The sequence below is a fragment of the Noviherbaspirillum agri genome, assembly GCF_054780595.1.
On sequence record NZ_BAAGWA010000013.1, the window covers coordinates 57,244 to 98,367 of the forward strand.

A 41,124-nucleotide genomic window follows, 5' to 3' on the forward strand; every position below is an offset into this window, starting at 1 on the left:
TCGTGGTGACTGAAGGCTCGAAAATCGTCGGAATTGTTTCTGAGCGCGACTACGCACGGAAGGTCGTGCTGAAAGGCCGCTCATCCGAAAATACGCGCGTGCGAGACATCATGAGCTCTCCGGTCATGTACGTCACCCCGGAGCACACCAATGAAGACTGCATGGCACTGATGACCGAGAATCGCCTGCGTCATCTCCCCATCATGGAAAAGGGCGAGCTGATCGGGTTGATTTCCATCGGCGATCTGGTCAAGGACATCATCTCTGAGCAGCAATTCATCATCGAGCAACTCGAGCATTACATCCGCGGCGAGCGCTGAAACCAGCAGGAAGATTAAAGGGCAGGGCGGTTCTAGGCGTGCGTCGTGCAACCGCCTGCAGAAGGGGCGTTAGCTATTCGGCATTTATCCTGGCTATCAGCGAGCGAGGCGGGGAAGCAGAGGGACCTTCCGACACGCGGAATGCGCCAGATACGGCAAGCAGCGGTGGTGCGAGATTGGCTGCGGTGGACGACGGGCAGTAAGCGTGGCACATGTGACCAAGTAAAAGTTTTGTCGACAAGCTGCAGCCCCAGAGACGGTGGAATCATCGATTTTGTGATCCGCCTTGTCTCCTTTTCTTCCATTTTTCTCCAGCTGTGCGGATGACAAGTTGGCACTCTGGTTCTCGAGAAAACCGCAACTTCCAAAACATGTTCATAAGGTAAAGCGGGAACTTAAAGTGCTTTCTAGCTCGAGCCAAAAACACGTGATTTGCGAGATATCGATTCAGAATCAGAGGCTTGCGCAAACTACGCAGAAATCACATTAAATAAAATACTTTCAGTCGGTAATCAAGTTTTATCGCGGACTGAGTCGCTTTGACAATCCGTTCAATCGTTTACTTTGGCGAATCTCTGACTTGACCACGCATTGCGAGTGTGGAGCAATGACTAGACGTGTCGGCGCACATGGCCGCCGGGGCGAGTTTTCAAAGGCTGAAAACATGGAGACCGTCGTCGCTTCGATTGTCAGTTCGGCAAATGAAGATCCGCAATCTGTGAAATCGACTTGTGCTTGATTACAGGGCAGACCGCCTAGACGCTGCCTGCAAGTTTGGACGGGTCGGGCAGTCGGTCGCAGTCAATGGCAGGAGAAATACGCGTTCTGGATCATCGTAAGCGCGACCGGCAAGGCCTTATGACTCTTCAAGTCTGCCACTTGATCGACCTTGGGAACATAGCCCCAGCGCGAGGAACGAACCATCCGGATGTACTTGATATCCAGATCGCCAGCTTCTTCCAGTGTCTTGATTGCTTCCTTTTCGATCTCATGCACGAGACGCCAGGTGAGGACGCGGCCCTCAGTTCGATGGCGCTCCGCGATAGAATTCACGGCGAGTGCAAGCCGTTCCTTGACGGCGATCAGCTTGTATCCTTCAAAGAGAGTCATTCGGTTCATCATGAATGTCCATCCGTATACTGTATGGACGTACAGTATAGATCAAAATCGGATTGAGGGTTCTGATCTAGCTCTAGATGTTTAATACGCATAATTTATATTATGTAAACTGCGTGGCGCGAGTGCGCCGTTGGCTAGAACGTATTCGCAGAACCGGTACAAACCGGCAGACACAAAACTACCTACTACCGACCAAAGCCCACGCCGCTAACAGCGTACAGTCTACTCAGACTGAGAAATGGCCAAAGCCGATTGCACGCATCAAATGCTGCCCCAGCCGAAATCCGCTTTATTCGTGCCTTCCGTCTGATCCAGTGATTCAGTACGAACTGCACCGGGCTCCCGTAGCATGGGTGCAGGGAAACTGCCGGCCCTCCTACAACGCCTTCAGCCGCGTGAGCTCACCCTCTGGAAAGGCGAACGGCCCGGCCGACAATTCGACTGAACGGTCAATGTCCTGCCTCGGTGTTGATCGTCCTCAAGAACGCTCCTAACTCAACGGCATGACCCCATGTGGCGAAACTTTCCCCCGGGCGCTCTCCGAAGAACACACCTAATTTGCATCTGGCAATATGCTGCCTCGGCACCCACTGCCTTGACTGTCGCTGCCTAGGCAGGTATATTGCGCCCAAGCCTTGGAAACAACGATGACGAAACCCTATTCCACCCAAACCTATTCACTCGAAGAGAGCATCGGTTACCTCCTCAAGAGGGCCGGCACGCAGCTCGCCGTCAGCGTAGACCGACGCCTGGCGGAGTTCGATATGACGCATGCGCAGTACGGCATCTTTTCTCGGCTGCAAAACGGACCGAGCACTGCAGCCGATCTGGCCCGTTCGAGCATGACCGACACGGGCGCCATGACCCGCATGCTCGACCGCCTGGAAGAAAAAGGCTTCGTACAGCGCAGCCGAAGCAGTGCGGACAGACGCATCGTCGAGGTGGCGCTGACGGACAAGGGCAGGCAAATCGCCGACCGCATGAAGGAAGTGGCCGTCGAACTGCTGAACCACCATTTGCGTGAGTTCACTCCGGAAGAAGTGGAGCAGTTCAAGTCCTTTCTGCGCCGCATGATCAATAACGCATAACAACATGAACAAGACCTTACGAAGAACCGGCATCGCCCTCCTCCCGGCGCTGCTTTCGGCGTGCGTCAGTTTCCAGACGCTCGCGCCGGCACAACAACCGCTGGACCGTGTGGAGATGCCGTCCACATTGGCCGGCACCGCAGACGCGAGCTGGCCGAATGACGCCTGGTGGACGGCATTTGGCGACGCCCAGCTGGATCGGTTGATCGACCATGCGCTATCGAACAGCCCTTCCCTTGCCGGCGCACAGGCGCGCATTGCGCACGCACAGGCAGCCGCCGGCATCGCCCGCGCGGCCGATCGCCCGCAAGTCAATGGCGCGCTCGATGCCTCTTACGGCCGGCAGTCCGAGAATTACCTCGTTCCCAAGCCGCCGCTGGGCAAAGGCGGCGAATACGTCAGCCAGGGACTGGCAGCGGTCAACTTCGGCCTGGATCTTGACCTGTGGGGGCGAAACGCCGCATTGATTCGCGCTGCGGGCAAACAACTGCAGGCGGCCGAGTTCGACCATGCTGCCGCCCGCCTTGCCCTGACGACGTCCATCGCGCGCGCGTATCTGCAGCTCGCCGGTCAGTACGATCTGCAGGATGTGCTCCTGTCCACCCTGAAGCAGCGCCAGGACATTCGCCGCCTGGTCGACCAGCGCGTTGCGAATGGACTCGATACCCAGGTCGAAGTAAAGCAAGCCGACACCAACGTGGCCGCGCTGAAGGTCGAACTGGAGCAGCTCGCCACCGCAATGAAAGTCACCCGCCTGCAGATCGCCGCCCTCGCCGGCGACATGCCGTCAGCCGCCGACAGTATCAGCCGCCCGGCGACGCGCCCGGCAGCAGCGCAAGTGCCGGCGAGCTTGCCGCTGGACTTGCTGGGACGTCGCCCGGAACTCGCCGCGCAGCGCGCACGCATTGCAGCAGCAACAGGCGACGCCGAAGCGGCAAAGGCGCAGTTCTATCCGAACATTAACCTCAACGCGATGATCGGTTTCCAGGCCATCGGCCTCGACCGGCTGCTGGATGCCGGCAGCTTCACCAACAGCATCGGCCCTGCGATCCGCCTCCCGATCTTCGATGCAGGCAGGCTGCGTGCCAATTACGCGGGCAAGATGAGTGACGTCGATGCCGCTATCGCCCAGTACAACCAGTCGGTGCTCAATGCTGCGCAAGAGGTATCGGAACAGCTTGTCAGACTGGCAGACCTCGCGCGTGAGGAAGACGCCGCGCAGGAAGCGCTGAACGCAGCGGAAGAAGCCCATCGGCTCGCCATGCTGCGTTACCAGGGCGGACTGTCGCCCTACCTCACGGTGCTCACGGTCGAGTCGCAACTGCTCGCGCAGCGCCGTGCCATGTCGCTCCTGCACGCGCGCCGAGACGATCTGCAGATTTCCCTGTTACGCGCCCTGGGCGGCGGGTTCCACGAACGTCGCCCCGGCAATCAGGTAGGAAGCCAGGCAGCCACAACAGCACAAACACATTAAAAGAGTCCAATCAGGAAACCCCATGAACGCATCTTCATCCGCAGACAACGCAGCGCCTCGCAATGCGCCGGCAGCATCGGCCAGCGCCGGTACTCCGAAGCGCAAAAAGGTTTTGCTCACCATTACCACACTCTTCGCTGCTGCCGGTCTTGCCTACCTCGCTTACTGGGCCATGATTGCCCGTTATATCGAAGAGACCGACAACGCCTATGTTCAGGGCAACGTGGTGCAGGTGACGCCGCAGGTCGCCGGTACAGTCAGGAAGATCCTTGCCGACGACACGGCCATCGTCAAACCAGGCCAGCCGCTGGTCATGCTCGACACAGCGGATGCGGACGTCGCGCTTGCCCAGGCCGAAGCCCAATTGGCGCAGACAGTACGCGAGGTGAGGACACTGTACGCAACGCAGGCCCAGGCCGGTGCCACGCTCGCCATGCGCGAGTCGGAGCTGGCCCGCGCACGCGACGACCTTGCACGCCGCAAGGCACTGGCCGGTTCCGGGGCCGTCTCCGGCGAGGAAATCCATCATGCCGAAAGCGCCGTCTCCACCGCGCTGGCAGCAGTGAATGCAGCGCGCGAACAACTCGCGTCGGGCCGCGCGCTCACGGACGGCACCACCGTCGCCAATCATCCCAACGTGCAACGCGCCGTTGCACGCGTGCAGGAAGCCATGCTGGCGCAGGCACGCGCCACGCTGTACGCGCCCACCGGTGGCGAAGTGGCAAAACGCAATGTGCAGGTTGGCCAGCGCGTCGCTCCCGGCACGCCGCTGATGGCGATCGTCCCGCTCGATGCACTGTGGGTCGACGCCAACTTCAAGGAATCGCAACTGCGCGAAATTCGCGTCGGCCAGCCGGTCAAACTCACCGCCGACGTCTACGGCAGCAAGGTGCAGTACGACGGCAAGGTCGCCGGCTTTGCCGCCGGCACTGGTGCGGCCTTCTCCCTGCTCCCCGCACAGAACGCGACCGGCAACTGGATCAAGGTGGTGCAGCGCGTCCCCGTGCGCATCACGCTCGATCCGAAGCAGCTTGCCGAGCACCCGCTGCGCGTTGGCCTGTCAATGCGCGCCGAAGTCGATCTGCATGAGCAGCAAGGCACGCATCTGGACCAGGCGCCTGTTGCCGGTGCACTGACCGCGTACGAGTCGGCCGACAGCTCCGTCGCGACGGCCGCCAAGGCCCGCACCGATACCATCATTGCCGCCAACCTGAAGTAGGAATCGATCGATGGCTACTTCACCAGCGGGCGGACAACAGGCGGCTGCACCTCTGCATGGTGCGCCGCTGGTCATGCTCACCATCGCGACGGCGATGTCGACCTTCATGGAAATCCTCGACATCACGATCGCGAACGTATCCATTCCCACCATCGCGGGTGCGCTTGGCGTGTCGTCCAGCCAGGGCACCTGGATCATCAGCTCCTATTCGGTGGCCGCGGCCATTGCGGTGCCGCTGACCGGCTGGCTTGCGCGGCGCGTCGGCGAGGTGAAGCTGTTCACGATTTCGGTCCTCCTGTTCACCCTGATGTCGGCGCTCGCCGCGTTTTCGGTCAACCTGCCGATGCTGGTAACGCTGCGCCTGCTGCAGGGCTTTGTCTCCGGACCGATGGTGCCGTTGTCGCAAACCCTTCTGGTGCGCAATTTCCCGCCCGAGAAGCGCGGTGCGGCGATGGGGTTGTGGGCGATGACGGTGATCCTGGCACCGATTGCCGGGCCGCTGCTCGGTGGTTACATCAGCGACAACTATCACTGGTCATGGATCTTCCTGATCAATATTCCGATCGGCCTGTTCGGCGGCATCACCGTCTGGACACTGATGCGCAAGCGCGAAGCGCCGATCGTGAAGGTTCCGCTCGATGTCGTCGGGCTGATCCTGCTGGTGGTCGGCGTCGGCAGCCTGCAACTGATGCTCGAGATCGGCAAGGACTATGACTGGTTTGCCTCGCCGTTCATCGTCGCGCTGGCCGTCATCGCGGTGGTCACGCTGACTTTCTTCATCGCCTGGGTCCTGACCTCGCATCATCCTATCGTCGACCTGCATCTGTTCAACGACAAGAACTTCCGGTTTGGCGTGATCGTGCTGTCGGTGGGCTTCATGACCTACTTCGGCACCGTGGTGATCGTTCCCTTGTGGCTGCAACTGGTGATGGGTTACACCTCCACGCAGGCGGGCATGGCGATGGCGCCGATCGGTCTCTTCATGCTGATCCTGGCGCCCATCATCGGACGCAATGTCGCCCGGCTCAACCTGCGCGCGCTGGCAACCTTCGCCTTCCTCGTAATGGGCGGCGTGTCGTTGTGGAACACGCAGATGACGCTGGATGTGACCTTCTGGAATATCGTCAATCCGCGCCTGGTGCAGGGCCTGGGAATGGCCTGCTTCTTCCTGCCGGTGCAGACCATCATGCTGTCCAATATCACGCCGGATCACATGGCGGCCGCATCGAGCCTGTCGAACTTCCTGCGCACGCTGGGCGCCGCAATCGGGACTGCGATCAGTGTGACCTCGTGGGATCATCTTGCCTCGCGCAACCATGCGCAGCTGAGCGAGCACGTGACGGCGTTCTCCGACGCGACCAATCAATATCTCGCTACGCTGCAGGCCGGCGGCATGACACGCCAGGAAGCCTTCGGCGTCGTCGAGCGCCTGCTGAATGCGCAAAGCCTGATGATGGCAACCAACGAGTTTTTCTTCTACTGTGCCATTGCCTTCTTCTGCCTGACCGGCCTGATCTGGCTGACGAAGCCGGGCAAGATCGGTGGTCCGCCGGCGGCGCACTGATGGCGCGGGAGAGGAGGATGTTGCGTAGCATCACTCTTCGATAATCGCCCCGGCGATGCGTATGACTCTCGCGGCCAGCTTGGTGCCGGCCTGTGCAGCGTCTGCCGGGGATACGCCACCAAGTCGTGCAGCGAGATAGGCGGCATTGAATGAATCGCCTGCCGCAGTCGTGTCCACCGGTTCGACCTTTTCCGCAGGCACGCTCATCGCGCTGCGCATTGTCGCCGCTTGTACCAGGCATCCTTCCTTCCCGAGTTTCACGACGGACTCGACTGGTCCGCTGGCAAGCGTACGTGACATCGTGATGGCTGCGGTTCCATCGTCATGCAGTTGCGCTTCATCGTCGTAGGTGACGAGGGCATGTGAGGCCACGGCGAGTGCGCGATTGCTCCAGTGGCGGGCTTCGTCCTTGCCCTGCCACAATGCTGGCCGGTAATTGCTATCGAAGCCGACCCAGCCGCCGTGGGATTTCACCGCTGCTGCCAACGCAAGTAGCCGCTTGCGTCTGTCATCGTCCAGGATCGCGAGGGTAATACCGGAGAAGTAGAGCATGGTGCATGCGTGAGCGCGCGACAGGAGTCGGTCGACGTGCGCCGGATCGAGCATCTGCCGCGCCGCCGATTCGCTCCGCCAGTAAAGGAAGGATCGCTCCCCGCCCTCGGAAAGCGTAATCAAGTAGAGCCCGGGCGGTTTGGTCCCGGCGGCCGTGATGTAGTCGGTGTCGAGGCCGTGTTTTTCCGCTTGCGCCAGAAGCGCCCGGCTCATGCGGTCCGTGCCCACTGCGCTGACGAAACAGGTACGACCGACCGGGACAAGCCGGTGGAAATAGACGGCGGTGTTGTAGACGTCGCCTGCAAATGACTGGCGCAACAAGCCCTCGCCTGCATGCCGCAGCTCAATCATGCATTCTCCGATGAACCAGCATTCCTTGGTATTCACAGGCTTCAACCTGAGCTTCAGTCCAACGTCATGCCACGGTGCGATGCTGTGGCAAAGACGAAAGATCAGCAACTAGCGTGCCCGCCAAGGCGATAGCGGGAATTGACATCAAGAGCAACACATTCATGTTGTGGAGCAGAGCCCCGAAGTCCGTGAGTGCAGAAATTGCAAATCATCACGGTGCTGGGCACGCGATTTGCTGCAATGGGGGCGCACTGCAGCGAGGCGTGCTGCCCTTTCCTGTTTTCCCATTTCGCGCATGAGGCCAAAAAACAAACATTCCTCCGAGCCGATCGATCGGTTCAGCCAGCTTATCGGGCACAGCCGCTACATTGTGCTGTTGGCCGTGGTCGCCGTCCTGCTAGTGGCGCTATCTTTATTTGTGTTCGGCGCGATTCAGGCCATTGCGGGTGTCTGGGGCGCGTGGAAAGACCTGATCGCCGGAAACCTCGGTGCGACGAGGCTGACCGTCGAATTTCTGGAGATCGTGAGTGTCATGCTCAAGGCAGTGGTGTTCTACATTATCGGAGTCGGCCTTTACAGCCTGTTCGTGGCACCCCTCAATATCACCGTCTCGCTTGGGGTGCAAACGCTCAATGATCTGGAATCAAAAGTGGTGAGTGTCATTGTTGTCATTCTCGGCGTGACGTTTCTCGAGCACTTTATCCGGTGGGAAGACCCGGTAGCCACGCTGCAATTCGGCGGGGCGCTGGCGCTTGTGACTACCCCTTTGGTTCTTTTCCAGCGTTACACGCATAAGGCCAGGGAAGAGCAAAAAATACACGATCCGACCGAACAGGTGCGGGCGCAGCGGGCGATGTTTGAAGCGGATGCAGAAAGAGCCGAACTCCGGCCCGACGATGAAAAGCGCAGGGAGGATGCTTCGTGAGGCCTGTTCTTGCGCCCGAGGCGGCTACTGCCGACGGAGCATTCGGCAGTTGAAAGAACAACATGGCCGGAATGCCTCGGTTCAACGGACCGTATCCTACTGATCTCCTCCACTGCCGCTGCGCGACGCATTCCCCCCTGCCCCGCTTCCGCCGCCCGGCCCCTGATTGCCGCCCGTGGTTGGCGCGCCTTGCTCGACGCCGATCCCTTTCGTGGATTTCGGCGTTGCCATCGAGGCCGCCGCTGGTCGTGTCGGTCGTTCGATCGACCCCATCGGGATGTTGACGCGTTCTTCCGCCGGAACCGGCGGCGCCTGGACGGCAAAGTACGCCGCCACCGCCGCGCGGTCCTCGTCATTGAGCAGGCGCGCTATTTCATTCATGTTCCCGCTCGGATCGGTCTTGCGCTTGCCCTCTTTCCAATCCTTCAACGCGGAAACAAGATACGCGCGGTGCTGCCCGGCGAGATAGGGAAAGCGCGGCGGCTCACCGGTCCCGGCCGGGCCATGGCAGTTGATGCAGGCCTGCAGCCGCAGCCCTTCGTCGCCGACCATGGCGAGGATGCGGCCGCGTTCCAGCTGCCGCTCGTCTGGGCGGCTCGGCATGAGCGCCGGCGGCGCGGTTACTCTTGCGTAGTAGGCGGAGACGGCCTCGATCTGCCGGTCATCCAGCTTGCGCGCAATCGGACTCATTGTCTTGTTATCACGCCGGCCGTTGGCGAAGCTTTGCAGCTGAAGCGCCAGGTAAGACCGCGAGAAGCCGGCGATCCTCGGGATGCCGGCCCGCACGCTGCCTTCGCCCAGCGCGCCGTGGCAGGTACTGCATGCGGCAATGCCCTGCGCTCCCCTCAGGGCGAGTCGCTCGCCGGCCGCCCTCGCATCCGGCTCAGGCGCGCTGCCCGGAGCGACTTGTGCACTCAGCGGGATGGCAACTGCGGTGGCCAGGATCGCCGTGAGCAACCGGCACATGTGTCGGACGGCGCTCATGTGTGCACCAGCGGGCCGGGTGACTTCAGGTAGCGGCTGACGATGGCGTCCGCTGCCCAGTACGCCAGTGCGCCGATCGTATCGGTCGGGTTATAGGAGGCATTCTGCGGAAAGTTCGATGCGCCGATGACGAATACATTCGGTACGTCCCAACTCTGCAGGTAACGATTGACGACGCTGGTCGACGGATCGTTGCCCATCACGGTGCCGCCGGTATTGTGCGTGGTCTGATACTCGGTGATGTTGTATGGCGGTTTTCTGGGCTCGGCCGAAACCTGCTGCCCGCCCATCGCGCGGGCGATGCCTTTCGCTTTTTCCGTGATATAGGCGGAGAGCTTGATGTCGTTCTGCGGAAAATCGAAGGTCAGTCGCAGTAGCGGCAAGCCCCACGCATCCTTGTAGGTCGGATCCAGGTCAAGGTAGTTGCTCTTCACGGCAACGGAGCTGCCGTGCACGCTCAGCACCGAGGTATGGTTGTAATGGCGAACAACGGCGCGTTTCCATTCGCCGCCCCAGGCGGGCGTGCCCGGCGGCGTCGGGTGGAACTCGATCGGGCGTCCGTTTGACATCACCTCGCCGATATAGGCGCCGCCGACAAAACCGTGTGGTCCGTGGTCGAAGTTATCGCTGACAAAATCCGCGATCACTGTCCCGCTGGCGCCCGAGCGCATGAACGGATTGATGTTGACGCTCTCGTCGTAGAACACCTTCGCCGAGCTCATGGTCTGGTATGCATAGCTGCGGCCGACAACTCCTTCGCCCGTCTTTGGGTCATACGGCTTGCCGATTCCCGACAGAAGGAGCAGGCGAACATTGTTGAGCGCAAAGGCACCGACGATGACCAGCCGCGCCGGCTGTTCCACTTCCCGCCCCATCGGGTCTACGTAGGTGACGCCGGTGGCCTGCTTGCCGGTGCTGTCGAGATTGATCCGCAGGACATGGCATTGGGTGCGCAATGTGAAGTTCTTGTCTTTCAGGAGGACGGGAAGCAGCACCGTCTGCGGGGACGATTTGGCGAAGTGCTCGCAGCCGAAGCGTTCGCAATAGCCGCAGAACATGCAGGTATACAGGCGCATGCCCTCGGGGTTGGTGTAGGGCTGGCTGAGGTTCGCCGACGGCTGGGGAAACGGATGGTAGCCCAGCCCGGCGGCGGCCTTGCGGAACATGGCCGATCCGTACGGCTCCTTCATCGGCGGCGTGGGATAGTCACGCGAGCGCGGATCCTCGAACGGATTGCCGCCTTCTACTTTTTTGCCTTTGATATTGCCCGCCTTGCCGGAGACACCGAGCAGGTATTCGAAACGGTCGTAGTACGGCTCGATCTCCGCCGCCGTGATGCCCCAGTCCTGCGCGAGAATGTCATCGCTGATGAATCCCTTGCCGTACCGGCTGACGGTACGCGAGCGGAACTGGAAGTCGGAATCCTGGAAGCGGTAGGTCTGGCCGTTCCAGTGCACCGCCGCGCCGCCCAGCCCGGTGCCGGGAAGGAAGCTGCCCCAGCGCCGCACCGGCAACGCAACCATGTCCGCGTTGCGGCGGAAGGTGATGGTCTCCTTCGCGCTGTCCTGCATCAGCGCCTTGCGGATCGAATAGCGCAGCTCGTCGTGGATCTGCGGCCCCTGGAAGTCCGGCACCGTGAAGCGCGGCTCGCCGCGTTCCAGGCCGACGACCTTCAAGCCGGCCTTCGTCAGTTCGCGTCCCAGGATCGACCCCACCAGGCCGACACCCAGCAAAACCACATCCGTCTCGGGCAGGCGTGTCGCCATCTTCACTTCCCTCCCGTGGCCGCGTGCGTGGGCTTCGCCGGATGAATGTGGATCTTGCCCTTGCCGTCGTCGCCCATGCTGATCGGCGCTCGCGTGTAGAGCACGCCGTGCTGGTCAACCAGATCGTAGAAGGACGCATAGGCGCCGGGAAAACCGATCATCTTCCACGCCACCATGTCCTTGTTTCCGCCGTAGACCGGATCGCTGAAATAGCCTTCCATGGTCAGGGAAAGCAGCGATTCGAAGAACTCCTTCCCGGGAATGCCGTCGAGCTGGATCTTGTCCGCTTCCAGGTCTTTGAGATAGCGGTCCTGTTCCGCTTCCGGCAACTCGGCGAAAGGCGGCCGGCCCCGGCGGGCGAGGTCGTCGCGTATGCCGCGCAGCGCCTTGCGGAACAGTTCTGCCGGCGTAAAAGGGAGCTGGTACCCCTGCGTCTCGTCGCCTTCCTGCCATGGGCCGCTGCGGTACAGGCGCTCGCCGGCCCCCCAGGCGCCAGCCAGCTGCCGGTCGATGAAGGTCGGAACGCCGGCTTCCAGTGCGCCCGGTCCGTTGTCGTCCTCGGGGATCAGCCGGGCGACGGCGGCGCGCACGAGGCGTGCCTCCTCGGTGTTAAGGAAGACGTAGGCATCGTATTGCGGTACAGCCGCCGCCGGCGTCGGTGCATTGCCGACCAGGCCCTGTGCCGCAGCGCCGGCGGCCACCGTGCTGCTCGCCGCCGCGACCCCGGCAATCTTGAAAAACGATCGGCGTGACATCTTTTCCATTCGGCACTCCGTCTGTGTTCGTGTGAGGAAGAAGGCAGGTTCTGTACCAGCGTGTGCTATTCGCTTTCCTTTAGTGTGTACAGGAACGCGGCGATGTCCCGCGCATCCTGCCCGGTCACGCCGAGGTCCGGCATTGCTGACAGCGGATTGACGCGCTTCGGGTGTTGAATCCAGAGCACCATGTTTCCTGGCGTGTTGGGCAGGACGCCGGCGATGTACATGCGGGTGGCGACGCCGGCAAGCGGCGGGCCGACGTGGCGGTTCGCGCCGACGATACCGGGAATCTGGTGGCAGGTCACGCAAAGGTACTGCTGCAGCGCACGCCGGCCGGCGTCGGCACTGCCGAGCTTCACATCCTGTACCTGGACCGTTGCCGGTGCGCGTTTTTCCTGCGGCTGCGGGTCGCCGATCGTGCTGTCCCACTGTGCGAAGGTTTGCGGCGACATGCCCGGCATCAGCTTGACGAAGGCGACGATGTCCCATATCTCCCGGTCGCTCAGCCGGTATTGCCACGCCGGCATGCCGCTCATCTTGATGCCGTTGCGCACGACCCAGTAGATCTCCGCGGCTTGCCATTCGCGGGCGGTCGACACCAGGTTGGCCGGAGCGGGCGTCATGCCCATCGCCACGCCCCGTGGGGCGACGCCCGGCGCGCCGTGGCATTCCAGGCAGTGGGCGCGGTAATGCGCAAAGCCGCTGCGGGTACGCTCGGCTTGCGACAGGTCGGGCACCTCGATGCCGGAAGACCGAAACATGACCGCGCGCCGCATCGCGAGATCGATCAGACGGTAGACCGGTCCGGTGTGCTGCTCTGTTGCGCTGATGTCGTAGATGCCGCCATAGACGACCGCAGCGCCCCCGGCAAGTCCTGCGGCGAGCCCGAATGCGAGGGTGGCGACAATCGTTCTGGTTCTTGCTTTCATCCGGGGCGTGCGGTGAGTTCTACTCAAGCGTATACAGGTAGGCAGCGATGTCCCGCGCCTCCGGTTCGGCGATGTTCATGTTCGGCATCGCGGTGCGCGGATCGACAGCCGGCGGGTTGCGCAACCACTGCACCATCGCCTCGGGCGTGTTCGGCAAGACACCGCCGATATAAGCGCGCGTCGCGATCCTGTCCAACGGCGGGCCCACATTGCTTCCCGGTCCGCCGATGCCCGGGATGGTATGGCAGCTAACGCAGCCATGTCGCGCGATCGCGGCGCTGCCGCGTGCCGGATCCGCGTCTGCAAGCTGGGCGCGGGCAGCGGCCAGGTATGCGGTTGTTTCCCGGTTCTCGCCGCATGCGGCGAGAACGATCACCAGGCTGCAGGTGTTCACGATCATGCAGAGTAGATGTCGCATGCGCGGTCTATCTCCTCACCGCCGTGACGGCGAGGACCAACAAGCAGGATTGAAGAACGGTTTTATCTCGCATGGCTGAGCGGAATGGTGCAGCGCGAAAGGATGAGTCCGCTCCACCCGCTGCAATTTCTCTGCCAGATCGCCGCCATGCATTCCCAGCTTCACGATGAATTGGTACGCAACCTGCTTGCGATGGCGCACTCCCCGTCCGGGCGTACAGCGTCAGCGTCTGCCTGCGCCTCCGCGCAGCAAATGCCGACCTGCCGCCCATCGTGAAAAAACTACACATCGCATGGCATATATCACCGTCGCCGCCTGTCTTGCCTTCCTGCCCCTCCTCGCCCAGGCGGGATTGCAGTCTGCCCTGACGCCAAAAGGCGAGCATGCCGCACGGATAGGAGAGATGACCTGGGTGCTGTTCACCGGCGGCACGGCGATCTTTGTGGTGGTCATGATTGTTCTTGCGATTGCCTTGCTCGGCCCCGCGCACCTGCGTGCCCGGCTGGCGAACCGGACTGTCATCGTCGGTGCCGGTATCGTGTTTCCCGTCGTCGTGCTGACGGCCCTGCTCGTCTATACCTTCATCGGCGCATCTGCGCTGGCGCGCAACGAGGAGCCGGCTGCCGCCCGTATCGAAGTGATGGGAGAGCTCTGGTGGTGGCGGGTTCGCTATCTCGATCCGGACGGCAAGGTGCTCTTTGAGACCGCCAACGAGATCCGCATCCCCGCCGGTCAGCCTGTCGACTTCCTGCTCAAGTCGAACAACGTGATCCATAGCTTTTGGGTGCCCAATCTTGCCGGCAAGATCGACACCATTCCCGGACATGTGAACCGGCTGCGGGTGCGTGCCGATGCGCCGGGCGTCTTTCGCGGCCAGTGCGCGGAATACTGCGGCACGCAACATGCCAAGATGTCTTTTCATGTGCTCGCGCTAACGCCGCAGGCGTTCGAGACCTGGATGGCAGCACAGCATGCACCGGCCGTGGAACCGCGCGATGCATCGCTCCAGGCCGCGAAACAATACTTCATGCATGCATGCGCCCGCTGCCACACGATCCGCGGCACCGAAGCCGCGGGTACGCTCGGCCCGGACCTCACGCACGTGGGCAGCCGGCACAACATCGGCGCGGGCGTGCTGCCCGGGAATGTCGGCGCACTTGCGGGCTGGATCGCTGGCAACCAGCACATCAAACCCGGCAACCTGATGCCGCCATTTAACGAGCTGTCGGGCGAAGGCTTGCGCTCCCTTGCGCACTACATGGAAAGCCTGAAGTGAGCGGGATGGCGCAATGGACCTGCTCAATTTCGAAAACCATGCCATCTGGATCAATTTCGCAGTCTTCGCGCTGGCGTCCGGTATCGTCTGGGTGGCGGGCGTGCGCGTGACGCGCTACGCCGACGCCATCGCGAAAAAGACGGGCGTCGGCCATGTCGCGGTCGGCCTCGTGCTCCTGGGCGGAATCACTTCGCTGCCGGAAATTGCGGTAGCCGTCGTTTCCGCCCTCGCTGCAGCCCCTGCACTGGCTGTCAACAACCTGCTCGGCGGCGTCGCGATGCAGAAGGCGATCCTGGCAGGCGTGGACGGATTCATTGGAAGGGATGCGCTGACCGTCATCTCAGCCTCACCTTCGGTTCTGCTGCAAGCGGCACTGGGAACGATCGTGCTGGTTCTCGTTGCCGCTGCGATCGTGACGGGCGATGTGCTGGTGGGCGGAATCGGCGTATGGGCGTGGGGCATTCTGTTTGCCTATGTTTTTGCGATCTGGAATGTTTCGACATCCGAAGGGCATCGAGCATGGGAGCCGAAAGACGTCGGCGTCACGCGTCCCGAGCCCAGCGACGCGGGTACCGGTGATGCGGGCCAGGCCGCGAGCAGCCTGGCCCTGAAGACGGCCCTTTGCGCGCTGGCGATCCTTGCCGCCGGATTTTTCCTCAGCAGGACGGGCGACGCGATCGCTGTCCAGTCAGGGCTCGGCCAAAGCTTTGTCGGTGTGGCATTGCTTTCGCTGGCAACCTCCCTGCCCGAGCTCAGCACCGTCACGACCGCCATGCGCCTGCGCCAGTATGAACTGGCCATCTCCGATATTCTCGGCACCAACCTGTTCAACGTGATGCTGATTTTCCTGGTGGACGCCGTGTATGGCGGCGGACCGGTACTGAATGAAGTGGGAAACTTTTCGCTGTTCGCCGCACTGCTTTGCATCCTCATGACGACGATCTACCTGGTCGGCCTGATTGAGCGGCGCAACCGCACGATCGCCCGTTTCGGCATCGACTCGGTCGCGATCCTTGTCGCCTACGCGGGCGGACTCTTCATGTTGTATCAGCTACGGTAGGGAACCTGATGGCAGAAAACGACAAAAGCTTGCCCAACCCCTTGCCACGCCCGGCGGGTGAACTCGATCAGTTGAAGCGCATCTGGCAGCCGCCACCAGGCTTGCGATTCCTGACCGTGGTCAACAATTCCTATATCGGACTTCTGTATATCGGCACCGCCGTGCTGTTCTTCCTGCTCGCAGGCGTGCTTGCACTGCTGATGCGCACGCAGCTAGCGGTCCCCGACAACGAACTCATCGGCCACGCCGTGTACAACCAGATGTTCACGATGCACGGCACCGTCATGATGTTCCTGTTCGCCGTGCCTGCGGTCGAGGCGATGGGCGTGCTGCTGCTGCCCAATATGCTGGCCGCGCGCGACCTGCCCTTTCCCCGGCTAAGCGCGTACGCCTACTGGGCCTATGCGGTCGGCGGCCTGGTGTTTTTCTGCAGCCTGTTCTTCGGCCTCGCGCCGGACGGCGGCTGGTTCATGTATCCGCCGCTCACCAGTTCCAAATACTCGCCCGGTTTCAATGCGGATTTCTGGCTGCTCGGGATCGGCTTCATCGAGATTTCGGCCATTGCGGGTGCCATCGAGATTGCGGTCGGCATCCTGCGCACGCGCGCACCCGGCATGACGCTTGACAAGCTGCCGGTCTACGCGTGGATCATGCTGGTGTTCGCGGGCATGATCATCTTTGCCTTCCCCGCCGTCATCCTCGGCACGGCGCTGCTGGAGCTGGAGCGCGCGTTCGGCCTGCCCTTCTTCATCGCCGACAAGGGCGGCGATCCGCTGCTGTGGCAGCACCTGTTCTGGTTCTTCGGCCATCCCGAGGTCTACATCATCTTCCTGCCGGCCGCCGGCATGGTGTCGATGATCATCCCGGCGATGGCCGGCCGCCGCCTTGTCGGCTACCGTCTTGTCGTGCTGGCTGTGCTCGCTACCGGATTCCTCAGCTTCGGACTGTGGGTGCACCACATGTTTGCCACCGGCATCCCGCAGTTGTCATTGAGCTTCTTCTCGGCGGCCAGCATGGCCGTTTCCATCCCGAGCGGCATCCAGGTGTTCGCATGGATTGCGACCATCGCCGCGGCAACGCGGTTGCGTCCGCTCAAGGTGCCGACGCTGTTCATCCTGGGTTTCTTCTTCATTTTCGTGCTTGGCGGACTCACAGGCGTGATGGTCGCGGTGGTGCCCTTCGACTGGCAGGCGCACGATACCTACTTCATCGTCGCCCACCTGCACTACGTGCTGTTCGGCGGCATGGTGTTTCCGTTGTTTGCGGCCTTTTATTACTGGGCCCCGTTCATGAGCCGCTGGCCCTTGTCCGAGCGGCTGGGAAAGTGGTCGTTCGGCCTGATGTTCATCGGCTTCAACGTCGCCTTCTTCCCGATGCATATCACCGGGCTGGCCGGCATGCCGCGGCGGGTCTACACCTATTCGGAAGCCTCGGGCTGGGGCGACCTCAATATGGTGTCGACGGTGGGCGCGTACATGATCGCCGCCGGCGTGCTTGTGTTTCTGATCGACTTGGCCTTGAACTTCCGTCCGACCGGCGGGCAGAACGCGGGCAATATCTGGAAGTCGGGCACGCTGGAGTGGCTCCCCAACGACACCTTCGGCGTGCGCAGCATTCCGATCATTACCAGCCGCGAGCCGCTGTGGGACCAGCCGGGGCTGGCGGAAGACGTGCACGCCGGCCGTTACTACCTGCCCAACGCGCCCACCGGTGGCCGGGAAACCATCGTCACCAGCGCGATCGACGCGCGCCCGCAGTATCTGCTGCAGATGCCGGGACCCAGCTGGCCGCCGGTGCTGGCCGCATTCGGCACCGCCGGCTTCTTCCTGCTGCTGACGGTCAAGCTTGTCATCCCTGCTTTCGCCTGCGGCATCCTCGCCATCGTGATGGTCCTGCGCTGGCTGTGGGACACCGATCCCGGCCATAACCATCCACCCGTCGACATCGGTGGCGGCATCTCGCTGCCGGTGTACCAGACCGGTTCGTCCTCGCACTCCTGGTGGGCGATGGTCATCCTGATCATGGTGTCAGGCAGCATTTTCGGCTCATTGCTGTTTTCCTACCTGTTCCTGTGGACCGTGTCACCCGAGGTCTGGCCGGGCCCGGAGCGCCTGCCGGCCGCCGGCTGGCCGATCGCATCCGTTGCTTTGCTGCTCGCAAGCAGCGGGGTGATCGCCTATCTTGCCCGCCTCCTTTCACGCACTGGCGGCGGATGGGCGCTCCGCCTGGGCATCGTGGCGGCCGTCGCCATGCTGGCCGCCGCCTCGGCACTTGAAGGCTATGGCCAGTGGCAGACCGGACTGCGGCCGCAGGACAGCGGCTACGCGGCAGCGGTCTACACGATTGTCGGATTGCAGGGAGTGTTCGTCGTGGTGCTCACGTTCATGGGCTTGTACACCGTGGCCCGCTCGCTGGCAGGCAAGCTGAATGCGGAACGACGTGTCACCTTCGACAACACCATGCTGTACTGGCATTACGCGGTCGCGCAGGGCGTCGTCGGCATTGCCCTGGTCCATTCATTCCCACGCCTGATCGGATGACGCCATGTCCGCCAGCTTTACGCGCGTATTCCTTTTGATGCTTTCCGGACCACTGATCTGGGCTGGACATTTTCTGTTCATCTACATTTTCAACGGCATCTTCTGTGCGCGGCCAACGCTCCGCGCAGAATGGATGGGCCTGAGCATTTCTGCATGGATGATCAGCGCCGCCACACTGCTTTGTCTCGCGGCAATCGGTGCAATCCAGCTCAGGATGAGAACGAACCTTCCCTCGGCAGGCGATCCGCGCTTCGTGCCTGTCGTGTCATGCATGCTTGCCCTGCTCTCGGTTCTTGCGATTGCATGGGAGACACTGCCGGTCTTCCTGGTGCCACCATGCGCATGAGCGAAACAGCAGTCGAAATTTCAACCGGCCGGAAGCATCTGTGTGGTTGTCACACTGCATCGGCCGATACTCCTTAGCCTGCGCGCCGAACAATTTTCCGCCCGAGCTGGACGGGATCTTGCATGACCACCTCCTCGCATGTCTGGCTGGAGGCAGGACGCTTCGATCCAGACGGTTCCATCTTGAAATTCAAGTTCAAAGGAGAATGGCCATGAACATAAACAAGTGCAAGAAACGTACGAATGCCGCCCTATGCGCATTGTTGATCGGTGCCTGGGGCTCCGTGGGCTGGACGCAGTCGGGCGCGGATTCAAACGTCGGCGGCGGGGCGAGCAGTTCCAGCGCGGAAACCAGCGGTGCAAGTAACTCCCGGTCAGGAGATGCCGGCAGCACATCAGGCAGTGCCGCAGACAGTGGATCAAGCAGCGGATCTAGCAGCGCATCCGGTAGCGCAAAGGCCTCGGGTGATACGGTCGAGCAGATCAGGAACGCGACGCAAGTCGTGAAGCAGATGGAGTCCGACCCGCAGGTGCAGAAGTTGCTGCAACAGGCAAAAGGCGTGTTCATCGTTCCGCAGTACGGCCGCGGCGGGCTGGGCATTGGTGCTCGCGGCGGTGAAGGGGTTTTCCTCGCCAATAACGGTGGAAAATGGAGTAATCCCGTGTTCTACAACATCGGCGGCGTCAGTCTCGGGGCGCAGGCAGGAGCCGAGGTCGGCGCAATCGCCATGATGCTGATGAACGACAAGGCGGTGCGGAGCTTCACTCAGGAGAACAAATTTTCGTTAACCGCGGACGCCGGGTTGACCATCGTGAACTACACGGCCAAGGCGCGTGCTGCAACCGGCAAAGGCGATGTCGTCGTCTGGTCTGACACGGCGGGCGCATTTGCCAATGCCACGGTCGGCATCACCGATGTCAATTACGACGACGATGAGAATGCAGCGTTCTACAAGTCGAAGATCGCCGCGAAAGATATCGTCGCCGGACGGGTCACGAGCAAGGAAGCCGCCGCGCTCACCCAGGAGCTGTCCAGCGGCCAGTGAGCCAATGAGCCACCGCTCGCCAAGCGCATGGCGTAGCAGTTGACGGGGCCGGGGCACCGCCAATGCACCCGGCCCTCTATCGAATCATGCGGTCGCCGCACGATATCCCGCCATGCCACGTTGGACAGGCAGGTCACAGCGCGAATAGCCTGTGCGCTACCGGCGACCAGAAAACCGCTTGCATCAAAGCACCCGGTACGAGAAGGAAAAGCTCATGAACGAACTTCCCCGCAGGCGCCGCCTCGGGCTCAGAAAAGAGGTACTTCTCGCCCTGCTGCCGACGGCGACCGTTTTACTTGTGCTGGCGTTTGTCGAAGTCCTGAGCAACCAACGGCTGCTGTTTGCCTCACTGGCGTCGAGTGCCTTCCTGATCTACCTCGACCCGGAGCATGCGGTCAACAACGTACGCACGCTGTTTCTGGCGCAGATAGGCGCCGCAGTCATCGGGTTGTTGACGTACATGACGCTGGGCTCGGGCTATCTTTCCGGCGGCACCGCCATGGTATTGGCAATCGTCGCAATGATCATGCTCGATGCGATGCACCCGCCGGCGGTGTCGACGGCGCTCAGCTTCGGACTGCGTGCGGAAGACGAATCCAACCTCGTGTTGTTCAGCATGGCGGTTACGGTGACCGGCGCCCTTGTTGTGCTCCAGCGAGCGGCGCTGTGGATGCTACGCAGGTTTTCATCCGCCCGATGAGGACTGCCTTCGGCAGGAACGAAGCTTGCATCATTGCTCGTGCATCCTGATTGCTGTCCTTCGCGGGGCAGTTAAGGCGGAGGCGACTTGGATGGCTGGAACACCAAGGCGACCTCCGCGTTTTTTGGTATCCATAGCCATGGGTGTCAAGGCTTTCGCTGTTTAGCGCACGGTAAAGGGCGCATGTTCCTGCCTTCCAACTGGAGCAGTCTGGAGCTTTTCCCCTCTTTGCATGGCTCGGCGACATGATCGTCATGTCGCGTGCTTCTCCTAAAGACGGAGGGTTATCTTTTAGTCGCCGGTAAAGTAATTACGTGATAGCTGGGCTGCCCGTCCCGCAGGATGAGCAAGGCAACCTCCCTTCCTGCCAGCTCCTTTGCCGCAGCATAGAGATCGGTGATGCGGACCAGGGCTGCGGCGTTCAACCTGAGAACGACATCTCCCCGGCGGATATCAGCCTGAGCTGCCGCCCCATCGGCGGACACAACCAGCAAGCCGCTGTCGACGCCGAGTCGGCACCGATCGTTGCTACTCAGCTCGCTCACGACGAGCCCCGCGATAGGACTCGACCGCGCCATTGCCCGTTCCTCTTTGGCGGCATCTCGCCTGGCGCCGGCATCAGGGAGAACGATCTTCAACGGCATCGAATAGGGGGATCGCCATATCTCCGTTTCGATGATGCTGCCATCGTCGGCTGCCGCGAGGAGGCCGACCATGCCAGTGGCGTCAGGCACGGGGTGCCCATCTACTGTCAGGAAAATATCTCCGACCTGCACGCCCGCTTCGTAAGCTGCGCCAGGCTCCAGCTTCGTCACAATCGCACCCCTTGCATTCCTGAGTCCAAACGAGGAGGCAACTGCGGGAGTAACGTCCTGCAGGCCAACGCCTATGCTCTTTATGGTCATGATTGCGCGCTGTGCTGCACCAGCCGGCTGGGCAGGCGCACGCGCAGAGGCAGACCAGGCGAATGCCTGACCGCACAAGAGGAGTACCAGAAACGCGACCCGGGTTGCGTGGGCAGCTGCCGTCATGATCAATGATTGTCGTCAATTTCCACTTGCCTGCGCGCCGTCCCGCGAGGCCATCTTCGACGCCAGCCGGTCATTGCGTTCGGCAAGCGTCTGGATCAGCCCCTCAATGCCTCCGTTTCGTATCTGGCTTGAAAAGCTGCTCCGGTAAGACTGGACCAGCCAGGCGCCCAGAATGCTCATGTCGTAGATTTTCCAGCCCGATGGCTCGCGCGCCAGCCGGTAGTTCAGTTCGATCGGCTCACGTCCGCGCGGCTGCACGACCTCTGTATATACCTCGGCGAGGCCGTCTCGGTCCCTGCCGCGCGACGGCTTCACGATGACTTTATCGTCGTCGACCTGCGCCAGCGCGCCGGAATATACGTACACCAGGAGATCGCGGAATTCTTCCGTCAGGCGCTGCTGCTGCTCGGGCGATGCCTGTCTCCAGTACCTGCCGGCCGCCAGTGCGGTCATGCGCTCGAAGTCGACATGCGGCAGGATCTTTTCCGTGACCAGGTCGAGGATGCGGCGCTGGTTTCCGCCCTGTATCTCCGGATCGGTCTTCGCGGCGGCAAGCACCTCCCCGCTTATCCGCCGGACAAGTTCATCGGGACTCTCGGCCTGCTGCGCAAAAGCCTGCGGCAAGACAAGAATGCTGAGAAGCAGCGACAAGGCCATACGGCGAAGATAATTCATGCAGTACGCTCAGTGAGGGGAAATATGACGGGGCGCCATACTCCGGTGACAAGTGCAAGAAGCACGCCTGCAAGCCGGGGGGACTCAAACGATACCCACCCTGCTTTGCTAGCTTTCATTGTCCCCGCCCCTTTTCCTCCGGACTGCCATGCCGGAGATGATGCGTCCGATCCCGGCTTGCCCGGGTGCGGCACCCTGTCCTTTTGGCCACCCTTCCCTTTGGCTGCCGCGGTCTCCGTCCGTTTCTTCTGTCTGGTCGTGAAACAGAATCTGTGTCGTCGGAAAAGGCAAGTCGATACCGGCGGCCATAAGAGCAGTCTTGACTCTTTCAAGGACAGTATCCTGGACATTGAGGACGTCGAGTTGCCGTGGCGGATGCACCCACCACCGCAACCGGATGTTTACCGTGCTGGCGGCGAGATCCACCACAATCGCATCGGGCGCCGGTTCACGAAGCACATCGGGGATATCCTGCAGCGAAGCGAGCATCACCTGTTTTGCGCGCACAATGTCGTCTCCGTAGCCAATGCCGATGTCGTATTGCAACCGCCGCTTTTCATAAGCGGTATTGACCGTGACAGGATTGGTGAAGAGCTCGGAGTTCGGTATGACGATTCTCCGGCCGTCATAGGTCCGGATGAAGGTCGCCCGGGTCTCGATGTTCTCAACCGTTCCTTCAAATGACTTGAGGACGATCTGGTCCCCGATGCGGAACGGTTGCGCCAGCAGGATCAGGATCCCCGCAAGGAAGTTCTGCAGGATGTCGCGGAAGGCAAATCCTATCGCCACACTGGAGAGACCCAGCAGGTTCACGAGCTGGCCGGGCGTGAATCCGGGAACGGCAATGACGAGGGCAACCAGCAGGCCGATGAAGACGCTGACCCCATATCCCAGTCGCCCGAGGACGAGGCCGATATTGCGATGCTTGTGGCCGCGTTCGGAGAGCGCCCTGATGCCTCTCCGCACAACGTGTCCAAGCAGCACAAACACGATGAAGACGAGGATGGCAATCGCAAAATACGGCAGCCGCTCGATGAAGCCGTTCGCCATCACCTGCACCGACTGTGTCGCTTCACTCCAGTTGAAGTTCATGCGCCTGTCCTTTGGTCTCCCGCTGTACTGTGGTCAATAGCGAGCAAGCAAAGATCATGACGGCAGAGGAGTGGCGTGCAAGACGGGCGGCATCGACCGGTCCCGGGCAGGACTGCTATCGGCGGCTGGAGAGTGATATCGATCAATATATTTGGGCGAACATATTTACAAAGCGCGTGTAGATTTTTTCACTGTTCCGGGCTACCACAGTTGTTCTCCCCGTGCAGGGTGAGATCCACCTCGTTGGCGTGGCACGGGCTTTGCGGTCTTGGTGGCCCCACCCCGCGCTCGAGACACATGAGTCGGCGGGTTTTCTGCCAATCACTCTTGGAGGTCGACATGAAGTTCACTACAACACGACACCTGCTCCCTGCCATCCTCGCCGCGGTCTTCGCGAGTACCTGCCCCTCGGTAATGGCGCAAGCGACGAGCCCAAGCGAGGCGTCCGGCACCGCCGGATCAAGTGCGGCTGGCACGTCGGCGACGAGCGGTACAAGCAATACGGCGACGAGGGGGTCTAGCGCCGACACGGCAACCGACGACGTGGCGATCCAGAACCTGCGGGCGGCAGCCCAATCCCTGCGGGAGGCTGTGCAGCGTATGGCTCAGACTCCAGCTGGCGAACAGCGCACCGAAGCCATGCGTGAAAGCAACGAAGCCTTGATGCAGGTGCAAGCCGCCATGGCCGCACTCCCACCCGACCTGCTCACTGCCAATGTCAAGGAATCCGACTACAAGAAATCCATGGATAAGCTGAAACAGGCAAGCGATCGTCTGCATGTGGCCGCAGACGCGCTGGCGAACCAGCCCCCCGGGAAAGGACGCGATGCCGCAGTCAAGAAAGTGAACCAGGCGCTGCTGGAAACGAACGAAGCGATGCTGACCGGACTACAGCTTTCCGCCAGAAACATGAAAGGAAGCACGGCGAGCTCATCCACCGGCAGCTCAGGAGAATCGGGTGCATCGAATACGTCGAGTGCGAGCGGCAGCGGCACAGGAGGAAGTGCAACAGTCACCGGCCGCCCCGGCGGCAATACCGTTGACCTGACCAACATCCCGAATGCGAGCAGCCCTGGCACGAGCGGCACGGGCCCCTCGGGTACTGGCGGCGGGTCGAACAGTGGCGGCACGGGCAAGTGACGCACACGCCGCAACCGATCGACGGACTGGCATCAAGGCTGTATCGACCGGCTCGTCCTCGGCTTCCGCCGGGATATTTCCTTGCCCGGCGGTGTACATCGCATCCGAAAACATGCATGCAAAGAGAGGTAATGAAGGAGTCAGCATGAAAAGAAATCAACGTTTCACCATTCCGCTGCTCGTGCTGGCAGCCGCGTCAGTTGCATGGAAATCGGGGGAGCTGGCAGTCTGCGAGGCCAGGTCCGGGGCAGAATGTGCATGAGCACGCCTGTGATAGCACCGGGGAAAACGATTGTGGCGACAGCCGTCGTCCTGGGAGCAAGCCTGGCATGCTGTCCTGCAGTGGCGCAGGACAGCAATCGTCTCGTGGAGCTCATCAACCAGTATCGGCAGTTCCCGGGGCAGTGCAATGGCGCAAAACCGTCGCCAGCAAGCACGCTGGCACCGGACAGGGCGCTGGCGCAAGTGCGGCTGTCCCAAGGCGGCTCCCTGCAACAGGCACTGAAGGATGCCGGCTATCAGGCAGCACGTGCGGAGGCCATCGTGCTGTCAGGACCGCAAAGCGCGTCCTCGGCCATGGCAGCGATCGCCAGCCGGTATTGCCGGACCATCCTGAAACCAGGCTACGCCGCGATCGGTGTGTCCCGGGATGGGAATGTATGGCGCATCGTCCTTGCGCAGCCGCTGTTGTCGCCCGATATCGGCGAGCCGTTCACTGCGGGCAAGCAAGTGCTGGAATTGGTCAATATCGCGAGAGAAGCGAAGAGGACTTGCGGGGACCGGCAGTTCGCACCGGCTCCGCGCCTCACCTGGAATGACAAGCTCGCACAGGCGTCGCTCGGTCACAGCCGCGACATGGCGAACCAGAACTATTTCAGCCATCAGGGCCACGACGGCAGGCAGGTGGATGAACGCGCTCGCCGGGCCGGATATGCATGGCGCAACGTCGGCGAGAACATCGCCGCCGGACAAGGTTCCGCGCAGCAGGTGGTCGACGGTTGGCTGTCGAGCCCCGGTCACTGCGCAAACATCATGAATCCAGCATTCAAGGAAATGGGAGCGGCATACGCGGTCAACCCGAAGAGCGATGCTTCGATCTACTGGACTCAGGTATTCGGCACGTCGCGATGATTGTTGGGTCTAACAGGCTGTTGAAAGCGTAGCGAGCGGGACGAGATTGTGGCCGCAGGATCGGTCCGCGCAGTAGTGTTCACCAGCCTGCTAAGGCCCGTCCGGCCGTACTGCATGCAACTCTTCCTGCAGTAACGCGATCGGCATGGGACACCCATCGCAGTCGGTCATGTCCGCTCCGCCGAAGACCGCCCCTTCCACATTCGCTCCGCGAAGGTCGGCGCCGGTCAGGTCGGCGTTCCTGAAGTTCGCCCCCCGCAGGTTGGTACCGCGCAGCGACGCGCCGCTGAGGTCCGCACCGTGGAAGTTGGCATGGGAGATATCCGCGCCATCCAGCTCCGTCTCCTGCAACTGCGCGTTTTCGAAGTCGGCGCTGCGCAGCGTGGCGCCGCGCAAGTCGGCTGCAGACATTGTCGTATCCCGCAGGATGGCATCGCTCATCGTAACGTCGGGCATGCGGGCAAAGCGCAAGTCGGCACGGCTCAATCGCGCCCGGTCCAGCGAGGCGCCGCGCAGGTCGGCTGCGTTAAGCCCGGCCGCAGTCAGGTTTGCCCGCGTCAGGTCGGCATAGCCAAGATCGGCGCCATCGAGATTTGCCCGCTGCAACCGCGCACCCGACAGCCGTGCCCGCTCGAACTCGCCAAAACTCAGCTGCGCGCCTTGCCAATTGACGCCTTTCAGGTTTGCTGCCGTACATATTGCGCCGGTCTGCGCCTTGCAATTGTCAGACGGTGTCATGTCAAACGCCAACGCTGTCGATGTCAATGTCGATACTGATGTCGCGAACAGGAGCATCGCTGCCGCCACTAATTTCATCACGTCTTCCTCTCAGTTGAGACCGGGCGCTCTATGGGTCAGCGCACGGAGCGCGGCGGTTCCGGCGGACAGCCCTTGCAACCGCCCATGTCAGCCCCGAGAAATGTCGCCTCGTCCAGTCTGGTGTTCCGCAAGTCTGCGTCGCGCAGATTCGCGTTCGTGAAGTTCGCCCCTTCCAGGTTCGCGCCCTGAAAGGACGCTCCCGACAAATCGGCGGAGCGAAAAGTCGCGCGCTGTGCCTGCACATCGTGCAGGCTGGCTGCCTGCATCTCCGCACCAGAGAAATCTGCACCCTTGATCACTGCTTTCCGGAAGTCGGCACCTTCGCCGATCACGTTCTGCATGTTGGCGTTTTCCATGCCCGCGCCCGCGAGCGTCGCCTTGGTCAGGTTTGCCGCCCTCAGGTCGGCATTCACCATCCGTGTCCCGCGCAGATCCGCCCGGCGCAGGTCGGTACGCGTCAGGTTTGCACCGGTGAAGTTGGTCTTGGACAGCCGCGCGCCTTCCATGTTGGAACCGGAAAACTGCGAATTGGACAGATCCTTTCCGCTGAAGTCGACACCATTCAGGTTCATGTCCGCGCACAGGGTCCCCTCCATCACACGGCAATTGTTCACGGCCGACTTGTCCTGCGCTGTAGCGGGCGGGACAAAAATCAGAAACGGTATCGCCAGCAATCCGATTCTTTTCGACATGTTATTTCTCCTGGGGCCACAGGGTAGCAACCTGCAAGTACACAGCACGTCGCTGCATGCAGGCATCAAGCAAGCGATGTACCTGCCTGCCTGAGCGCTACCGTCGCACTGCAGACTTGGTCGAACCACGCTATGCCCCTACTTTGGCGCTGAGGAGGAGTTTCCTGCACCACCGCCATTTCCCGGTGCCTGATTCTTATGCCAGACAAGACGCTCACTTGCTCTTGCCGCTCCCCTCGGGCAGCTTCAACGGCACGAACAAGGTCTCCGCACCGCGCCGGATCAGCAAGGCGACGTTCCTGCCGGCATTCTGCGTCACCATCGATTCGAGTTGTTGCACGCTCTTCACGGGCGTGTCATTCAGCCGGAGCACGATGTCGCCAGGTCGTATGCCGGCACGCGCGGCCGGCCCTTCGGCACGGTGAACGAGCACGCCATGGTCGAGTTTGAGGAGCCGGCGCTGCTCGTCCGGTATCGGTCCGACGAGAAGACCGGCTTTGGCAGCGGCTTTCGCGGATGCATCGCCTTGCTTGCCCTGTTCTGCCTGCGGCACTAGCTCCATCGTCGTGATCTTGATCGGGACGATCTGCCCTTTCCTCCATACATCCGCTGTGACGGTGGTGCCGGGTTTGGTACCCGCGACAAGCCTGGCGAGGTCGGCGGCACGTTGTACAGGCTGTCCGTTCAGCGCCACGATGATGTCGCCAGACTGTATACCTGCCTTGGCGGCCGGTCCGCCCTCTTCTGCCTGGGCGACGAGCGCGCCGCGCGGCTCCTTCAGTCCGAAGGATGCGGCCAGCTCGCGCGTGAGCTCCTGCACCTGTACTCCGATACGACTGCGTGTCACCTTACCCGCCGTGCGCAGCTGGTCGGCAACGTCAGAGGCAATATCGATCGGAATCGCGAAGGACAAGCCCATGAATCCGCCCGTGCGGCTGTAGATCATGGAATTGATGCCCACGACCTCGCCGCGCATGTTGAATAACGGCCCGCCGGAGTTTCCAGGGTTCACCGCGACGTCGGTCTGGATGAAGGGCACGTAGCTTTCGTTCGGCAGCAGCCGCCCTATCGCACTGACGATACCGGCGGTGACGCTGTTCTCGAATCCGAACGGCGCGCCGATCGCTGCTACCCATTCGCCCGGTTCCAGCGCCCGCGCATTGCCCATCTTGACGTACGGCAGTCCGCTTGCTTCTATCTTCAGCAAGGCAATGTCCGTATAGGTATCCGCACCCAGCACCTTGGCCTTGAATTCGCGCTTGTCCGTGAGCTTGACAGACACTTCGTCAGCATCGGCCACAACATGGGCGTTGGTCAGGATAAATCCGTCGGGGTTGATAATGAAACCGGACCCCAGCCCCTGCGCCTGCCTTTCTCCCTGATCGGGTTGCGGTCCGAACCGGCGGAAAAACTCATAAAAGGGATCGCCCTCGGCGCCGGGAGGCCCACCCTCAGCTCCAACGATGGTCCGTGTGGAACTGATGTTGACAACAGCGTTGCCTTGCTGCTTGACGAGGTTGACGAAACTGGGAAGCTCAATGGTCTGCGCCGGTGCCACCTGGCGTGGCGGCTGTGTGGCCGGGGGCGATGCCGGCTGCGCGTGCACCGGGAATGGCGCGATCATCGACAGCGCAGTCGCCGAGGCAAATGCGGCTCCATATGCCGCGGCCCAATACTTGTTCATATTGCTCTCCCGAATAAGCAGGCAAATCTGCCGGCCGCAGAAGGGTGGCGGTGCTGCCAGCCCCCTCCTTCCGACATATCGATAGACGCCATGCGTTGAACGGCATTCCCGCTCACGGCCGCCAGGGTGGACTGCCGAACTGCCGGTACAGGCCGGAGTGCCTGCTGTCCTGTGGCGTGATCCTTTCGGGCTCAAATTCTGGGCTTTCTTCAACCTCTTCCCGCGTCAACCTGACCTCGACGAGCTGGGCTTCCCAGCTCACGCGCTCGATCCGCTGCGGCGGGATCATCACTTTCTTTCCGGGCCACCAGTTGCGGGTATCGATGACCATCAGTTCGATCTGCCAGCTTTCCTCGTTGAACAGCAGGTCTTCAACATGGCCGATGGTGTCGTCCTTTGCCTGGATGTCATAGCCGATTACCTCGTTGGCGCTGCGAAGGTGCGGATCGCTCGCCGACCGTTTGCGCTCCATGCGCACACGGCTTTCCTGGCGTGCGTCATCTTCGAGCGGTGTCCGCTCCAGCAGCCCCGGCAGCACGGTATAGCCCCACAGATAGGGCCCGGTCCAGTAATAGGGATAACCGTAGTAGTCATAGAACTCCACCTCGTTCTGACGCACTACGGGCTTTGCCGTATCGATTGACGGACTGTTCTGCACTTGTTCCTTGGTCAGATTGACGGCCAGCGACTGGTTTCTCCAGTCCGAACCGGTGACCGAAGCCGGCGAGACCAGCACCTTGCGCCCCGTTAACCACCCGCCAGTATCGACGACGAGGTAACGCACCGTCCATTCCTGATCATCGAAGTAGACGTCCTTGACGCTGCCCAGCTCTCCATCTTTCGCGACAATGGCGAACCCCTGAAGTCCTTCCAGGCTATGCAATATGTTCATGGCTACCTCCGTGAATGAGCAACTTTCCGGATTGCGCGGGACAAGACATCTTTGCCGGACTGTTCCAGTTGAAAGTGCCCCTACGCGGTCGAGTGTCGGAAGGCTGCAAGAGGGATGCCTGGTCGGCAAAGTTGTCTCGAAGGGGACCGAAGTGCCGGCAGCCGTGCAGGAGCGAGACATTGCCCCGGGCAAATACATGGGCACCAATATTATTTACACGCTTTTGTAAAAAAGTGTTTCAGCCAGTTTGCCTCTTTTCAATAGCGCCAGACCAAGTGCCTCGTGCGCGGCCGCAACATCGCGCTGACTTCTTGAAGCCAACGCGGTCAAAGAAAGTGCATCGCACCGCTCTGGCTGGACGGTGTCCATCCGTGCTTCAAGGCATTTCTTCCCTGAGAAAAGCCATCGGAATGAAATCTGCATTGAACGCTGTGCCGGTGCCGCGCGAGCCGCGCACGAAAGGCCTGTCGAACAACGCCATGGTGTAGACAAGAATATGCTTCGTTTCGTGCAACTCCTGCAGGACATCCGCTATTCGTTGTGGTTCATTCCCACGCTCATGGTGGGAAGCGCAATCGGACTCGCCGTCCTGGCGGTGGAACTGGATACGCGCATTAGCGACGATGTACTGGCACCTTGGCCACGGCTCTTCGGCGCGAGTGCGGATGGCGCACGTGCAATGCTGGAGATGGTCGCCGGCGCCATGATCACCGTCGCGGGTCTCACGTTTTCCATCACTGTGCTGGTACTTTCGATGGCAGCGTCGCAGTACACCCCGCGCGTCATCCGCAATTTCATGGGAAGCCGCGCCACGCAAATGGTTCTGGGCGTCTTCATCGGGATCTTCTGCTACTGCCTGGTCGTATTGCGTACGGTGCGCGGTTCCGGCGAAGCCTTTGTCCCGTCGGTTGCAGTCACCCTCGCCATGATCCTCGCCCTCCTCGGCGTCGCAGTCCTGGTCTACTTCATTCACCATATGGCGACCTCGATTCAGGTGTCCGCCATCGTGTCGCAGGTTGCGGAAGAGACGGTGAAGATGATCGACGCAACCTACAAAAATACCGCGCACGCAGGCACCGACGGCCGGGATGCCCGCATGACGGAGACACCGGAGACACCGGAAGCGCGCTGGTTCGCACTCAATGCGGAACATACCGGGTACCTGCGATCCGTGAACGCGGATGGCCTCGCGCAGTATGCAGCCGAGCATGAAATGATCGTCAGGATGGAGCGAAAGATGGGAGACTTCCTGATCGCTGGCGGTCTTCTCGCCTCCGTCACCCGGGAGCCCGATGAGCGCATGGCACGCAAGGTGAACGAATTTTTCAGTACCGGTCACTACCGCACGGTAGAGCAGGATCCCGTGGTCGGCATACAGCAACTCGTCGACATCGCGCTGCGCGCATTGTCGCCTGGAGTCAATGACACAACGACGGCCCTCCTCTGCATCGACTACCTGTCTTCCATCTTCGTCCGCATGGCTCCGTTGCAGGTCGTCCCCGGCCACTGCTGGCGCGACGGACACCTGCGCGTCGTGCAGTGCGGCGACGACTTCAACGACATCGTGGGCAAGGTTGTTTCCCAGATCAGCCATAGCGGCAAGGGCAACCTCGACGTTTTCCTGCGCTTGCTGACGGCGCTGGAAGCCGCGGCGCGCTGCGCCTCGGGACCAAGGCGCAAGTTCCTTGTCGCGCAGATTGCATTCCTTGCAAGCGACGGCAATCGCCACCTCGACAACGCTGATCAGGTGGCAATGCTTGAACAGCGCGGCAGCGCCTTGCTTGCGCAATTGCCCCAGGTTGACGAGGATGCGTCGCATCATGAGCCATCGCAATGAGGACGCGCGGAAATACCGGTGATAGCCTGCTATTGCCGGCTATTGCCGGCTATCGCGTAATGGCGTGGCATGCATCATGCAGGGCATCACGCTGACATCACAGGAGGAGCATCCAATGCTGAAATTGCGATTCCAGGCCGGGCTGATGCTGGTTGCAGCACTTGCGGCAATGCCGTCGGCAGGCGCACAGGAAAAGAGGGACGCCGGCATTGGCAAGCCCGGCGCGCAACCGCTTTCCCCGGTGATACCGCCGACGATCATCCTGGCTCCGACCGAAGTGCGGACGGACCCGACGCTTGCACGCGGATGCTGGGTACGCCTCTTCCCCGAGCCCGACTACAAGGGAACGGACGACTTGACGATCGCCGGGCCGCTGGCTGTCCCGTCACTGCATTCTCCGACCGGCGGCGCCAATGGGGTTTACTGGAAACAAAAAGCGGAGAGCATGATTGTCGGGCCGAAAGCACGGGTTGTCGTCCATGAGCACGCGTCGTTTCGGGGTCCCGCCGTCAACATCGGACCGGGAACGCGAGAAACGAAGCTGCGCGACAAACCCGGCCTGGCACAGTCGATCGATTCCCTGAGGATCGACTGCGTGCCGTAGTGACGATGACAGGGACGCCCATGGGTGATGTTGCGGCGCCTTTGCCGCAATGCCCCCGGTCGCCACGCCATATTGGAATGAAACTTGGTATGAAACATGCAAGCACGTGAGCGGGATTTGCCGCATCTTGCTGTCATTTACCGTACGGCATGCAGATCTCTTTCTCGCTTCCACGACCCGGCATGCCCGAGGCCGACACACTAGAAAGGAAATGTCATGAAAATTTCAGCCAGCATCATCGCCCTGATCGCCTCGCTGTTCCTCGCTGCGTGTGCACCGACATCAAGCTCGCGTTCCACGGGACAGACCCTGGACGATGCCGCGGTGACGGCGAGGGTTAAAACCGAAATTGCCAAGACGCAGGGCCTCGGCGAAGCCGCCGTCATCAACGTCGATACCTTTCGCGGTGCGGTGTCTCTTGCTGGCTTCGTCGACAACGAACAGCAAAAGCGCGCAGCTGAAGATGCGGCGATGAAGGTGCCGGGCGTCGGTAAAGTCTTCAATAATCTGCAGATCAAGCCGCGCCAGTAGCGGAAGGAAGCGCCTTGCCGGACCTGAGACGGGCACTGAAGCGGGCACTGAAACGGTCCCTCGTACAGGACACTTTTCCCTTGTCAGTACGAGGAGCCCCGGGCGCTATCGCCATACCAGCCTGGCCGCATCCGCAGCGGATCGCATTGCGGCGCCGTGTGCTGCCGGGAGCGTTTCTCGCTGCGCTTGCATTGTTTGCCCTGCCCTTGGCGGCAGACAGCCTGGTCCGCCATGCGCTCGCCGGTTCATATGGCTACGGCCGGCTTGCGATTGTCTATCCCGGCGACAGGATGACGGTTTTCGACGACGACGGCGAGATCGATGTCCATGTGATCTCCATGGCGCGCCGCACAGCGCGTCCCGGCGACCGCGTCGAATTGTGGCTTGATGGCCGGCCGGTCAGTCCGGAGCACGACGACAGCCTCATCCTCCGGGATGTCGCACAGGGCAACCATCGCCTGCGCGCCAGGATCGTTGATGCAGACGGGCGAACGCTTGCCGAATCGCGCACGGTGCGTTTCTTCAAGTGGGACGCGCAGCCGGTGCAGCTGCATGCCGACGGGACGGCAGAATGACGCCGACTCCGACTGACATGGCACTTCGTACGCCGCTATTGCGCATTGCCGTCACTACCGTTATTGCCGTCACTGCCGGAATCAGTCAAGTCGAAGATACCTGCCACATGATGGCGAGGGCAACATGAAGCACATGCCGCGCTTACCGCAGGGACGCCGGATCGCAACATATTGCGCAGGCAGGCTGCTTTACCTGTTGCTCGCTTACGTGCTTCTCGGCCTGGCACCTTTTTCCGCATTCGCATACCAACTGGAAATCGAGGCACCGCCGCCGCTCAAGGGGCTTCTCCAGGACTTCCTCGACCTTTCCCGCCATAAGGACCGCAGTGATCTGAACGAGGACCAGCTGAACCTCATGCTTGCGCGCGCACCGGACCAGGTTGCGCGACTGGCGGCAACCGAGGGTTTCTTTTCTGTCGAAACCGCAGTGGATGTGCAGCAGGAGGATGGCAAGACCGTGGTGCGCGTGAAAGTGGAGCCCGGTCCACGTACGAAGGTAAGCGATGTTTCTGTCGACGTGACCGGCGCCGCACCGGAACACGCGCCCGAGCAGGTAAAGGAGATCTTCCGTACATGGCGACTGAGAGACGGCGACGTCTTTCGCCAGGAAGACTGGAGCAGCGCCAAGCAGAATGGATTGCAGATCCTGCAGCGACGCCGTTTCGCGGCAGCCGATATCGCGCGCTCGGAGGCTCGGATCGATGCGGACCGCCATTCCGCCGCACTCTCCGTGGTATATGAAAGCGGACCGGTGTTTACGCTCGGGGAACCGAACATCAGCGGCACGCAACGCTATCCGGAACGCATCGTCCGCAACCTCAATCCGCTGCGCACCGGCGAGGAATACAGCGCGGAACGCCTGCTGGAGTTCCAGCGGCAGTTGCTGCGCACGCCGTACTTCAGCAATGCCGTGATCGACATCGAGCGCGATCCGGCCAAGGCAACGCTGGCACCGGTCAACGTGCGGGTGACGGAGTTTCCGGAGCAGCGCGTGCGCGCCGGCTTCGGCTACACGACCGATACCGGCGTGGAACTTGACGGGCGCTATTCGCACAACGACATCTTCGGACGGGCCTGGGTGCTGGATACGCAGGCATTGTTAGGCCAGCATCGCAAGCTGGCGTCGCTGGGGCTCGCGATGCCGCCAGGCAGGCGCGGCTTTGTCAACGATGTCCATGGCTCGTTCGAGCGCACCACGCTCGAAGGCGTCGACCTGCGCAGCTTGCGTGCCGGCGTTGCGCGGACACGCCGGACCGAGCACCGCGATATCGCGTACTCCGTCGAATACTATCGGGATGAGCTTGATCTGCTGAACGATGCAGCACCTCCGTCCGGCACCATCGTCCGCCCCGGCATGAACCGGGCGCTCGTCTTCGGCATTTCGAGCACGCGCCGCAAGGTCGATAACGACTCCTTTCCGCGCGACGGACGCATCGTCACGCTCCAGGCAGGCGTTGCCGTCAAAGGCCTGCTGACGGACCAGACCTTCGTCCGCGCCTATGGCCGCGTGCGTGAATTCATCCCGATCGGCAGGCGTGATCTCTTCATCCTGCGCGCCGAGCTTGGCGCCGTGGTCACCAAGGGCGGCGCTGAAGGTGTCCCGGCATCGCTGCTGTTTCGTGCCGGTGGCACCGACTCGGTCCGCGGCTATGCGTTCCAGAGCATCGGCAACGAGAGCAACGGCACCGTCTATCCAACCCGTGTCCTGGCCACCGGCAGCGTGGAATACCAGCACTGGCTGTCGGAACGCTGGGGCGGTGCGGTGTTTTACGATGTCGGCATGGCATCCGATCGCTGGTCCGACCGCCAGCTGTTTCACGCAGTCGGCGCCGGCGTGCGCTGGCGCAGCCCGGTCGGCCGGGTCAACCTGGACCTGGCCTATGGCATCGACGAGGGATCGATCCGTCCGCATGTCTCACTTGGCGTTGCTTTCTGAAGGGGGCAAACCATGCGCAAACGCCTGCCCCGCTCTGCCGCCCTGCACAGGGGCAAACTCCGGGCAGGCAAGGTATACGCCGGCCGCTACCTCGCATGGGTGGCGGCCGCCATCGGGCTGCTGCTCTTGCTGTCGATCGCGGCCGTCGCCGTCCTCTTCACCACGGAGTCCGGCTCGCGCTGGCTGTGGCAGGCTGCGAGCCGCGCATTGCCCGGCCAGCTCTCGGGCGAAGTCGCGGGTGGCACGCTTTCCGATGGTCTTCGACTGCGCGATGTCAGTTACGAAACGCCGACGATGCACCTAAAGATTGACCGGCTTGAGTCGGACTGGCAGTGGTTCCGTTCGCCGCTTGCGCTGGTCGTCGCAACCCTTCGCCTGGGAACGGTGGACGTCACGCTGCGTCCGGATCCCACTCCGAAAAAAGAGCCTTCGCTTCCTGCCGAGCTGAAGCTTCCGCTCGCACTGGAGCTTCGCAGAGCGTCGGTCCAGAAGCTTCTTCTCCATCGGGATGGCAGTACGACCGTGGTGGACGATATCCTGCTGCGCGCCAGCTCCGACAGCGTCAATCATCGTATCTCCCTGGAACATGCCACTGCGCCCATTGGCAGGGCGAGCGGCTCCTTGCGCATCAACGGCGAGGCGCCGTTCGACCTTGCGGGCGACGCATTCCTGGACGGCCTCCTCGGAAAGGAAGCCTACAAGCTCGACGCAAAGCTGTCGGGAACGCTCCGCGAACTCGGTATCCTGCTCAATGCGAGCGGCGCGCAGCTTACCGCGCATGCAGACATCAAGGCCACGCCCTTTGCCGACGTGCCGTTGAAAAACGCCGATCTGCGCGTGCGCGGATTCAATCCGCAGGTATGGAACGAAGAATGGCCTAAGGCCAGCCTCGACATGGACGCCTCGTTGTCCCCCGCGCCGGAGCGCGCGGCGAAGCCCGCTGCTTCACAGCTGGCGGTGTCCGGTCCGGTAATGATCACCAACGCCCTCCCCGGCCCCGTTGACAAGAATCTCCTGCCGATCCTGTCGGCACGGGCCGATGTGGTGCTGGACACAGAGCAACAGCAGCTCAGTATGCTGCAGATCGTGCTGCCGTCAGGAGGCAGCCTGGATGGAAGCGGTGAGCTGCGCGGTGCTGAAAAAAGGGGGCAACTTGCGCTGCAAGCACAGGATGTCGACCTGAACGCGCTGCATACGGCATTGCGTGCATCGCGCCTCGTCGGGCCGCTGACTGTTGTGCTGGATAACGAGACACAACAAATCAAAACCGACCTCAAGGACCCGGCATTTTCTGTTATCGCCGATGCCCGCCTCGGTCCGGAGACCATCACGGTGAACACGGCACAACTTGCTGCCGACAAGGCGCTTCTGAATATCAGCGGGACGCTGGCACGCGGCGGCGACGGCGACTATGCGGTCGAAGGCAGGCTTTCCGATTTCAATCCCGCACTGTTCCTCGCGACGGAACGCGAGGGGATGCCGGCATGGCGGCTTGCCAATGCACGCATCAACATGGACTTCAACGCAACAGGTGCGCTGCGGCCGCAGACGAGTGCCCGGCTGCGCTTCGACATTCAGGACAGCAGTTATGACGGCCGCCCGATGACAGGCGGCGGGACGGTGCACCTCAACGGCAAACGCGTCGCAGAAAGCGATGCAAGGCTCGCCATTGCCGGCAACCGCGTGATGCTCAAGGGCGGATTCGGCTCGCCAGCGGACCGCATGAAGGTCGATGTCGATGCACCGGCCCTCGCCCGTCTCGGGTTCGGACTCTCGGGAGCCCTGCGGCTGGAGGGCGTCGCCGCCGGCACACTGGAGAAGCCGGAAATCGACTTCAGCTACCGCGCCGAAAATTTTGTCTACGGGGAGCACCGCGCGGCGCACCTGGCCGGGAAAGTGCAGTTGGATGGCCTGCCCGGTTCCGCGCCGGAAGCGCGGACAAGCATGACGCTCAATGCACGCAATGTACGCAGCGGCGAAATCCGTCTTTCCCGCCTTGCCGCGGATATTGACGGCACCTTTGCCAGCCACACGCTCGAGCTGACGGCCGCCGGCCAGTTGCGCGGAAGGCCGCTGGACATGGCTCTGGCCGCACAGGGCCGCCTGCGTGAGCTACCCGAGGGCATGGCGTGGGACGGCATGTTGCGCACCCTGCGCAACACCGGTTTTCCGCAGATGGCGCTTGCCGGGCCGGTACAACTGAGCCTTGCCCCCGCAAACATGGAGCTCGGCGCCGCCCGCCTGCGGGTCGAACAGGCCGCGCTGGAGCTGCAGGGTTTTCGCTACAACAACGGCGAGGTTCGCAGTGCGGGCCGGATCCGCGCGCTGGACGTGGGGCACCTGCTGGAAATTCGGCGCCAGCTGACCGGCACGCCTGTGCCGGTGCGCACTGACCTCGTGCTCGACGGCCAGTGGGATGTGACGCTGGCCGATACGGCAAGCGGCTTCGTGGAGGTGGAGCGCCGGCGTGGCGACATTACCCTTCCCCGTGACACCGGCGAGCGCAAGCTCGGGCTGAGGACGTTGTCGGCCCGTGTCGATCTGCGCGGAACCCAGGCTGATCTCACCACGCAGGTCGAAGCGGCGCGCATCGGCAGCCTGCAGGCAGACGGCAGGTTCGGCCTGCAACAGGAAGACGGACAGCTCGGTGTCGGACCAGACACGGCAATCAACGGCAGCGTCACTGCATCCATCCCGCGCTTGCGGGACATTGCCTTTCTCACCGGTCCGGACATCGCGTTGACCGGAAGCGTGGAAGCGAATCTGGACATCGACGGCACGTTTTCCGACCCGCGCGTGTCCGGCCCGATCAATGGCGACGACCTTGCGCTGGTGCTCTACGACCAGGGCGTACAGCTGAGAAACGGCATCGCGCGCCTTCACCTTCAGGACAGCATCGTGGAGTTGCGCGAGCTTCGCTTCCGGGGCGGCGAAGGAACGCTGAGCGCGACGGGATTCATCCCGCTGCGCCAGACCACCGACGACCGCGCGCTGAATGCCACGATCATTGCCGACAAATTGCAGCTGCTGTCCAATCCGTCCGGACGGATGACGATTTCCGGCCAGGCCGAGGCGGCCTCCGTGGACCGGCAACTGCAGTTGACCGGCAAGTTTGTCGTCGATCGTGCGCTGTTCAGCCTTCCTGAAAAATCCGCGCCCGAACTGGGCGACGATGTCGTGATCATCCGTGGCGGCAAGCCGCAGAACGGCGCGGCGAAAGGCAATGGTCCCCTGCCGGACGAGCCGCAACCGCCAGGGCCGTTTTCGCCCCGCGTCAACATTCTCGTCAATCTCGGTGACGAATTCCGGTTCGAAGGTTCCGGCGCCGACCTGCGGCTGGCAGGCGAACTGCGCCTGCGCAGCGCCCCCGGCGAACCGGTGAATGCGTTCGGCACGGTGCGTGTCGTCGAAGGCACCTACGAAGCATTCGGCACCGTGCTGGCGATCGAACGTGGCGTGCTCAATTTCCAGGGGCCGGTCGGCAACCCGAACATCAACATCACCGCCATGCGGCGCGACCAGGACGTGGACGCCGGCGTGCAGGTCAGCGGAACGGTGCAGCAGCCGCGTGTGCAGCTGGTGTCGGAACCGGAGGTGCCGGAGGCGGAAAAACTGTCCTGGCTGGTATTTGGCAGCGCCGGCGGACAGGAAGGACCGGGGCAGGCACAGTCCGCTGCGCAAGGTGCTGCACTCGGATTGCTCAACAAGTTTGGCGCGGAAAAGATCGCGCAAGGATTCGGTCTCGACGAACTGTCCATCGGCGAGAGCGAGTTCGGCCTCGCCGGCCAGCAGGTGGTCAATCTCGGGAAGGAAATTTCGGACCGGTTGTTCATCGGGTATGAGCAAAGCCTGGCCGGTGCGCAAAGCGTGCTGAAACTCACGTATGAACTGACTCGCCATTGGTCTGTGGTCATCCGTGGCGGTACGGTGGCCGGCGTGGAAATGTTTTTCAGCAAGCGCTTCGACAGCATACGGTGAACCTTTCCGCAGGTGCCTGTTCTGGCATGGATGATGCGTCCGTGTTGCGTTTTCCTGCGATATGCAGCAAGGAACCGAGGAGGTATCCCCATCATGAAAACGCATGCATCCATGGCCGCGCTTCTGGCGGCTGCCAACTTCATTGCCGCCACCGCCGCGGCGCAGAACGTGCAACCGGGCGAGACATCGAGGCCAGTCGTGCCAGCGGCAAAGGCCGGCGAACAAGGCACAGGCGGCACGGCCGGCACTGCCGCATCACCAGCCATCAACGTGACGGTGGCGGAAATCGCGGAGCGCCCCCGCGATTATGTGGGAAGAAACGTGACTGTCACCAGCGAGGTCGACGAGGTTTTCACGCCATGGGCGCTCAAGCTCGATGAAGACCAACTGGCCGCAGGCGGTATCGATCGCGACCTGCTCGTCATCAGCAAGGAACCGCTCGTCACCATGGGTTTCAACCGCGCATGGATAGACCGCAAAGTCAGTATCACGGGCACTGTTCGCGTGCTGCAGGCAGACGACTTCAGGCGCGAATACGGGCGTGGCGTGGATGACAGGATGTTCCGACGCTATGAGGGCCGTCCTGCATTGGTCGCACGTTCGATGGCGATTGTCGGCACAGTGCCGGAAAGTGGCGCATCGGGCGCATCCGGCTCATCGGGAGCGGACCAGGCTTCGGGCCGCGACAATGATGCAGCGAATGCTGCAGCCAATGATTCGGGTGCCAATACCGGCATCACCATGAAATGCCGTCCGTCCAGTGTCGGCTGCCCCGTAACCGACTCCAGCGGCTCTTCCGTCACCTCTACCGACTCGCAACCTCTTGGCAGCATACCGCCGAGGGACGACACGATAAGCGAATCACAATACCCGACCAGTCCGGGGTCGGGCAGCTTGGGAAGCGGCTCGACCGGCTCGCCGGCGGGCCGCCCCACTGGTCCGACCAACGGCATCGGTCGGTAATCGGCAATTGCCGAATCGTGCGGCCATCCGGGAGCGGTGGCCGCCCAGCGGGAAAGGAAAGCGGACCGGCAAGGCGAGCTTTTGGCGGTCATGCCGCGGTAAGCGCGGTTCTCCGACAGGATCACCGGCAATCCTGTCGGATGCTGCTTCCACGGCACCACGGCTGCCCCTTTGCGCCCTGCTTATTTTTTTCCGGGACTAGATTCATCCGCGGAATTGTTTAAGCCGCTGCTGCCGCTTGCACCGCCGGATGCGCCACTGCTGGTCCTTCCCGTATCCTGCTCCACCTGCATCCCGGGCGTCAAACCCATATCAACCGTTTGAACCGGCCAGGCCAGCCGGATGCGCTGCGCCGGACCGCGTTGGTCGACGCGCGCCGTGCGTGTCAGCGTGCGGCCTTCGGCTTCTGCTTCGACGCGGTAATTGCCGCGCGCCGGGAGGTCAACGAGGAGGATCGGCCCATCGCAGGTGACGTTCAGGACAGTGCGGCCACGGGCATCGGCAATGGCAACGTCGACATCCGCCAGGTAGGCGCCGTTACTTGCGGCGAAAGTCATCATCAGGTCGTAGTCGGATGCAGCTCGTTCCAGGCTGGCCACTTCATCGCGACCGATTCCACCGCACACATATTTCACGCCGTTCTCCGTCTGCTGCTCAAGCGCGGCGACGGTCGTGTTTGGTGCACCACCACTGGACTGCGCTACGGCCGTTGCCGAACCAAATGCGGCGAGTAAAAAGAGGAAATATTTCGATCTGTGCATAGCGTTCTCCTGTCTTGCGAACTTGAGAGTAAATGAACGGGATGGCTGGTCCGGCGTCGGAGCATCGTCATCCACGCATCGTCCGTACCCGTCGCATGCCAAATCCCTATCCGCATTGATGACAATGAAAACGAGGTTCCGCAACTCGGGAGTTGAAGCGACGAACATCGCCTGCAGCAGGGTGCAAGAACCCCGACGTCCGCACCGGTGCGGCTGCTGTCAGCTAATGCCATGGACTCCCTCCACCTCAGAAGCTCGGTAGACTGAGGATCGAGCGGGCAAGCGCACCGCATCTGATCGGGAGAGCGAATATGGCAATCGTACGAGTCGGTTTGGATATCGCAAAGCT

At 61.9% G+C, this 41,124-nt stretch carries 37 protein-coding genes (1 of these 37 only partly in view); 21 read left to right on the forward strand and 16 right to left on the reverse strand.

Annotated elements, in window-relative coordinates; translation table 11 throughout:
• Positions 1 to 320 carry the 3' portion of a CBS domain-containing protein gene (locus tag ACYVIA_RS18200; protein ID WP_460843318.1) on the forward strand. Its footprint begins 118 nt before the window's first position, so only the last 320 of its 438 coding nucleotides appear in the window; the start codon falls outside the window, past its left edge; its stop codon occupies positions 318 to 320.
• Positions 321 to 1,121: 801 nt separating this feature from the next.
• Here the strand turns inward: ACYVIA_RS18200 and ACYVIA_RS18205 are convergent.
• Positions 1,122 to 1,430 (reverse strand): DUF2471 family protein, encoded by a 309-nt coding sequence (locus tag ACYVIA_RS18205; RefSeq protein ID WP_460843320.1) that lies wholly within the window; start codon positions 1,428 to 1,430, stop codon positions 1,122 to 1,124.
• A 656-nt stretch (positions 1,431 to 2,086) separates the two neighbouring features.
• Between ACYVIA_RS18205 and ACYVIA_RS18210 the strand changes: the two genes are divergently transcribed.
• From ACYVIA_RS18210 to ACYVIA_RS18225, 4 genes are read left to right on the forward strand one after another with little or no spacing between them, the layout of a single operon-like run.
• On the forward strand, positions 2,087 to 2,527 hold the full coding sequence (locus ACYVIA_RS18210; RefSeq protein WP_460843322.1) for a MarR family winged helix-turn-helix transcriptional regulator: 441 nt from the start codon (positions 2,087 to 2,089) through the stop codon (positions 2,525 to 2,527).
• 4 nt (positions 2,528 to 2,531) lie between these two features.
• Positions 2,532 to 4,001, forward strand: coding sequence for an efflux transporter outer membrane subunit (locus ACYVIA_RS18215; RefSeq protein ID WP_460843323.1), 1,470 nt, complete (start codon positions 2,532 to 2,534; stop codon positions 3,999 to 4,001).
• A gap of 22 nt (positions 4,002 to 4,023) precedes the next feature.
• The gene (locus ACYVIA_RS18220; protein ID WP_460843325.1) at positions 4,024 to 5,220 is read left to right on the forward strand and encodes an HlyD family secretion protein; all 1,197 of its coding nucleotides are present in this window, start codon (positions 4,024 to 4,026) and stop codon (positions 5,218 to 5,220) included.
• Between the two features lie 10 nt (positions 5,221 to 5,230).
• Positions 5,231 to 6,784, forward strand: coding sequence for a DHA2 family efflux MFS transporter permease subunit (locus ACYVIA_RS18225; protein WP_460843326.1), 1,554 nt, complete (start codon positions 5,231 to 5,233; stop codon positions 6,782 to 6,784).
• A gap of 30 nt (positions 6,785 to 6,814) precedes the next feature.
• Here ACYVIA_RS18225 and ACYVIA_RS18230 read toward each other — a convergent pair whose 3' ends face one another.
• Entirely contained in the window at positions 6,815 to 7,723 is a 909-nt protein-coding gene (locus ACYVIA_RS18230) for a sugar kinase (protein ID WP_460843328.1), read from the reverse strand.
• Between the two features lie 259 nt (positions 7,724 to 7,982).
• Here ACYVIA_RS18230 and ACYVIA_RS18235 point away from each other — a divergent pair, with 259 nt between their 5' ends.
• The gene (locus ACYVIA_RS18235) at positions 7,983 to 8,612 is read left to right on the forward strand and encodes a YqhA family protein (RefSeq protein ID WP_460843330.1); all 630 of its coding nucleotides are present in this window, start codon (positions 7,983 to 7,985) and stop codon (positions 8,610 to 8,612) included.
• Between the two features lie 96 nt (positions 8,613 to 8,708).
• Here the strand turns inward: ACYVIA_RS18235 and ACYVIA_RS18240 are convergent, their stop codons facing one another.
• The 5 genes from ACYVIA_RS18240 to ACYVIA_RS18260 are packed head-to-tail and all read right to left on the reverse strand — an operon-like array spanning position 8,709 to position 13,467.
• On the reverse strand, positions 8,709 to 9,596 hold the full coding sequence (locus ACYVIA_RS18240; protein ID WP_460843331.1) for a c-type cytochrome: 888 nt from the start codon (positions 9,594 to 9,596) through the stop codon (positions 8,709 to 8,711).
• Positions 9,593 to 11,362 (reverse strand): GMC family oxidoreductase, encoded by a 1,770-nt coding sequence (locus ACYVIA_RS18245; RefSeq protein ID WP_460843332.1) that lies wholly within the window; start codon positions 11,360 to 11,362, stop codon positions 9,593 to 9,595. The genes ACYVIA_RS18240 and ACYVIA_RS18245 overlap by 4 nt, the downstream gene beginning before the upstream one ends.
• A gap of 2 nt (positions 11,363 to 11,364) precedes the next feature.
• Positions 11,365 to 12,126 carry a gluconate 2-dehydrogenase subunit 3 family protein gene (locus tag ACYVIA_RS18250; RefSeq protein ID WP_460843334.1) on the reverse strand — a complete coding sequence of 254 codons (762 nt, stop codon included), beginning with the start codon at positions 12,124 to 12,126 and terminating at the stop codon, positions 11,365 to 11,367.
• Between the two features lie 56 nt (positions 12,127 to 12,182).
• Complete coding sequence (locus ACYVIA_RS18255) at positions 12,183 to 13,049, reverse strand: c-type cytochrome (protein ID WP_460843335.1); 867 nt, start codon at positions 13,047 to 13,049, stop codon at positions 12,183 to 12,185.
• Between the two features lie 19 nt (positions 13,050 to 13,068).
• Positions 13,069 to 13,467 (reverse strand): c-type cytochrome, encoded by a 399-nt coding sequence (locus ACYVIA_RS18260; protein WP_460843336.1) that lies wholly within the window; start codon positions 13,465 to 13,467, stop codon positions 13,069 to 13,071.
• Positions 13,468 to 13,759: 292 nt separating this feature from the next.
• Between ACYVIA_RS18260 and coxB the strand changes: the two genes are divergently transcribed.
• From coxB to ACYVIA_RS18290, 6 genes are all read left to right on the forward strand, one after another.
• Positions 13,760 to 14,743 (forward strand): cytochrome c oxidase subunit II, encoded by a 984-nt coding sequence (coxB, locus tag ACYVIA_RS18265; protein ID WP_460843338.1) that lies wholly within the window; start codon positions 13,760 to 13,762, stop codon positions 14,741 to 14,743.
• Positions 14,744 to 14,756: 13 nt separating this feature from the next.
• Entirely contained in the window at positions 14,757 to 15,803 is a 1,047-nt protein-coding gene (locus ACYVIA_RS18270) for a sodium:calcium antiporter (RefSeq protein ID WP_460843340.1), read from the forward strand.
• An 8-nt stretch (positions 15,804 to 15,811) separates the two neighbouring features.
• Positions 15,812 to 18,343, forward strand: a complete 2,532-nt coding sequence (locus tag ACYVIA_RS18275) for a cbb3-type cytochrome c oxidase subunit I (protein ID WP_460843341.1) — start codon at positions 15,812 to 15,814, stop codon at positions 18,341 to 18,343.
• A 4-nt stretch (positions 18,344 to 18,347) separates the two neighbouring features.
• Complete coding sequence (locus ACYVIA_RS18280; RefSeq protein ID WP_460843343.1) at positions 18,348 to 18,689, forward strand: hypothetical protein; 342 nt, start codon at positions 18,348 to 18,350, stop codon at positions 18,687 to 18,689.
• A gap of 211 nt (positions 18,690 to 18,900) precedes the next feature.
• Entirely contained in the window at positions 18,901 to 19,734 is an 834-nt protein-coding gene (locus tag ACYVIA_RS18285; RefSeq protein ID WP_460843345.1) for a lipid-binding SYLF domain-containing protein, read from the forward strand.
• A 214-nt stretch (positions 19,735 to 19,948) separates the two neighbouring features.
• A complete protein-coding gene (locus ACYVIA_RS18290; RefSeq protein ID WP_460843347.1) occupies positions 19,949 to 20,434 on the forward strand; it encodes an HPP family protein in 486 nt (161 codons plus the stop codon).
• A gap of 284 nt (positions 20,435 to 20,718) precedes the next feature.
• Here the strand turns inward: ACYVIA_RS18290 and ACYVIA_RS18295 are convergent, their stop codons facing one another.
• The 3 genes from ACYVIA_RS18295 to ACYVIA_RS18305 form a co-directional block, all read right to left on the reverse strand.
• Positions 20,719 to 21,339, reverse strand: a complete 621-nt coding sequence (locus ACYVIA_RS18295) for a PDZ domain-containing protein (protein ID WP_460843349.1) — start codon at positions 21,337 to 21,339, stop codon at positions 20,719 to 20,721.
• 141 nt (positions 21,340 to 21,480) lie between these two features.
• Positions 21,481 to 22,140, reverse strand: a complete 660-nt coding sequence (locus ACYVIA_RS18300) for an MlaC/ttg2D family ABC transporter substrate-binding protein (RefSeq protein ID WP_460843351.1) — start codon at positions 22,138 to 22,140, stop codon at positions 21,481 to 21,483.
• 108 nt (positions 22,141 to 22,248) lie between these two features.
• Positions 22,249 to 23,232: a mechanosensitive ion channel family protein gene (locus ACYVIA_RS18305; protein ID WP_460843353.1), complete on the reverse strand. Its 984-nt coding sequence runs from the start codon at positions 23,230 to 23,232 to the stop codon at positions 22,249 to 22,251.
• Between the two features lie 339 nt (positions 23,233 to 23,571).
• Here ACYVIA_RS18305 and ACYVIA_RS18310 point away from each other — a divergent pair, with 339 nt between their 5' ends.
• Positions 23,572 to 24,372 carry a hypothetical protein gene (locus ACYVIA_RS18310; RefSeq protein ID WP_460843355.1) on the forward strand — a complete coding sequence of 267 codons (801 nt, stop codon included), beginning with the start codon at positions 23,572 to 23,574 and terminating at the stop codon, positions 24,370 to 24,372.
• A 258-nt stretch (positions 24,373 to 24,630) separates the two neighbouring features.
• Complete coding sequence (locus ACYVIA_RS18315; RefSeq protein ID WP_460843356.1) at positions 24,631 to 25,503, forward strand: CAP domain-containing protein; 873 nt, start codon at positions 24,631 to 24,633, stop codon at positions 25,501 to 25,503.
• A gap of 90 nt (positions 25,504 to 25,593) precedes the next feature.
• Here the strand turns inward: ACYVIA_RS18315 and ACYVIA_RS18320 are convergent, their stop codons facing one another.
• From ACYVIA_RS18320 to ACYVIA_RS18340, 5 genes are all read right to left on the reverse strand, one after another.
• Entirely contained in the window at positions 25,594 to 26,319 is a 726-nt protein-coding gene (locus ACYVIA_RS18320) for a pentapeptide repeat-containing protein (RefSeq protein WP_460843357.1), read from the reverse strand.
• A 38-nt stretch (positions 26,320 to 26,357) separates the two neighbouring features.
• Positions 26,358 to 27,014 carry a pentapeptide repeat-containing protein gene (locus tag ACYVIA_RS18325; protein WP_460843359.1) on the reverse strand — a complete coding sequence of 219 codons (657 nt, stop codon included), beginning with the start codon at positions 27,012 to 27,014 and terminating at the stop codon, positions 26,358 to 26,360.
• A 214-nt stretch (positions 27,015 to 27,228) separates the two neighbouring features.
• Positions 27,229 to 28,698 carry a DegQ family serine endoprotease gene (locus ACYVIA_RS18330; protein ID WP_460843360.1) on the reverse strand — a complete coding sequence of 490 codons (1,470 nt, stop codon included), beginning with the start codon at positions 28,696 to 28,698 and terminating at the stop codon, positions 27,229 to 27,231.
• Between the two features lie 112 nt (positions 28,699 to 28,810).
• Complete coding sequence (locus tag ACYVIA_RS18335) at positions 28,811 to 29,590, reverse strand: PRC-barrel domain-containing protein (RefSeq protein ID WP_460843362.1); 780 nt, start codon at positions 29,588 to 29,590, stop codon at positions 28,811 to 28,813.
• A gap of 213 nt (positions 29,591 to 29,803) precedes the next feature.
• Entirely contained in the window at positions 29,804 to 29,959 is a 156-nt protein-coding gene (locus ACYVIA_RS18340) for a hypothetical protein (RefSeq protein WP_460843363.1), read from the reverse strand.
• A gap of 127 nt (positions 29,960 to 30,086) precedes the next feature.
• Between ACYVIA_RS18340 and ACYVIA_RS18345 the strand changes: the two genes are divergently transcribed.
• The 7 genes from ACYVIA_RS18345 to ACYVIA_RS18375 all read left to right on the forward strand — a co-directional run bounded on the left by ACYVIA_RS18345 (position 30,087) and on the right by ACYVIA_RS18375 (position 40,014).
• Positions 30,087 to 31,427 carry a DUF2254 domain-containing protein gene (locus ACYVIA_RS18345; RefSeq protein ID WP_460843365.1) on the forward strand — a complete coding sequence of 447 codons (1,341 nt, stop codon included), beginning with the start codon at positions 30,087 to 30,089 and terminating at the stop codon, positions 31,425 to 31,427.
• 115 nt (positions 31,428 to 31,542) lie between these two features.
• Positions 31,543 to 32,031 (forward strand): hypothetical protein, encoded by a 489-nt coding sequence (locus ACYVIA_RS18350; protein ID WP_460843367.1) that lies wholly within the window; start codon positions 31,543 to 31,545, stop codon positions 32,029 to 32,031.
• Positions 32,032 to 32,247: 216 nt separating this feature from the next.
• A complete protein-coding gene (locus ACYVIA_RS18355) occupies positions 32,248 to 32,562 on the forward strand; it encodes a BON domain-containing protein (RefSeq protein ID WP_460843369.1) in 315 nt (104 codons plus the stop codon).
• 80 nt (positions 32,563 to 32,642) lie between these two features.
• Positions 32,643 to 33,137, forward strand: coding sequence for a hypothetical protein (locus tag ACYVIA_RS18360; RefSeq protein ID WP_460843370.1), 495 nt, complete (start codon positions 32,643 to 32,645; stop codon positions 33,135 to 33,137).
• 133 nt (positions 33,138 to 33,270) lie between these two features.
• The gene (locus ACYVIA_RS18365; protein ID WP_460843372.1) at positions 33,271 to 35,073 is read left to right on the forward strand and encodes an autotransporter assembly complex protein TamA; all 1,803 of its coding nucleotides are present in this window, start codon (positions 33,271 to 33,273) and stop codon (positions 35,071 to 35,073) included.
• Positions 35,074 to 35,085: 12 nt separating this feature from the next.
• On the forward strand, positions 35,086 to 39,051 hold the full coding sequence (locus tag ACYVIA_RS18370; protein ID WP_460843373.1) for a translocation/assembly module TamB domain-containing protein: 3,966 nt from the start codon (positions 35,086 to 35,088) through the stop codon (positions 39,049 to 39,051).
• A gap of 93 nt (positions 39,052 to 39,144) precedes the next feature.
• Complete coding sequence (locus tag ACYVIA_RS18375; protein ID WP_460843375.1) at positions 39,145 to 40,014, forward strand: hypothetical protein; 870 nt, start codon at positions 39,145 to 39,147, stop codon at positions 40,012 to 40,014.
• A gap of 182 nt (positions 40,015 to 40,196) precedes the next feature.
• On the opposite strand, the gene ACYVIA_RS18380 is transcribed toward ACYVIA_RS18375, so the two are convergent.
• Complete coding sequence (locus ACYVIA_RS18380) at positions 40,197 to 40,775, reverse strand: hypothetical protein (RefSeq protein ID WP_460843377.1); 579 nt, start codon at positions 40,773 to 40,775, stop codon at positions 40,197 to 40,199.
• Between the last annotated feature and the right edge of the window lie 349 nt (positions 40,776 to 41,124).

Excerpts from the sequence above, each read along its gene's own strand:
- ACYVIA_RS18340 (WP_460843363.1), bottom strand. The coding sequence starts at position 29,959 with ATGGACACCGTCCAGCCAGAGCGGTGCGATGCACTTTCTTTGACCGCG.
- coxB (WP_460843338.1), top strand. The coding sequence starts at position 13,760 with ATGGCATATATCACCGTCGCCGCCTGTCTTGCCTTCCTGCCCCTCCTC.
- ACYVIA_RS18235 (WP_460843330.1), top strand. The coding sequence starts at position 7,983 with ATGAGGCCAAAAAACAAACATTCCTCCGAGCCGATCGATCGGTTCAGC.
- ACYVIA_RS18205 (WP_460843320.1), bottom strand. The coding sequence starts at position 1,430 with ATGACTCTCTTTGAAGGATACAAGCTGATCGCCGTCAAGGAACGGCTT.
- ACYVIA_RS18270 (WP_460843340.1), top strand. The coding sequence starts at position 14,757 with ATGGACCTGCTCAATTTCGAAAACCATGCCATCTGGATCAATTTCGCA.
- ACYVIA_RS18260 (WP_460843336.1), bottom strand. The coding sequence starts at position 13,467 with ATGCGACATCTACTCTGCATGATCGTGAACACCTGCAGCCTGGTGATC.
- ACYVIA_RS18300 (WP_460843351.1), bottom strand. The coding sequence starts at position 22,140 with ATGAATTATCTTCGCCGTATGGCCTTGTCGCTGCTTCTCAGCATTCTT.
- ACYVIA_RS18325 (WP_460843359.1), bottom strand. The coding sequence starts at position 27,014 with ATGTCGAAAAGAATCGGATTGCTGGCGATACCGTTTCTGATTTTTGTC.
- ACYVIA_RS18370 (WP_460843373.1), top strand. The coding sequence starts at position 35,086 with ATGCGCAAACGCCTGCCCCGCTCTGCCGCCCTGCACAGGGGCAAACTC.
- ACYVIA_RS18345 (WP_460843365.1), top strand. The coding sequence starts at position 30,087 with ATGCTTCGTTTCGTGCAACTCCTGCAGGACATCCGCTATTCGTTGTGG.
- ACYVIA_RS18335 (WP_460843362.1), bottom strand. The coding sequence starts at position 29,590 with ATGAACATATTGCATAGCCTGGAAGGACTTCAGGGGTTCGCCATTGTC.
- ACYVIA_RS18330 (WP_460843360.1), bottom strand. The coding sequence starts at position 28,698 with ATGAACAAGTATTGGGCCGCGGCATATGGAGCCGCATTTGCCTCGGCG.
- ACYVIA_RS18240 (WP_460843331.1), bottom strand. The coding sequence starts at position 9,596 with ATGAGCGCCGTCCGACACATGTGCCGGTTGCTCACGGCGATCCTGGCC.
- ACYVIA_RS18350 (WP_460843367.1), top strand. The coding sequence starts at position 31,543 with ATGCTGAAATTGCGATTCCAGGCCGGGCTGATGCTGGTTGCAGCACTT.
- ACYVIA_RS18250 (WP_460843334.1), bottom strand. The coding sequence starts at position 12,126 with ATGGAAAAGATGTCACGCCGATCGTTTTTCAAGATTGCCGGGGTCGCG.
- ACYVIA_RS18255 (WP_460843335.1), bottom strand. The coding sequence starts at position 13,049 with ATGAAAGCAAGAACCAGAACGATTGTCGCCACCCTCGCATTCGGGCTC.
- ACYVIA_RS18310 (WP_460843355.1), top strand. The coding sequence starts at position 23,572 with ATGAAGTTCACTACAACACGACACCTGCTCCCTGCCATCCTCGCCGCG.
- ACYVIA_RS18355 (WP_460843369.1), top strand. The coding sequence starts at position 32,248 with ATGAAAATTTCAGCCAGCATCATCGCCCTGATCGCCTCGCTGTTCCTC.
- ACYVIA_RS18380 (WP_460843377.1), bottom strand. The coding sequence starts at position 40,775 with ATGCACAGATCGAAATATTTCCTCTTTTTACTCGCCGCATTTGGTTCG.
- ACYVIA_RS18375 (WP_460843375.1), top strand. The coding sequence starts at position 39,145 with ATGAAAACGCATGCATCCATGGCCGCGCTTCTGGCGGCTGCCAACTTC.
- ACYVIA_RS18320 (WP_460843357.1), bottom strand. The coding sequence starts at position 26,319 with ATGAAATTAGTGGCGGCAGCGATGCTCCTGTTCGCGACATCAGTATCG.
- ACYVIA_RS18245 (WP_460843332.1), bottom strand. The coding sequence starts at position 11,362 with ATGGCGACACGCCTGCCCGAGACGGATGTGGTTTTGCTGGGTGTCGGC.
- ACYVIA_RS18220 (WP_460843325.1), top strand. The coding sequence starts at position 4,024 with ATGAACGCATCTTCATCCGCAGACAACGCAGCGCCTCGCAATGCGCCG.
- ACYVIA_RS18280 (WP_460843343.1), top strand. The coding sequence starts at position 18,348 with ATGTCCGCCAGCTTTACGCGCGTATTCCTTTTGATGCTTTCCGGACCA.
- ACYVIA_RS18295 (WP_460843349.1), bottom strand. The coding sequence starts at position 21,339 with ATGACCATAAAGAGCATAGGCGTTGGCCTGCAGGACGTTACTCCCGCA.
- ACYVIA_RS18225 (WP_460843326.1), top strand. The coding sequence starts at position 5,231 with ATGGCTACTTCACCAGCGGGCGGACAACAGGCGGCTGCACCTCTGCAT.
- ACYVIA_RS18215 (WP_460843323.1), top strand. The coding sequence starts at position 2,532 with ATGAACAAGACCTTACGAAGAACCGGCATCGCCCTCCTCCCGGCGCTG.
- ACYVIA_RS18305 (WP_460843353.1), bottom strand. The coding sequence starts at position 23,232 with ATGAACTTCAACTGGAGTGAAGCGACACAGTCGGTGCAGGTGATGGCG.
- ACYVIA_RS18315 (WP_460843356.1), top strand. The coding sequence starts at position 24,631 with ATGAGCACGCCTGTGATAGCACCGGGGAAAACGATTGTGGCGACAGCC.
- ACYVIA_RS18275 (WP_460843341.1), top strand. The coding sequence starts at position 15,812 with ATGGCAGAAAACGACAAAAGCTTGCCCAACCCCTTGCCACGCCCGGCG.
- ACYVIA_RS18290 (WP_460843347.1), top strand. The coding sequence starts at position 19,949 with ATGAACGAACTTCCCCGCAGGCGCCGCCTCGGGCTCAGAAAAGAGGTA.
- ACYVIA_RS18210 (WP_460843322.1), top strand. The coding sequence starts at position 2,087 with ATGACGAAACCCTATTCCACCCAAACCTATTCACTCGAAGAGAGCATC.
- ACYVIA_RS18285 (WP_460843345.1), top strand. The coding sequence starts at position 18,901 with ATGAACATAAACAAGTGCAAGAAACGTACGAATGCCGCCCTATGCGCA.
- ACYVIA_RS18365 (WP_460843372.1), top strand. The coding sequence starts at position 33,271 with ATGCCGCGCTTACCGCAGGGACGCCGGATCGCAACATATTGCGCAGGC.